Below are 56,819 nucleotides of genomic sequence, written 5' to 3'. Positions count from 1 at the left end.
CAATGCCCGCCGCTAGCGCCAAGAGGCCCAGGAAAATGCCGCCCGCCATGCCGGCGCGCAGCCCCGCCGTCAACCGCCACAATCGAGAGTCGAAATACATGTCCATGCTCCATCCAGAGCCTGCATGGTCGCTGATCCGCCGCCTTAGCGATAGCGAGCGTTTTTCAATCATGGGTTGAGATAAACTCAACCGATGTCCGATCTGCCCACCCGCACCCCGCCATTGGCCGCCTTGCGTGCCTTTGAAGCCGTCGCCCGCCTGGGCAGCCTGAGCCGCGCCGCTGCTGAATTGCACGTCACCAAGAGCGCCGTCAGCCATCAACTGCGCGCCTTGGAGGCGGATCTGGGCGTGCCGCTATTGCGGCGGGGCGGCACCGTGCGCCGCGCCGAAACCACGCCGGCGGGCAGTGAGTTGCTGGCGTCCGTACAACAGGCCTTGACCCTATTGGATTCTGCCTGCCGCCATGTGCGCGCCTCGGGGCGGGGCCGAAGCCGCTACACGCTGAACGTGTCCGCCAACCCGTCGCTGGCGGCGCTGTGGCTGGCGCCGCGCATCGGGCGATTCATTGAATTGCACCCGGACATCGGGGTGCAGGTCTATCTGCATGCCAGCCAGGACCCGGCCTGGAAAAGCCAGGATATCGACCTGGCGTTCCTGCACGTGCGTACCGGTGGGCCGCACGAGGCCGAGCCGGGCGACATCGCGCTGATGACGGAGACCGTGGTGCCGGTGTGCAGCCCGACCCTGATACCGGCTGCGCAGCGCAACGACCCCCGCGTCTTCCTGCAACATCGCTGGCTGGAGGAAAAGCACATCGACAGTCCCGAAACCGATTGGCGGACCTGGCGCCCGCGCCTGGGGTTGGCGGATGCCGATTGGCAGGAACCCATGGTGTTGAGCGGTCTGAGCACCGTGGTGGCGGCAGCGGCGGCGGGGGTGGGCATCGCGCTGGGACGCGCGCCGCTGATCGATGAAGACCTGGCCAGCGGCCGGCTCGTGCCGCTGATGCCGCATCTGCGCATGCCGGGGTCCTGGGGCTACGTGATGCGCGTACACGCCAATCGGCCCATGGATGCCTCGCTGCCCGCCTTGGTGGAATTCCTGGCGGAAGAAGGGCGGGGCTTCCGCGCGCCCTGAGCAGTCTTGTTCTTGGGGGCGCGCACCGCAATCAGATTGCGATTTGGCTGCGCGTGGAAACGCCGCGCGTCCCGCGCTCCCCCGTCACTCGCTCGTCAGCTCCATGCTGCGCGTGACTTCTTCCTGCACCCGTTCCCAGATCGACCGCTTCAGGTCCACGAAACGCGGCGACAGTTGCACGTCCGCGCTGCGCGGGTGCGGCAGGTCGTTCTGGATGTCCTGCACGATGCGCCCGGGCTTGGACCCCATCACCGCCATGCGGGTGGACAGGGTCAGCGCCTCGTCGATCGAATGCGTGATGAAGACAATCGTCTTGCCGCTCTGCTCGTAGATGGACAGCAATTGCTCTTGCAGCACCTGCCGCGTCATGGCGTCCAGCGCGGCGAAGGGTTCGTCGAACAGCATCACGTCGGGGTCATTGGCCAGCACGCGCGCAATCGACACGCGCTGCTTCATGCCGCCCGACAGCGCATGCGGGTACTTGTCCGCCGCCTGCTTCAAGCCCACCATCTCGATGAACTTGCGCGCGATGGGGGCACGTTCCGCCTTGGACATGCCGCGCATCTTCAAGCCGAACTCCACGTTCTCCTGCACGGTGCGCCACGGGAACAGCGCGTACTGCTGAAACACCATGCCACAGGCAGCCGTCACGTCGGTGACGGTTTTGCCGTTGATGGCGACGGTGCCCGTGTTGGGCGTGATGAAGCCCGCCATCAGATTGAGCAGGGTGGACTTGCCGCAGCCCGACGCGCCCAGCAACACCAGGAACTCCCCGCGCTTGACCTCAAGATTGACCTTGTCCAGCACGGTCACGTCGCCGTAGGCCTTGGACACGTCGGTCAGCTGGATCATCGTATCGTTCATCGCTGCCATGCCAGCACCCATCGTTCAAGAAGCCGCAAACACAGATCGGTCACCAGCACGGTGAAACTGATCAGCACCATGCCCAGCACCACCGTGTCGGTCTGGAAGAATTCCTTGCCGTTCATGATCATGAAGCCCAGGCCTTCCTTGGAGGCGACCAGTTCGGCCGAAATCACGCAGGTCCAGGACAGGCCCAGGATGATCTTCATGCCCGACAGGATCTGCGGCAGGCAGCCGGGGAACAGCACTTCACGCATCACCTGCCACCGGTTGGCGCCCAGGTTGCGCGCCGCCCGCACCAGCACCGGGTCGATGCTGCGCGACGCTTCCATCACATAGAGCAGCGCCGGCACGAAAGAGCCCATGAACACGATGCTGTACTTCTGCGTTTCGGTGATGCCGAACCACAAGAGCGACAGCGGAATCCAGCTCATCGAGGGCAGCGGGCGCAAGAAGGAAATGATGGGATCGAAGACGGCGCGCGCCACCTTCGACGTGCCCAGCAGGATGCCCAGCGGAATCGCCACGATCACCGCCGCCAGAAAGCCCACCATCACGCGGCGCGTGGAGGCCAGCACGTTGTAGAACAGCGTGCCCTGGTCGGACATCGACATCGCGCGCGCCAAAACCTGGGACGGCGCGGGCAGGAAGATGGGATCGACCGCGCCGGCGCGGCACAGTCCTTCCCACAGCAACAGAAAGGCGACAAGCGAAAACACACTGACCCAGATCAGCCTGTTTTGCCGGGAAGACGAACTCATGGACATAGCGGCGCGGCCCCGGGCTTACAGGTACGACGCCTGGACCCAGTCCTTGACCTGGGGCGCCTTGTCGATCTGCTTGAGCGACACCAGCATCTGCGCCAGTTGCTGCATGCCGGTCACGAAATTGCCCGGGTCCACCATCAGGGCCTTCTGGTCAGCGGCGGAATACCACTGCGTCTGGCGGATGACGGCCAGCTGTTCGGGCTTGGACAGGCCGGTCAGCTCCAGCAGCACGCTGGCCGCCTCCTCGGGCTGTTCGGTCAGCAGGGCGTTGGCCTGGAAGATGGCTTGCAGGAATTGCTTGACGGCCTGCGGGTTGTCGCGGCCCAGCTTGGCGTGCGTCAGCAGCACGTCCGGGCCGGGCGTGATGGCGTATTGCTTGTAGAGCGAGAACGCAGTGTCGTCCAGCAGCACGTGCGTGCCGGGCACCGCCTTGATGCGGTCGAACGCCGGCGTCCAGGCGACGGCCGCGTCGATCTGCTTGCCCTGGTAGGCCGACAGCAGGTTGGTGGCCGGCAGGTTGATGATGGACACATCGCGGTCCGGGTCCATGCCCGCCTGGCGCAGCACGTCCAGCAGCAGCACGTGGGCGCTGGACGCATAGGTCACGCCGATCTTCTTGCCTTTCAGGTCGGCAACCGACTTCACGTCTTCACGCACCAGCACGCCTTCGGCGCGGCCGAAGTTGTTGGGGGTGGCGATGACCTGGAACTGGCGCGCGCCCGCTGCCATCAACGCCAGCGAAGACACCACGCCCGTGCCGGCCAGGTCGATATTGCCGGCCATCACGGCGCTCATGCGGTCGGAAGATGTGGCGAAGCTCTGCCACTTGATGTCCAGCCCCTGCTTGGCGAACAGGCCGGTCTTCATGGCGATGTAGGCCGAGTAGTGACCCAGCCAGGCCGACCCGCCATAGGTGTACGACGCGTTGGCGGCGCGGCCGATCATCGGAAATCCCAGGGCGCTTGCGCCTGCCAGGGCAGCGGTGCGCACCAGCATGGCGCGGCGATTCATGTTCATGTTTTTCCCCTACGTGATGTAGATAGATGGTTGGAAGCCATGTCGCCGGCACTCTGCGGTGCGGCAGACGAGACTTTCACCCGGCCATCGCGCGGGGCCATGAATATAAGGATCGGCGATGGTCAAAATTCGTGCTGCTTAAGCAATCCGCCATCGACACGCACGTAATTTCACCCGCAGCTTCTATTAAGTATTCGCGCTGCTTATATTGCGATGGCCCCGGCAACGCAGGTTCACACTCGCGCCACTTGTCCTTGGAGCTTGTCGTGAAAAGTTATGACGTGATCGTGATTGGTGCCGGTGTGATCGGCAGTTCGGTGGCGTTCCACCTGGCTGAATTGGGCGCGAAGAACGTGCTGGTGCTGGACCGGGCCACGATAGGCGCGGGAACCACCTCGCAGTCCTCCGGCATCTTGCGCACGCATTATTCGGTGCGCGAAAACGTCGAGCTGGCGCAGCGTTCGTGGAACGTGTTCAACAACTTCGCCAGCTACGTGGGCGACGACGAAGCGTCTTGCGGGCTGGTCAAGTGCGGCTACCTGATCAGCGCGGCCGACAACGACAAGCTTGCGCCCTTGCGCAGCGCGTTGGAGCAGCAGCGCGAACAGGGCATTGCGCTGGAATTGCTGAACGCCGCCCAGGCCCACGAGCTGCTGCCCATTGCCTCGTTCGAGGACGCCGCGCTGATCGGCTTCGAACCGGAAGCCGGCTTTGCCGACGCGTATCTGGTGGCCACCAGTTTTGCGCGCGGCGCGCGACGCCGGGGCGTCACCATCCGCGAAAACGTGGATGTGCGCCAGTTGCTGGTGCAGGACGGCCGCGTGGTGGGCGTGTCCACGTCGGACGGCGACTTCGCCAGCCCGCTCGTGATCAGCACGCAAAACATCTGGACCTCGGAACTGGCAGGCTGGACGGGGGTGGCGATGCCCGTGGTGCCCGAGCGCCACGCCGTGCTGGCGCTGGAATGCGACGCCGCGCCCTATACGTATTCCATGCCCGTCTTCAAGGACCTGGCTTCGCCCGGCATGCTGTATTGCCGCAGCTATGGCGGCAACCAGATGCTGGTCAGCGAGGGCATCGTGGGCGAGGCCTTGCAAAAGAGCGATGCCGAGCAGGGCGATATTCCGCTGGACTATGTGGCGGAAGTCGGCGAACAGGTGGCTGCGCGCTTTCCCGCTTATGAGACGGCGGGCCTGGCCTCTTCATGGACCGGCGTGTATGACGTGACGCCCGATTGGAATCCGGTGCTGGGTCGCGTGCCGGGTGTGCAAGGCCTGATCGTGGGCTTCGGTTTTTCGGGGCACGGCTTCAAGCTGTCGCCCACGGTGGGCCGCGTGCTGGCGCAGGAAGCGCTGGGGCTGGCCACCGACGTTTCGTTGACGCCCTATGCCATCGGCCGTTTTGAAAGCGGCGCGCTGCTCACCGGCAAGTACGGCCTTGGCGCCGTGTCCTGACGCCATGCGCGCGCAAGCAAGCTGGCTGGCGCTGACGCCCGAACCTTGGAAGAACGGCGGCGGCGTCACGCGCACGGTGTCGGTGGACGCGGTGCAACAACCGCCGCGTTGGCGCGTCAGCGTGGCGGACATCGACCGCGCGGGCCCATATTCCCGCTATGCCGGCTATGACCGCGTATCGGTGGTGCTGACGGGCGGCGGCGTCGCGCTGCGCGCGGGGGACGAGTCGGTCTGCCTGGCGCCCGGGGTAGCGACGGCCTTCACCGGCGATGCTGCCTTCGATTGCCGGCTGACCGACGGGCCGGTGCGCGTGCTGAACCTGTTCGTGCTGCGCGGCGCGGCGCGCGCGAGCGTGACGTGCATCGGCGCGCCGCAGGATCCGAAGCTGGCGCTGGAAGGGTCGCAACACACCCGGCAACCCGACTCGCCACCCGCGCCGCAACTCGCCACGCAACCCGTCCTGCACGCCGGCAACCTGACGTCAGACGGCGCGACGACACAGACATTGCGTATCGCCATCGCGATCCAGGCGGGACGTTTGAATGTCGCTCCCGGCGCAGACGACACGCTGCTTGCGGCAGGCGACTACGCCATCGGCTTGTGCGAGGACGACGCTGCGCCAACCCGCTACATCGCCACGAACCCGCCTCGCCCTGGCGCGTTGGCAGCGGTGTTGCTGGACGTGATGGTGACGGCCCCCGCTTTTCCTTGAACCCTATTTATTGCGGCTTGCGCGCAGGCGGCGCAGGGCGCTGATTGATTTCCCGACCCAGGAGTGTTCGCATGAAGGTATTAACCGCGGTCAAGCGCGTGGTTGACTACAACGTCAAGGTACGCGTGAAGGCCGATCAAAGCGGCGTGGACATTGGCAACGTCAAGATGTCGATGAACCCGTTCGACGAAATCGCCGTCGAGGCGGCGGTGCGCTTGAAGGAGCAGGGCGTGGCGACCGACGTCGTTGCCGTGTCTTGCGGCCCGGCGCAGTCGCAGGAAACGTTGCGCACGGCACTGGCCATCGGCGCGGACCGGGGCGTGCTGGTGCAGACCGACGCCGCCCTGCAACCGCTGGCCGTGGCCAAGCTGTTGCGCGCCGTCGTCCAGACGGAACAGCCCGCGCTGGTCATTCTGGGCAAGCAGGCCATCGATGACGACGCCTGCCAGACGGGACAGATGCTGGCCGCGCTCTTGGGCTGGTCGCAGGCGACCAACGCCAGCGCCATCGAGATCGACGGCGGCACGGCCCGCGTGACGCGCGAAGTGGACGGCGGCCTGGAGGTGCTGGCGCTGACGCTGCCCGCCATCATCACGGCGGACCTGCGCCTGAACGAGCCGCGCTACGTCACGCTGCCCAACATCATGAAGGCCAAGAAAAAGCCGCTGGACGTCGTGACCGCCGAAAGCCTGGGCGTGGACCCGGCCTCGCGCCTGCAAACGCTGTCCGTGCAAGAGCCCGAGGCGCGCGCGCCCGGCATCAAGGTGGCCGACGTGGCCACGCTGGTCGACAAACTGAAGAACGAAGCGAAGGTGATCTGATGACGGTCCTGGTTATTGCCGAACACGACAACCGCGCGCTGAACGGCGCGACGCGCAACGCCATTGCCGCCGCCGGCCGGCTGGGCATGCCGATCCATGTGCTGGTGGCGGGCGCCGATGCGCAAGCTGCAGCCGACGCCGCCGCGCGCGTGGACGGCGTGCAGAAAGTGCTGTGGGCCGATGCGCCGCATCTGGGCGATGGCCTGGCCGAGAACCTGGCCGCCCAGGCCGTGGCGGTTGTGCGCGCGCAAGGTCATACCCATCTGTTCGTGGCCGCCAGCACGTTCGGCAAGAGCGTTGCGCCGCGCGTGGCGGCGTTGCTGGACGTGGATCAGGTGTCCGATGTGATCGACGTGCTGGCCCCCGACACGTACAAGCGGCCCATCTATGCGGGCAACGCGATTGCCACGGTGAAAAGCGGCGACGCCATTGTGGTCGCCACGATACGTCCGACGGCGTTCGATGCGGCGTCCGACGCCAGCGCCGGGCCGGGTGGCGTGGTCGAACCGGTCGCCGTCGTGGCCGACCTGGGCTTGACGCGGTTTGAACGACGCGAGATCGCGGCATCCGAGCGGCCGGAGCTGGGCGGCGCGCGCGTCGTGGTGTCGGGTGGTCGAGGCCTGGGCAGCGCCGAACACTTCAAGCTGCTGGATCCTCTGGCCGAAAAGCTAGGCGCGGCGCTGGGCGCGTCGCGCGCGGCGGTGGACGCAGGTTACGCGCCCAACGATTGGCAGGTGGGCCAGACCGGCAAGATCGTCGCGCCCGCGCTGTACATCGCGGTGGGTATCTCCGGCGCCATCCAGCATCTGGCGGGCATGAAGGATTCGAAGACCATCGTGGCCATCAACAAGGATGGCGATGCGCCCATCTTCGGCGTCGCGGATTACGGCCTGGTGGGCGATCTGTTCGAAGCCGTGCCGGCACTGACCGCCACGCTTTGACGCGTCACCGCCGCATGCTGCGCCACAGCGTGGCAGGCGGCAGGCCGAGGGCCGGGGCGATGTCTTTCTGGATCAGGCGTTCCACCGCCATCAGGATCACGTCCCGCGCCTCGGTGGGCAGCTTGCCCAATTCCTGCTGGCGCGAGGCCAGGTACAGCGTGCGGGACAGGCTGGGATCGTCGGCGCGGGCCGCGCCCAGATAGGGCGCGAGCGGCAGCACCCGCAACTGATCCACGAAATGGCGCGACTGCCAGATGCACAGCGGCGTGCTGATCGCAAAGCCGATGCCGGCCGTGACCAGGCTCAACAGCGGATCGGTGTTGTCGAATTCGAAGGTGCGCTCGATCACGACGTCGTGCGCTTCGATCAGGCGGTCGATCTCGGCACCGATGAACGAACGCGCGCTGTAGCGGATGAATTGAGTGCGCCGGCCCAGCTCTTTCAGCGAGCCGATCTTGTCCACGTCCATCGAGCGCGGCACGATCAGCACGTAGGGTTCGCTGAAAAGGCTGATCTTGCGTATGGTCGGCTTGCCCGGCACCGCGCTGGTGGTGACGACCAGGTCCAGCTGCCGGTCTTCCAGCTGCTTGTCGAGCACGGGCGTGATGCCCGACCACAGGCGGATCTGGCGCGACGCGCCGGACAAGCCGTGGATCAAGGTTGGCCCCAGCGTGCCCGCGAAAGAATCGACGCAGCCGAAGCGGACGATGTTGCGCTTGGCCCGGCTCAGGTTGCGCACGCTTTCCGTCATGTCGCCGGCTTGCGCCAGCAGGCGGGCCGCATGGTCGAACAGCAGGTCGCCGGCCGGGGTGGGGCGTGCCGGCCGGGTGCTGCGGTCGAGCAGCTCGGTCGACATGGCGGCCTCAAGCTGCTTGACCCGCTGCGACACGGCGGCTTGCGACAAGCCCAAGAGGCGCGCCGCGCCGGACACCGAGGCAGCCTCCACCACCGCGACCCAGGTCAGCAGCAGGCTCCATTCCGGATAGTTTTCCGTCGTGCTGAAGGAAAAACGATTCATCGCCTGCGCGTCCTGGGCAAAGGGCTTGGGGAGGGAGCGCTTAACGCTGGCGCGCGCGGGTCTGCTTGAGCGCGGCCTCGACCATGGACTGGACCACGGGGATGACCCGGTCGGCCAGATCGGGGCGGTAGCCGTAGGGATAGGTTTCGTCCATGTAGGTGGACTGGCACATTTCCAGCTGGATGGCGTGGACGTTGTCTGCCGGCGAGCCGTAATGGCGCGTGATGTAGCCGCCCTTGAAGCGGCCATTGACGGCCCAGGTGTAGTCCTTGCAATGGTCCAGTTGCGCCTGCACGGCGGCCAGGATGTCGGGCGCGCACGCGGCGCCGTCGGACGTGCCGATGTTCAGGTCGGGCAGCTTGCCTTCGAACAGGCGCGGCAGCACGCTGGCGATGGAATGGGCTTCCCACAGCAGCACGGCGCCATGTTCGGCCTTGATGCGATCCAGTTCGCTGCGCAATTGGGCGTGATACGGCTGCCAGTAAGCCTCCAGCCGTTGCGCGCGTTCGGCATCGGTCAGCACGGCGTCGTCCTGGTAGAGCGCTTCGCCCCGGAACGTCTGGGTGGGGCACAGGCCCGTCTTGGTCTGTCCGGGATACAGGCTTTCATCGTTGGGCGGGCGGTTCAGGTCCACCACGTAGCGCGAGTAACGCGCGCCCAGCACCGAGGCGCCCAGCGCCTGCGCAAATTGGTACAGCGTGTCCAGATGCCAGTCGGTGTCGCCCGATTGCAGGCCCAGCGGGGTCATGTGCGGACGCTGGGCGTCGGGGATCTGGCTGCCAAGATGAGGAATAGAGATCAGCAGCGGGGCGGTGCCACGGCTGAAATGAAAAAGGTCGCTCAAGGGAAAACTCCGGGTCACAAAATGGATGCGCGGCAGGGGACTGCGGCAGATGGCGCTGCGGCGCTGCGGTGCCCGTATGCTAGGCAGCGCGCGCGGCCGCGACAATTGCATCAGTTTAATGGATGTTGTTAATCAGGAAGCGTGATGCAGTGCGACGGGAGCCCGGGCGTCGACAGGCGGCCGGAAGTGTGTAAGGTAGAGTGCGTTGCACGATTGAACCGTTGCGCAAAGCACGTTGCGCTTTGCGCCTTATTTTTGTTGGGAGTTCCATGATTGACGACCTGATCCAACTGGGCAAGCTGATCACCCTGGGTTTGGCGCTGATGCTGCCATTGGCCAATCCCCTGACTTCCATGACGCTGCTGCTGTCGCTGGGCGGGCAGATTCCCTACAAGGAACGCGAACGCCAGGTCACGCAAGCGGCGTTTTACGTGGTGGGCATCATGCTGGTCACGTACTACGCGGGCGCGTGGATCATGCATACGTTCGGGATCTCGATTCCGGGACTGCGCATCGCGGGTGGGCTGATCGTGGTCAGCATCGGTTTCAGCATGCTGTTTCCGCCCGCCGAGCCTCGCACGCTGGCCGCCGAAGCGGCCGCCGATGCGCAAACGCGGCAGACGCCGAACATTGCATTCGTGCCGCTGGCGCTGCCCGGCACGGCGGGGCCGGGCACCATCGCCATGATCATCAGCGGCGCGGCATCCGTCGACGCCTCCATCACGCCGGAATATGCGCCGTGGGTCATTGTGGTCACGCCCATCATTGTGTTCGCGTTGTTGGGCCTGCTGTTCTGGGTGTGCCTGCGATCGGCGGGCCGCATCGTGGCCGTGATCGGCCAAAGCGGCGTCGAAGCCATTTCGCGCGTCATGGGCTTCCTGCTGGTGTGCATGGGCGTGCAATTCGTCATCAACGGCATTCTGGAAATCATGGGCCAGCATGTCGCGGGATAAAGCGGGTTGGCGGACGGCGCGGGTCGTGGTGGGGCGTGCGTTGCTCAGTCTGCTGCTGGCGGCCTCCGCGATATGGGGGTGCCTGGCGCTGGCGTACCAGATGCCCGGCGGCGTGTGGGGCAAAGGCGCGGCGTGTCTGACGTGGGCCGTGCTGTGCGCCGTGGCGATGTTTGCCTTGTGGCGCGCGCCGCCATGGCGGCGGCGGGCCGGATGGGCATACGCAATCGGGCTGGCGCTGCTGTGCGCAGGGTGGCAGATGGTGACGCCATCGAACGACCGCGTCTGGGCCGATGACGTGGCGCGCATGTTGCACGGGACCGTGCAAGGATCTGTCGTCACGCTGGAAAACGTCCGCAATTTCGATTGGCGCGCGGACGATGATTACACCGTGCGCTGGGAAACGCGGCAGTACGATCTGGACAAACTCGAGTCCGTCGATATGGCGCTGTCGTACTGGGCGGGGCCGGCCATTGCGCACACCTTGGTGTCCTTCGGTTTTGCCGATGGCCGCCACGTGGTTTTCTCGGTTGAAATCCGCAAGGAACGCGGAGAGCAATTCTCGGAAATTGGCGGATTCTTCAAGCAGTTTGAACTGAGCGTGGTAGCCGCTGAAGAGCGCGACATCCTTTTCGTTCGCGCCGGTCCGCGCGGCGAAAACGTCTACCTGTACCCCGTGCACATGCCGCCGCGCGCCATGCGCGAGCTGTTTCTGTCCTACGTGAACACCGCCAACGCCTTGACCACTACGCCGCGCTTCTATCACACGGTCACGGCCAACTGCACCACGCTGGTTTATCACATGGTCAACGCCATCGTCCCCGGCCTGCCGCTGGATTACCGGCTGCTGCTGTCGGGCTATCTGCCCGAATATCTTTATGAACAGGGTGGGTTGGACAAGAGCGTGCCGCTGGCGGTGCTGCGCGAGCGGGCTTACGTGGGGCCCCTGGTAGCCGCAGAGGATGACCCTGTCGCTTTCTCCCGGCGTATCCGGCACTGATCGGCCTGTCGGCGGGGAGGGAGCTGGGCGGGTTTGTGCCACTCAGCCATTTCTCCGCGTTACGGAACAGTGTTTTCCAGGCGAAAAATTGACGAAAAATGCACGTTTAATGCGTTACAGTACGGGCCATCCACGGAGGATGTGAGTTTTATAAACGCAATTTTTCTTCCGGTTTCCGTGCCGGATTGCTTTTTTCCAGGAGGGCGTCAGATGTCTTGGCTGACCCTGATCGTTGTCGGTTTTATCGCGGCCGCCTTGGGCGCCGTTCTGCTTCGCCAACCTGGCGTCGCTCTTTACGACTGGTTCGCCTCCCGTCGTACCCTGCGCCGCACCGCCGCCCGCGCAAGCGTCATCCCGCCCGCGCCACGCGCCCCGGCGCATGCCGTCAAACATCCTGATGCCGCGCCGGCCACGAGCTGAGCACGGCCTTCCCCCATGGCGCTTGCCGGCGCTTCACCGGCCCGCGCCTGCCCTGCGGAAGCCGCCTGCGTCCTCATCTCCAAACTTCCCAAGCTGAACAGCTGTTCAAAAGCGGCAGCCGGGGCAACCGGCTTGTCACGGGGCTGTCTGCGGATCGGCTCAAATCTTCGAAGATTCGCTTCCGATAGATTCGGACCCCGGCTTGCCGCCATAGGCCCTAGTCACGCCGCCGGCCGATCCAGGCCCAGATGCCCGCGCAACGTGCGGTGTTCGTACTCGGTACGAAACAGCCCACGCCGCTGCAACACGGGAATCACCTGCTCGACGAAATCATCGATGCCGCCCGGCAGCGAGGGGGGCATCAGGTTGAAGCCGTCCGCGCCTTCGTTGCGGAACCAGTGTTCCATCTGGTCGGCGATCTGTTCGGGCGTGCCCACCATGGTGCAATGTCCGCCACCGGCCGCAAGGCGTCCCAGCAGTTGCCGCACGGTGGGTTGTTCGGTTTCGATGATGCGCAAGATGGTGGCGTAGCGGCCCTTGGGGCCCTTGAAGTCGTGCAAGGGAACCAGCGGGGGTACGGGTGCGTCCAGTTCCCAGTTACTGCAATCCTGAAGCACGAAGGTGCCCAACTGGCGTAGCGAGGCGTCGCTGGGCAGCAGCACGTCCAGGTCGCGCTGCTTGGCGCGAGCTTCGGCCTCGGTGGACCCGACATAAGTGACCAGCCCCGGCATGATCGGCACGAAGGCGCTGCGGCCCGCGGCGCGCACGCGCTGCTTGATGTCGCGGTAATACGCTTGGGCGGCGGGCAGGTCGTAGGCCACCGCGTAAATGGCTTCGGCGCGACGGGCCGCCAGGTCGCGGCCCTGGTCCGATGCGCCGGCCTGAAACAGAACGGGATGGCCCTGGGGCGGGCGCGGCACGGTCAGTGGGCCATCAACCAGAAAATGCGCGCCGTGGTGGTCGATGGGGCGCACGCGCTCGGGCACGCCATAGACGCCGTTGCGGTCGATGGCCAGGGCATCGTCCTGCCACGAATCGAACAGCCGCAACGCCACGTCCACGAATTCTTCGGCGCGCGCGTAACGCCAGTCGTGCCCGGGCATGGCCTCGAAACCGTGGTTGCGCGCTTCGGCGTCGAACATGGACGTGACCACGTTCCAGCCCATGCGTCCGCCCGAGATGTGGTCCAGCGACGCCACCATGCGCGCCGCGTGGAACGGCGTGAAGAAGGTGCTGGACACCGTGCTGATCAGGCCGATGTGCGTGGTGGCGCGTGCGATGGCGGCCATGGTCGTCAACGGTTCCAGATACCAGCGCGGTCCGTCGCCGATGTTGTCGGTGGATTGGCCATCCGCAAAGAAGATGGCGTCCAGCTTGCCGCGTTCGGCCGTGCGTGCCAGCGCTTCGTAATAGCGGATGTCGCCCAACCGTTCGGCCGCCGAGTCGGGGTGTCGCCAGGCGGCGCGGTGGTGGCCGCAGCCGAAAATGAACAGGTTCAGGTGCAGCATGGCGTTCAGTTCTTGACGAGGCCGCCGTCCACGACCAGATTCTGGCCGGTGACGCTGCGCGACCACGGGCTGGCGAAGAACAGCACGGCGTCGGCGAATTGCTCAGGCGTGGTCACGGCGCGCAGCGGCGTGCTTGCAGCGATCAGATCGAACACCGCTTCGGGCGTGGCCGCCGACGCATCGGTGGTGCGCAGCAGCCCGCCCGACACCATGTTGACCGTGATGCCGTCCGGCCCCAGATCGTGCGACAGCGTCCGCGTGAACGACAGCAAGGCCGCCTTGGCGGCGGTGTAGTCGTGATACGGCACGACCGGGTTCTGGACAAGATTGGTGCCGATGTTGATGATGCGGCCGACCCCGGCCTTCCGCATGCCGGGCAGGGCGGCCTGGGTCGTGTTCAGTGCGCCGCGCACGCAGCCTTCGATCTGCTGGTTCAACTGGTCCCAGGTCAGCGTATCGGCGTGCGGACGGGCATCGCCGTTGAACTGAAAGGCTGGCAGCGCGTTGTTGACCACCGTGGTCACCGGCCTGCCGAAGTGGCTTTGCGCCTGCGCGATCATGGCCGCTACGGCGGTCGCGTCGCGCACATCGGCCTGCACCGCCAGCGCGCGTTCGGGCGCGGTGTCGGCCAGCGCCCGCGCGGCGTCGGCGCTGTTCAGATAATTGATCACGACGTTCGCGCCTTCCCGCAGGAAGGCTCGCGTAATGTGCGCGCCCAGCCCACGGGCGCCGCCCGTCACGATAACCAGTTGTTCGTTCAAGGCGGGGGCGGGATGTGCAGAGGGCATGGTCGACTCGTCGGTTCTCCGGCACGCACGCAATCAGGTGCCGCAAGCGGGCGAACTTAGCATAAATCCATGCGTTGACATTGCCTTGCCGCGACCCTAATCTTGCGGCAATTCCTGGGGGAGCCTGTATGGGCTGAGATTCCGCGTCGTCGCGGTAACCCTTTGAACCTGATCCGGGTAATGCCGGCGAAGGGAAGGACATCGCGCGGCTCGCGCGCCCTCCCTGATCTTTGAACCATCAGCGGCCCCATCTTCCAGCGGGGCCCGCTACGCGCGTCTGGCCGTTTGCCGGACCAGGGAGGCCAAACCATGCTGACTCAAACCACCGCCTTGATGTGGCTGCTGCTGTTCTCGGGCGGCTTTGCCGTCGCCAGCGTGCTGTACACGCGGCGCAAGCGCGGCACGCTGGAAGACTACATCGTGGCGCGCAACAGCCAGGGCGCTTTCGGCACCATCCTCACGCTGATGGCCTCGACGCTGGGCGCGTGGATACTGTTTTCTCCCGCGCAGGCAGCCACCTGGGGCGGGCTGGCGGCGGTCATCGGCTACGCGCTGGGCTCGATGTCGCCCCGGCTCGTCATGATTCCACTGGGCCGCCGCATGCGCGAACTGATTCCGCATGGGCACACGCTGACCGAATTCCTGATGGCGCGTTACGGCAGGCCCATGTACGGACTGGCGCTGTTCATCATGCTGTTCTACCTGTTCATTGCGCTGTCCGCCGAGGTCACGGCCATCGCCAAGCTGGTCACCATGCTGGCGCCCGTGCCGCTGTGGGCGACCGCCGCCGTCGTCATGGGCACGACGCTGCTCTACACCACCTATGGTGGCCTGCGCTCGTCGATCTTCACCGATCAGGTGCAGATGATGGTGATCCTGCCGCTGCTGGTGATCTTGTGCGTGGTGGGGTGGCAGGCGGCGGGCGGCACGCTGCCGACCATCCAGGCGTTGCAGGCGAAGGCGCCGCAACTGCTCGACCTGACCGACCGGGTCGGCGTGAAGGCCGGCCTGACTTTCTTCGTGGCCATCCTGCTCACGGGGATTTTTCACCAGGGCAACTGGCAGCGCATCTACGCCGCGAAAGACGCGCGGTCGATGCGCAATGGCTTCTTGCTGGGCGGCATCCTGGCCGCGCCGTTCATCTTCCTGATGGGACTGTTCGGCCTGGCGTTCGTGGGCCTGGCGCCGCAGGGCGACAGTTCCATCGCGCTGTTCAGCGTCATCATGCCGCACGCGCCCGCCTGGTTCGTGATCGCCTTGATTCCCTTGGGCCTGTCGCTGGTGATGAGCACGGCCGACACCGCCATCAGCGCGGTGTCCAGCATCGTGGCGGTGGACATGCGCCGGCTGATGCCGCGCGCCAGCGGCCGGGACATGAAGCGGCTTGCCCGCTGGGCGGTGTTGCTGCTGGCGATTCCGGTGATGGTCGTCGCCTCGCAAGGCTATAGCGTGCTGTATCTGTTCCTGCTGGCCGATCTGCTGTGCTCGGCGGCCGCGTTTCCGGTGTTCTATGGCCTCTTCAGCCGCAAGCACGATGGCCTGACCGCCACGGTTTCCACGGTCGCCGGCCTGGCGGCGGGCTTGTTTTTCTTTCCCGCGCCGGGTGACAAACCGACTTTCCTGCTGGAGTCGTTTCTGTTGGCGGCGTTCGTGCCTGTGCTGACGACCGTGCTGTTGCGGTTGGCGCGTCGAGGTGTCCAGGAGTTTGATTTTTCAACGCTGGGCGCGGCGGTGCGGCGCTTGGACAAGGACGCGGCTTGATGTGTATGCCGATGCCGATGCCCGCAGTGGGTGGCGGGCGCATCGGGTAGGGCAGAGGGGCTTGGGGCGCACTGCCGTCGTCCCAAGCCGCCGTCGTTCCAAACCGCAGTCGTTCCAAGCGTTTTGGAAAACAAAAAAGCCTTGGAACACGTTGTAGTGTCCAAGGCTTTTCCGTCTGGAATATTGGTGGAGCGGAGGAGGATCGAACTCCCGACCTTCGCATTGCGAACGCGACGCTCTCCCAGCTGAGCTACCGCCCCAATCAAGCAAGAGCAAAACTATACCTGAACTATAAAGCGCCGCGCAATACGGCGCATCGCAAATTTTTTTCAGGCAAATTCCAGGGTGGCGACCACCGGAGCGTGGTCCGACGGCTGTTCGTTGCGGCGCGGCTCTTTGTCGATGACGCAGGCGACGCAGCGCTTGACCAGCGGCGCCGACAGCAGCACGTGGTCGATGCGCAGGCCGGCATTGCGGCGGAACGCGAATTGGCGGTAGTCCCACCACGAAAACGACTTTTCCGGCTGCTCGAACAGGCGGAACGAATCAGTCAGGCCCAAGTCCAGCAGGGCGCGCAGCGCGGCGCGTTCGGGCTCGGACACCAGCACCTGGCCTTCCCATTTCTCGGGGTTGTGCACGTCTTCATCGGCGGGTGCGACGTTGTAGTCGCCGAGCACCGCCAGCCTGGGGTACTGCTTGATTTCTTCGGCCAACCACTCGCGCATGGCTTCGAACCAGGCCAGCTTGTACTGGTATTTCTCGGAATCCAACGACTGCCCGTTGGGGCAATACGCGCAAACGACGCGCACGTCGCCTTCGGGGCTGGGAAAGGTCAGCGCCAGGACGCGTTGCTGGTGATCGTCATGGCCGGGGATGTTGCGCACCATCTTCGTGCCCGGCATGCGCGACACGATCGCCACGCCGTTATAGGTTTTCTGCCCCGCCCAGACCGCGTGGTAGCCCGCTTCCTTGAAAGCCGCCTCGGGAAATTTATCGTCGGTCAGCTTCAGTTCCTGGATGCACAGCACATCAACGGGATTGGCGGCCAGCCAATCCAGCACCTGCGGCAGGCGCACGTTCAGGGAGTTCACGTTCCAGGTAGCTAATTTCATGATTGTTGTAGATTGCTTGTTTATGCGGTTCTCGGGGGGGATGCCTTCCAAAAACCCGGTCTGGCGACTCACTGGCTACGCATCCGGAGCGTGGTTGGCGGGCGCCGAGGACAAGGCCAGATGATACCTGCTCGTGCTGCATCGTTCTGTTCGCATCTTTCGAGCAGCGGCCTGGATGCTGTTCGCAGCCGGGGCCCTCGCGTGGGCTCGGCGTTTCGGGACGATCCGGCTCAGGCACGCGACCTGCTGGTAGCTCAGCGCGCGGCGCGCCGTCGCGCTGGGCCAGGCGGTGCTGGATGCTAGGAAGAGTATTGATAGTGGTCGGGCTCGCCATCCTGCTGTCGCACTAGGCCGCAAGGGCCTGCGGAGTGCGCTCAATCCATGCGACGATGGCGCAAGCGGCTATCAGGCACACATCACTGCATCGAGGTTTTACAGATGAGCGATACCCAGAAGAAGAAGACCCCCGAAAAGCCGGACGAGGCTCAAGACTCGTCGCGTCCGGAAAAACCGCCTGGGAAGCCGCAGGATAGGGATACGCCGGAAGCCCCGCGCCGCATGCGCTGGCCAGCGGATTTTCCGGCGAAGCACTGACCCGATAGGCCTGCCAGGTACGCCGTAAACAATAACGATGATTGCCGCGCTTGGTTTTGCGTCGGTGGGAAAACCTGCGCAAGTGACCCATGCGGTTGCGAAGACGTCACGTTCAAATCGGGCCTGCCAGGGTGTGGCTTCTCCGGTGCGGGATCAGCGCCGCGATCAATAGCGCGAAATTTGCACCGTGGCTTCGAAAGCCGGGTCGCGGTCACATCCGCCCTTTCCGGGGCGGTGGCCGGCCAACACGTTTCCGTGCGCGGACTCATCGCACTCTTTAGGGAAAATATGGGGTTTAGCTACCTGCATTCGGCATGCAGTTGCTTGGCGACTTCCCTGCAAACTACTCATGTCATGGCGCTACCCTCAGGCGCCCGTTCCTGTTCAGGTCCTACTTCAGAGCATTCTGTAATTTGGTAGCATCACGCCGATACACGCCGACTCCGACGCACTAATGCCTGTTGTAGTCCCCCCATTCCGTCCGCAGCTCGAAATAGTTGATTGGAATGTTCTGCACCTCGAACACGCTATGACCATAGAAAAAATAGACTTTGCGAACATGCTTTTTCCGCCTTCCCCTGATGGATGGAACGTCGAAGGTTCAGATGCACCTCGATTCGGTTGGGATGAGCTTTACCTCACAAAGTACAACCAAGCATTCAGCCCTTGGCGTTTTTCCAAAAACTGTAGCGCCGTTCTGGGCTATGTACGGGTGCACGGTTTGAGCGACACCATGCGGAAAATGGCTGACTATCTAATGTCAATCGTTGCACCTCACATTGAGAGCATGGGTCAATACCGGTACGTTCGGAATGATTTCCAATGCAAGTATCTTTGGGTGTACATGCAGCCCGCCTTCTATGGTGCGTTCATGAACAACGTCACTGCGCATGGCCTTCTTTATCTGTACGAAGCAACGCGAGAGGAACGATATCTGCTGTTGGCGGATCGGCTCTTGATGACTTCAGTGGACGTTGATGCGCCAGTGCCCTTGTGTAGCCAAGTTGAAGAAGGCATGTGGCTGCATGAGTACGTATTCCAAAGTGAGCTTGAAAGTATTGCCTGGTGTGATTACATGAAAAATGGCAAGTGGAATCTGGCTCGCGTGTTCAATGGCCACATCCACGCACTGTTCACACTCATGCGCTTTCGGGAAATGACAAAGCAGGATTTTTACGACGATGCCATTGCCGAGTCTACGCGGCTGATGGGGTCATTGCTTGAAAGCCAAGTCTACGACAACAGGTATTTCTCTTATTGTGTGGAGATGCCGGTGTATCCGGACTACGGCCAGGAAAGAGCGATGCTTCTGGCCGAAAGCTTGGCAGAACTTACGAGAGACGAATCGGTGATGCATGGGGCCCAGGCGCTAAAGAAAATCTGGCCAGAGGTAAAAGCTAATAACGCTGAAATTCAGACTTCGGGCTTTTCTGCTGCCGAAAAAATATATCTTTCGGCTGTTTCCAAAAAATAGACATGAAAGTTTTTATTCTGGGAAGTTGTGTATCTAGAGACGCTCTCGATTTAGCCACAAAAGAAGAATTCACTCTTGTGGATTACATCGCCAGAACGTCGATTGGAAGCGTGTTCGCCCAACCGCCTTTCGCCGACCATTTCAGCGAAAAGCTGTCGTCTCCGTTTCAGAAACGCCTGGTCCAACTGGATATAGCCAAGTCGACTAAAAGCCTGTTGTCGCTCATGGAAACAGATGTTTTCCTTGTAGACCTTATAGACGAGCGCTTCGACCTGTTGGAAACTGCCCCGGGAAAATTCTGCACACTGACCAACGAATTCGCCGCGACGGGTGCGCCCAATGAGATTCCGGGCCACACGGTAATACCATCAGGCTCGGATCTATTCATGCAATATTGGACCGATGGCTGGAAGGCCCTGGTTGCGCTGCTTTCTCAGCAAGGAATGCTGCATAAGGTCAGGGTGAACGCCGTTCAATTGCAAGAGCGAACCGTGACAGGTGCTCTGTTTAGAAGTGCAAGCGTTGATAGTATCCAGGCATCCAATGTCATGCTCGATAAAATGTACAGCCGGATGTCCGAAGATCTGCAACCGCATCAGTTCTTTCGGTATGGGGACGAAATGGCCTGCCCTGATAAACACAAATGGTCTCCAGAACCGTTTCACTTTACTGAAGAGCTGTCTTTGGAAACACTAAGGAAGCTCAAAGTGGCGGCGGCAGAAATATCCAAATTGGGTCTGTGATGGGATCACGCGGTCAATCCGCCTTCACTTTGCAACCGTGCTGCCGAACTTTGTTGCCGCTGACTCTGACTGATGGTCCGCCCAATCAGTAACGCGGCTGCCTCGTCGCAGGGGCCTGAGCGGCAAGCGCGATGGTCTGCCCGCGCGCCACGCGCCGGAATTCGTCCACCTCGATCAATGCTCCGACCCGCTGTTCAGCATCCGGCTCTTCGCCTTTTCGATATGCGCGCGCATCACGTTGCGCGCGCCGTCGGCGTCCTGTTCTTGAATCAAGCGGTAGATGTGCCGGTGTTCGTCGATTGCGGCTCGGGTGCGCTTCCAGGGTTCGCTGTGGACCAGGTGGCGCATGACGTTGACGGCGTGGCTGACGTCGTATTCCAACGATTTCAGAACCTGGACGAAGCGCTGGTTGCTGGTGGCGGCGGCGATGGCGCGGTGAAAACCGTAATCGTAATGGTGGGCGATGGCGCCCGACGCGTCGGCTTCTTCGTAGCCGGTCAGCATGCGATCCATGTCGCGCAGATCGTCGTTGCTGCGGCGTAGTGCGGCCAGGTATGCGCATTCGGGTTCGATCACCATGCGCAGTTCCAGGCCTTCCAGGATATGGCCGACGCGGCGCGCCGGATCCACGGCGGGCATGCCGCCCATCAGGTCGGGCTTGGCGCGCACGTAGGTGCCGGAGCCTCGGATCGAGTCCACCAACTGGTCTTCGCGCAGGCGGTCCAGCGCCTGCCGGACCACAGGGCGGGACACCTCGAACAGCGCCGCCAGCTCCAGTTCCGTCGGCAGCTTGTTGCCGGGTGCGATTTTGCCGGTGGCGATGGCGTAGAACAGGCTTTCATAGACCCGTTCCGCAAAGCGCTCGGCGCGCACATAGCCCAGGCCGGACGCAACATCCGCCAGCACGTCCAATTCCGGGCGGGGGCGGGAAGCCGATTCCAGCAGGGATTCCAATTGCGGGTCACGCACGTCGCTCATTGGCGCGCTCCTAATAGCATGAAGAAAGCGGACATTTGTCAGTCGCCATGACAAAACCGCTGCGCCCTGTTAACCGTGCAGGGCGGTAAGAGGCTGATATATCAGGGATTACCCGTACCTAATGCCAAAAACTCCGACGATTTGGCGGAAAGCTGTCAATTCAATTGACAAGTTATGGCGGCCTCCCGTAATTTGCAAGAAATCACATCGCCCGCGCCGTTGACGCGCGGATGGCGCAACCGGAATCCCGGCGACGCCTGGCCGACCGCACAACGCGGTGGCTGCACTTTGAGACAACACGCATCACCGCCAATATGGGCTCCCGCACCTCCTTCGCTTGCGCGCACGTTCCATCGTGCGTGGAGCGCTGCGCGCGCGTCGGGGCCTTTTCCGCAACAGGCCGTTCGGCCGCTACTTTACTCCGCACCCCGTGACTCAGAAAAACTTTATCGCCAACCAGTGGGTGGCCTCTGCCACCGGTGAAACCATTGCCGTCGTGAACCCGTCCGATGGCAAGCCCTTCGAGGCGATCGCGCGCTCGGGCGAGGCGGATGTCGACCGCGCCGTGCAGGCGGCGCGCCAGGCGTTCGAAGGCGAGTGGGGCCAGATGGCGCCCGCCACGCGCAGCCGCCTGTTGATGAAGATTGCGTTCGCGCTGCTGGATCGGCAGGAAGAACTGGCGCAATTGGAATCCGCCGATACGGGCAAGCCGATCAAGCAGGCCCGCGCCGACGCGGCCGCCGTTGCGCGTTATTTCGAGTTCTACGCGGGCGCGGTCGACAAGCTGCACGGCGAAACCATTCCCTACACTCCGGGCTTCACCGTGCTGACCGTGCGCGAAGCGCATGGCGTGACGGGCCACATCGTGCCCTGGAATTACCCGCTCCAGATTTTTGGCCGCAGCGTCGGCGCGGCTCTGGCCGCGGGCAATGCCTGCGTGGTCAAGCCCGCCGAAGACGCATGCCTGTCGCTGCTGAAGCTGGCCGAGATCGCGGCGGAAGTCGGCCTGCCCGCAGGCGCGCTGAACATCGTCACCGGCTACGGCCACGAAGCCGGCGCCGCGCTGTCGGCGCACCCAGGTATCGACCACATCTCGTTCACCGGTTCGCCGCAGACGGGCAAGATGGTGGCTCACGCCGCCGCCGACAACCACGTGCCGGTCACCCTGGAACTGGGCGGCAAGTCGCCCCAGATCGTCTTCGATGACGCCGACCTGGACGCCGCCATGCCGGTGCTGCTGGCGGCCATCATCCAGAACGCCGGGCAGACCTGCTCGGCCGGCAGCCGCGTGCTGATCCAGCGCGGCGTGTACGAATCGGTGTTGAAGCGCCTGTCGGACGCCTTCGCGGCAACCGTCACCGGGCCCGCCGAACAGGACCTGGACGTGGGCCCGCTGATCAGCGGCCGCCAGCATGATCGCGTGCGCGGCTTTTTGGCCGAAGCCGAAGCCGAAGGGCTCAAGGTGGCGGCCCGTGGCAAGCTGAAAGAGGGCGCGCCCGAGGCGGGCTACTACCAGCCGCCGGTGCTGTTCCGCGACGTCCCGCCCAACAGCCGCCTGGCGCAGGAAGAAGTGTTCGGCCCGGTCCTGGCCGCCATGGTGTTCGACACCGAGCAAGAGGCGCTGGAAATCGCCAACGGCACGCTGTACGGCCTGGTCGCCGGGGTCTGGACGCGCGATGGCGCGCGTCAGATGCGTCTGGCGCGCCAGTTGCGCGCAGGCCAGGTCTTCATCAACAACTACGGCGCCGGTGGTGGCGTGGAACTGCCGTTCGGCGGCTCGCGCCAATCGGGCTATGGCCGCGAAAAGGGCTTTGAAGCGCTGTACGGCTTCACGACGTTGAAGACCATCGCGATCCGTCATTGATGGCCTGAGCAGGTGGCGCGAGCCGCCTGCGCAGGGGGCGGCGGCGGGCAAAATATCGGTTAACGTTGATGTTTTGCTTCTGGGGCCCGCCGCCCCGTATTCAGGATCCGTATGTTCACCGGTATTGTTCAAGGCACCGCGACGATCGCGAAGATCGCGGACCGCGAAGGCCTGCGCACCTTCACGCTGGATTTCCCCCCTGGTTTCTGTGTTGACCTGGCCGTAGGCGCCAGCGTATCGACGGATGGCGTCTGCCTGACCGTCACCGAGCTGCTTTCCGACCACCAGGCCACGTTCGACGTGATGCTGCAAAGCCTGGCGATCACCACGCTGGGCAGCTACGTCGAAGGCGGCCGCGCCAACGTCGAGCGCGCCGCGAAGGATGGGGCCGAGATCGGCGGGCATCCGCTGTCGGGGCACGTGGACTTCACGTCCGAAGTCGTGATGGTGAAGTCGTCCGACACCAATCGGCTGATGCGGTTCAGCATTCCCGAGGCGTTTCGCAAGTACGTGTTCGCCAAGGGCTACATCGCCATCAACGGCGCCAGCCTGACCGTGTCCGAGGTGAACCGGTCCGAAGGCTGGTTCGAGGTGTGGCTCATCCCCGAGACCCGCCGCATGACCGTGTTCGAAGACAAGCAGGTGGGCGACTTCGTCAACATCGAAATCGAACGCAGCACGCAGGTGCTGGTCGACACCGTGCGCGAAACGGTGCAGGAAAGCCTGGGCAAGTTGCAACCCTTGCTGGAAGCCATCCTGAAGGAAAAGGGCTTGACCCTGGAAGACTTCGTCAGCCCGCAGGGCAAGCTGAAGTAAGGCGCGCGGGGGCTTGCCCCGCGCTGCTGTTTTTGCATCGCTGCGCGGCTTCAGTGCACCGCTTCCCTGCACCGCTTCACTGCACAGCCTCACTGCACAGCTTCACTGCACAGCTTCACTGCACAGCTTCACTGCACAGCCTCACTGCGCGGCGCGATCGCGCGACCTGCCTGCGCGACCCCGCCTCGCCACCTTACTCTCCAAACGCGCGTCCTTCGGGACGCACGCGAATGCCGGGCTGCAAGCGCGTCCATGGCAGGTCGGCCGGGTCTGCCTGCATCGGGCCGGGCGCCTTGGCCACCAGCACCTCTTGGGCGATGGGCTGGAAGTCGGCGCGAAAATGCACCGAGCTTTTGACCACCAGGATGCCCATCTCCTCGGGCTGCACGCCGCCCACGCGGAACAGGTTGCGGTCCAGCATCTGCGCCTTGCTGGCGCTGACCACCACGCGCACTCCGCCGATCCGCAGGCCGGCCACGGCCCCCAGGTCCACGTCCATGCCGTGCATCATCGGCCCGTCGAAACGCAGCTTGCCGGGCGACAGTGTTTCCACCACGAACTCTCCGGTGAACGGAGCGTCTCCCGCCACGCCAGACTGCCCACCCAGGCTCAACGTCACCGTGTTGCCCAAACCGGCGGCGGTAGCGGCCTGCACGGCCTGCGGATCGTAGAGCAGGCCAAGCGCGGCATTCTGCGCATCCGCCTCGACCAGCGCGCGCAGCATGCCGGTGGTGTTGGCGTCGCCGCCCGCGCCGGGATTGTCCTGCGTGTCGGCGATTACGATGGGGCGCGACGCGCCTGCCGCCAGGGCCTGCGCGCGGCGCACGGCTTCAGCGGGCTCCAGGAAGTCGGGCGACCATTGCGGTTCCAGTTCAAGCACCTGCCGGTACAGCGTGTCGGTGACGTGCTTGGTGGCCTCCGCGTCCGTGCCGTAGGCCCACACAACCGGGCCGCACTCAGGAAAATCAGCGGCGGGAAACCCCGGCGCGAACGACATGGATGCAACGCCCGGCGTCTGCTCCAGCATGCCCAGCGCCTCGTATACGCCTTGCGACGGTTGCAGCATGGTGCACATGCCGTTGATCGGAATCAGGAAGGGCAGGCGGCGCACGCGTAGAGTCCAGTTGTCGCCGGCCTCGATGCGCGCCAGCAGCAGGCGTGCCGCGTGTGCGCCCGTGTCGGCCATGTCCACGTGCGGGTAGGTGCGAAAGGCCACCAGCGCGTCGGCTTCTTGCAGCATCTGCGCGGTGACGTTGGCGTGCAGGTCCAGGCTGGCGACCACCGGCACTGATGGCCCGACGATCTGGCGCACACGCGCCAGCAGTTCGCCTTCGCCATCGTCCAGGTGTTCAGTCACCATCGCGCCGTGCAGGTCCAGGTAGACGGCGTCGTAGCGGCCCGCGCGCGCGGCTTCCAGGATTTCACCGGCGATGCGCTCGAAGGCGTCGCGCGTCACGTGCGCGGACGGGCTTGCGCCCGCCCAGATCACCGGATGCACGGTGTGCCCCTGATCCAGGACGGCGTTGATGAAACCGCCCGCGGGTATGTTGACGGACCGCAGCGCCAGCATGTCTTCGCCACGCACCATCGCGGGAAAGCCTTCGCCGCGGACAAAATTGTCATACCCCGCCTTGGATGGCGCAAAGGTATTGGTCTCGTGCTGGAAGCCAGCCACCAGGATGTGCATGTGTTTTCCTCTTGGATTGTCGTTTTTGGTTGGGGTGTTCAAGGCAAGGGCGCGCGCGCGGGGCGCCACGCTTGGGACATCGCTTGCCGTGCGAAGCCGCCCGGACGATTATTGGAGACGCGCGCGGCTTTAGCAATAGCGGTCTACCGAGGGGCGCGACACGTGCGCGCCGCCTGCCGCGCGTGGCGGTCAGCCGCAGTTTTTAATAAATTCTTGATATTCAAAGGTAGATATACCAATGCTTTCCAGGCATAAACGTCTTGAAAGGCGCATGAATGCTCAAGAATTTTCTGAATTTCCCATGGTGCCGTCGTTTCAGGCTGAATCGGAATACAATGCCAGCACTTCCGGAGGTTCCTATGTCGGTCATATCCGATATCAAAATTCGCCCCCTAGAGCGCGGCGACCTGCACTTCGTGCACAAGATCAACAATAACGACGTCATCATGCGGTACTGGTTCGAAGAGCCTTACGAGGCCTATGACGAACTGGTCGCACTTTACGACCGCCACCTGCACGACCAAAACGAACGGCGCTTCATCATCGAACACGATACCGGCCAACCCGCCGGTCTGGTCGAGCTGGTTGAAATCGACTACATCCATCGCCGCGCCGAATTCCAGATCATCATTGCCCCCAGCTACCAGGGCAGGGGATACGCCAAGGCCGCCACGCGTATCGCGGTGGGCTACGCGTTTCGCGTGCTGAACATGCACAAGGTCTATCTGGTGGTCGACAAAGACAACACCGCGGCCGTACACGTCTACGAACGCTGCGGCTTCCAGATCGAAGGGCTGATGAAAGAAGAGTTCTTCTCTAACGGCGCCTACCGCGACGCCTACCGCATGGCGCTGCTGCAACACGAGCATCTGCGCGATGTCGGCCCCGGCGCGCCAGACGCGCCCGTGCTACGCGACTGGCCCCAGGAAGAACAGACTGGCTGAAGCGCCCGACTCAATCTGCCGCGCGCAGCAGGCGCAGCCCGTTGGCCACCACCAGCAGGCTTGCGCCCACATCCGCGAACACGGCCATCCACAGCGTGGCGTTGCCAGTCATGGCAAGCGCCAGGAACACCACCTTGATGCCCAGCGCCAGCACGATGTTCTGGATCAGCACGCGGTGCGTGGCGCGCGACAGGCGCAAAAATGTCCCGATCTTGCGCAGGTCGTCGTCCATCAAGGCAACATCCGCCGTTTCAATCGCTGTGCCCGTGCCGGCCGCGCCCATCGCGAAACCGATGTCGGCGCGCGCCAGCGCGGGCGCGTCGTTGATGCCGTCGCCCACCATGCCCACCTTGCCGTTGGCCGCCAGCTTGCTTTCGATGGCGGCCAGCTTGTCTTCCGGCAACTGATCGCCGCGCGCTTCATCGATGCCGACCTGCCGCGCGATGGCCTGCGCGGTGGGCGTGTTGTCGCCCGTCAGCATCAGCGTGCGCACGCCCAGCGCATGCAGGTCGGCGATGGCGGCGGCGCTGGTGGGCTTGACGGTGTCGGCCACGGCGGCCAGCGCCAGCACGCGCTGCCCGTCCGTCAACGCGATGGCGCTTTTGCCCTGGTTTTCGAGCTCGTCCATGCGCGCTTCCAGCGTCGGGCTGGAGACGCCCGCGTCGCGCATCAGGCGGCGGTTGCCCAGTTGGAACGTCACGCCGTCAATCTGTCCGCTGACGCCACGGCCGGGCAGGGCGGTGAAGGCGTCCACGTCCAGCAGCGTCTTGCCGGCTTCGCGGGCGGCGTTGGCCACGGCCAATGACACCGGGTGGTCCGAGCGCGCAGCCAGGCTGGCGGCGATCAACGTCGCAGGATGGCGGGTAGTGTCGGACGTGTCCCAGTCTTGCAGGTCGGTCTGCACGGGCTTGCCGTGGGTCAGCGTGCCGGTCTTGTCCAGCGCCAGCCACTTCAGGTTGCGGCCTTCTTCCAGATACACGCCGCCCTTGACCAGGATGCCGCGGCGCGAGGCGGCGGTCAGACCGCTCACGATGCTGACCGGCGTGGAAATCACCAACGCGCACGGGCAGGCAATGATCAGCAGCGCCAGCGCGCGGTAGATCGCGTCGAACCACGGCTGGCCCCAAAAGAGCGGGGGCACGGTCGCCACCAGCACGGCCACCGCGACGACGGCGGGCGTGTAGATGCGCGAGAAGCGGTCGATGAAGCGTTGCGTGGGCGCGCGCGCGCCCTGGGCCTGTTCCACCGCGTGAATGATGCGGGCCAGCGTCGTGTTGCCGGCCGCCGCCGTGACGCGGTATTCGAACGAGCCGGCGGCGTTCACGGTGGCCGCATAGACGGGGTCGTCCTGCGCCTTTTCCACGGGCAGGCTTTCACCGGTGATCGGCGATTGGTCGACCGTCGAACTGCCGCTGACGATGATGCCGTCCGCCGCGATGCGCTCGCCCGGGCGCACCCGCACCACGTCGCCCACGTTCAATTGCGCGGCCGGCACTTCCCGCCACGCGCCATCGGTTTGGCGAACGGTGGCCGTTTCAGGCGCCAGGTCCAGCAGGCCTCGCACCGCGTTGCGGGCGCGGTCCAGCGACCGGGCTTCGATCAGCTCGGCCACGTTGAACAGGAACATCACCATGGCGGCCTCGGGCCATTGCCCGATCAGCACCGCGCCGGTGACGGCGATGCTCATCAGCGCGTTGATGTTCAGGTTGCCGTTGCGCACGGCGATCCAGCCCTTGCGATAGGTGCTGACACCGCAGGCCAGAATGGCGGCCACGGCCAGCGCCGCCGTCACGCCCCAATGCCAGCCAGCGAAATGCGAGAACTCGGACAGCGCGGCCAGCACGCCGGCCCCGCCGATCAGCCACCAGTTGACGCGGCTGGCGGCGGGCACAGGGGCACCTGCAGCGCCCTCGGCCAGCGGCTCGGGCGTCATGTCCAGCGACTTGATGGCGGCCATGATGCGGTCCAGCGCGCCTTCGGCGTGAACCACGGTCAGCACCCGTTGCATCAGGTTGAAATCCAGCGCGTGCACGCCGTCCAGGCCATCCAGCTTCTTGCGGATCAGCGTTTCTTCGGTCGGGCAGTCCATCTGCCCGATGCGCAGCCGCGCGAGCACCTGGCCGGGGCCGGCAGCCAGGGTGGCCGTGCCGGATCCCGCCGCCGCGTATATCGGAGCGCCATGATCGTGCCCGCAGCAGGTGGCTGGCGCCTGGGAGTGGCCGTGGTCGTGGGAATGGTCGTGGTCGTGGCGGTGATCGCCGTCATGGCCATGGTCGTGGCCCTGGGCGCCGGCCGCATGCTCGTGCGAGGCGTGGTCATCATGATCGTGGCGCGGCTCAGTATGGGCGTGGCCATGGCCCTCGCAGCAGGCGTCGGCCTGTCCGGGCGCGCGGGGATCCTGGGATTTGATCGGAGGAAATGCCATCGTCTATGCCTTGTTCTAGCGGATGTCGGTATTGCACACCTTGGAGTTACTATAGGGTCAACCCCCAAATTGACTGGACCTTGCAACCGAGGAGGCGTGATGCGAATTGGCGAACTGGCCACGGCGGCCGGCACAACGGTGGAAACCGTCCGTTATTACGAAAAAGAAGGTTTGCTGCCCGCGCCCGAACGCGGGCTGAACAATTACCGCAGCTACGGCCAACCGCATCTGGAACGGCTGCGCCTGATCCGAAATTGCCGCGCGCTGGACATGACGCAGGACGAGATCCGCGCCATTCTGTCCTTGGCCGACAACCATCAGAAGGGTTGCGGCCCCATCAACGAACTGTTCGACGAACACATTTCCCATGTGGACGAGCGCATCGCCGAACTCATGCAGCTGAAAACCCAACTGACCGAACTGCGCCAGCGCTGCCTGTCGGCGCGGCCGGATACGGACGATTGCGGCATCCTGCATGGCCTGTCCGAGATGCAGGTCGAAGAGCGCCAGGAACGCCACACGCATCTGGGTTGAGCCCTGGCGCCGGCCGCCGCCGCAAGCCCTTGCACGCGATGCCCTTGCCACCGGCCGGGGGATACCCGGACCGGCCCGCGCCATCGCTTACTATGAGAATCTGTCTTTTTTACAAAAGCGCCTGAATCAATGACCGACACCACCACCGCCACGCCGCTGCACGCGCTCTACACGCGCCGTTCCTTCAAATTCCTGCGCGGCCCCGGCCCCAAACCCGCTGAACTTGAACAGATCCTGCAAGCCGCCATGTCGGCGCCCGACCATGGCGCGCTGCGGCCGTGGCGCTTTGTCGTGATTACCGGCGACGCCATTGGCAAGCTGGCCGACGTGGCGCTGGATGCCGTCAAGCGCAGCGGCGACCCGCGCATGACGCCCGAAAAGGAAAAGTCGGTGCGCGAATGGATGGCCAGCGTGCCGCTGTTCATCGGCGTGGCGCAGAAGATCGCGCACGGCAACACCAAGATCCCCGAACACGAGCAGCTGCTGGCCACCGGCTGCGCGGTCATGAACATCCTGAACGCCACGCACATGCTGGGCTACGGCGCGTTCTGGAGCACCGGCGTGGGCACCTACGTCGAAGACGTGCAGAACGCCTTGGGATTCGATTCGCTGGACTACCGCTTCCTGGGCTATCTGGCCATCGGCACGCCCGGCTGCGCGGTGCCCCCGGCCAACCGCCCCGACTTCCGCGAATTCGTCACGGAATGGACCGGCCCGGTCTGACGCCGCACGGTTTCATCGCTTTGCCAGGACGCCCGCCAGGGCGTCTTTTTTTTGCGTGTCCACGTCAGCCGCAGCGCCATTGCGCCATTCCAAAGCCGGCCTCCACGCAGCACGGCCAAGCGTCGATAGCCGCCTGCCGCGCGCGCTGCTTGCCACTGCGGATCGCCGTTGGTAAAGCGTGGAAAACCCCTAGGACGAGGCGGGTGGACTAGCCCCGAAAGCCGTCTCAAGCGCCCCGTCCCCTGTGCTAATCTCGTCGACGGCCACGCATATTTATCCCTATGCGCGGGCCGACGATGGCAGCGCTTGAGGTCACACGCCTTGTGCAATGCCTTGGTAGGAAGAAAACGCGTGACACGATCAAGCGTGGAGACAATATATGAGCCAGTATGGGCCGTTGAAGTTGCACGTCCCCGAGCCTACAGGGCGTCCGGGTTGCAAGACAGACTTTTCCTATCTGCATCTATCGCCGCCCGGCGAGGTGCCCAAACCCCCCATTGATGTCGCCGCTGTCGATACCGGCGCGCTGGCTTACAGCCTGGTGCGAGTGATCGACGACGACGGCCGCGCGGTGGGCCCCTGGGCCCCCGAGATCAGCGATGATCTTTTGCGCGCCGGCATGCGGGCCATGCTCAAGACGCGCATCTTCGACGGGCGCATGCTGACCGCGCAGCGCAAGAAGAAAATCTCGTTCTACATGCAGAGCCTGGGTGAAGAGGCCATCGGGTCCGCCCACGCGCTGGCGCTGGAACAGGGCGACATGTGCTTTCCGACCTATCGCCAGCAAAGCCTTCTGCTGTCGCGCGATGTGTCGCTGGTGACGATGATGTGCCAGCTGATGTCCAACGAGCGCGACCCGCTCAAGGGCCGCCAGTTGCCGGTCATGTATTCCGACCGCGAAAACGGCTTCTTCACCATCTCGGGCAACCTGGCCACGCAGTTCATCCAGGCGGTGGGCTGGGCGATGGCCTCCGCCATCAAGGGCGACACCCGCATCGCGTCGGCCTGGATCGGCGACGGCGCCACGGCCGAAGCCGACTTCCATACCGCGCTGACCTTCGCGCACGTGTACCGCGCGCCGGTCATCCTGAACGTGGTCAACAACCAGTGGGCCATCTCGACGTTCCAGGCGATTGCCGGCGGCGAAGGCGCCACCTTCGCGGGGCGCGGCGTGGGCTGCGGCATCGCGTCGCTGCGCGTGGATGGCAATGATTTCCTGGCGGTGTATTCCGCCTCGCGCTGGGCCGCCGAGCGCGCCCGCCGCAACCTGGGCCCGACCCTGATCGAATGGGTGACCTACCGCGCCGGCCCGCATTCGACCTCCGACGACCCTTCCAAGTACCGGCCTGGCGATGACTGGGCGCACTTTCCGCTGGGCGACCCGATCGAGCGCTTCAAGAAGCACCTGATCGGCCTGGGCATCTGGTCCGACGCCGAGCACGACGCCGTCCGCGCCGAACTCGACGCCGAGATCGTGGCCGCGCAAAAGGAAGCGGAAAGCTACGGCACCCTGGTGGACGGCCACGTCCCCAGCGCCGCCAGCATCTTTGAAGACGTCTACAAGGACATGCCGGAGCATCTGCGCCGGCAGCGCCAGCAGCTCGGAGTCTGACCATGGCAATCGATAACAACGCTGGTCCGGCCTCGTCGCCGATGACCATGATCCAGGCTTTGCGCTCGGCCATGGATGTGATGCTGGAGCGTGACAACAACGTGGTGGTGTTCGGGCAGGACGTCGGTTATTTCGGCGGCGTGTTCCGGTGCACCGAAGGCCTGCAAGCCAAGTACGGCAGCTCGCGCGTGTTCGACACGCCGATTTCCGAAGGCGGCATCGTCGGCGTGGCGGTGGGCATGGGCGCCTACGGCTTGCGGCCCGTGTGCGAAATTCAATTCGCGGATTATTTCTATCCCGCCTCGGACCAGATCGTGTCCGAGGCCGCGCGCCTGCGCTATCGCTCGGTGGGCGAATTCATCGCTCCGATGACCATCCGCATGCCCTGCGGCGGCGGCATCTATGGCGGGCAGACGCACAGCCAAAGCCCCGAGGCCATGTTCACGCAGGTGTGCGGGCTGCGCACGGTGATGCCGTCCAACCCCTATGACGCCAAGGGCCTGTTGATCGCGTCCATCGAAAATGACGACCCGGTCATCTTCCTGGAACCCAAGCGGCTCTACAACGGCCCCTTCGACGGCCACCATGACCGGCCGGTGACGCCCTGGACGGGCCGCCCCGGCAGCGTGGTCCCCACGGGTTACTACACCGTGCCGCTGGACTCCGCCGCCATCGTGCGGCCGGGCAACGCGCTGACGGTGCTGACCTACGGCACCACGGTGTATGTGTCGCTGACCGCCGCCGAAGAGACCGGCATCGACGCCGAAGTCATCGATCTGCGCAGCCTCTGGCCGCTGGATCTGGAAACCATCGTGAACTCGGTCAAGAAGACCGGCCGCTGCGTCGTGGTGCACGAAGCCACGCGCACCTGCGGGTATGGCGCGGAACTGATCGCGCTGGTGCAAGAGCATTGCTTCCATCACCTGGAGGCGCCCGTCGAACGCGTGACCGGTTGGGACACTCCCTATCCGCATGCGCAGGAATGGGCGTACTTCCCCGGCCCGCGCCGGGTTGGCGAAGCGTTCAAACGCGCGATGGAGGTGTGAGATGGGGATCCATATCATCAAGATGCCTGACATCGGCGAAGGCATTGCCGAAGTCGAATTGGTGGGCTGGCACGTCAAGGTGGGCGACACGGTGGCCGAAGACCAGCCGCTGGCCGATGTGATGACCGACAAGGCCACGGTGGAAATTCCGTCGCCCGTGGTCGGTAAAGTTATTGCGCTGGGTGGCGACGTGGGCCAGGTGATGGCCGTAGGCGGCGAACTGATCCGGCTGGAAGTCGAAGGCGAGGGCAATGAGCGCGCCGGATCCGGTGCGCCGCAGAAGGCCGCTTCGCAACCCGCGCAGCCGGCCCCGTCGGAACCGGCGACCAAAGCGGGAGGCATCGCGGGCCAGATCGCGGCGTCGATGACGCCAGCGGCTGGGAGTCAAACTGCTTTGCAGAGCGGGCAGGGCGCGGGGCAACCCTCGGCGCCAGCACGCGGACAGCCATCCGCCCGTCAGGCCACGTCCCCGGCACGCGCCGCCGCAGCGCGCCAGCCGGGTGAAAAGGCGCTGGCCTCGCCCGCCGTGCGCAAGCGCGCCTGGGACCTGGGCGTAGAACTGCGCTTTGTTGCCGGCAGCGGTCCGGCTGGTCGCGTGCTGCATGAAGACCTGGACGCCTATCTGCAATCGCAAGGGGCGGGCAACGCCGCGCGCGGCGGCTCGGCGTATGTCGAGCGGCATGACGAAGACGTGGTGCCGGTCATCGGCCTGCGCCGCAAGATCGCGCAGAAGATGGCCGAGTCCAAGCGCCGCATTCCCCATTTCAGCTATGTCGAGGAAATCGACGTGACCGAACTGGAAGACCTGCGGGTGCAGCTCAACCAGAAATGGGGCGAGTCGCGCGGCAAGCTCACGCTGTTGCCGCTGCTGGCGCGCGCCATGGTCGTGGCGCTGCGCGACTTTCCGCAGATCAACGCGCGCTATGACGACGAAGGCGGCGTGGTGACGCGCTACGGCGCGGTGCACATCGGCATCGCCACGCAAAGCGACGGCGGCCTGATGGTGCCGGTGTTGCGGCACGCCGAAGCGCGCGACCTCTGGTCCATGGCCGCCGAGATCGGGCGGCTGGCGCAGGCGGTGCGCAACGGCACGGCCGGGCGCGACGAGCTGACCGGCTCGACCATCACCATCACCAGCCTGGGCCCCCTGGGCGGCATCGTGACGACGCCGGTCATCAATCACCCCGAGGTGGGCATCGTGGGCGTGAACCGCATCGTCGAGCGGCCCGCGTTCCGCAACGGCGCCGTGGTGGCGCGCAAGCTGATGAACCTGTCGTCCTCGTTCGACCACCGCGTGGTGGACGGCATGGACGCGGCGCGTTTCATCCAGGCGGTGCGCGCGCTGCTGGAACAACCCGCGCTGCTATTCGTGGAGTAAGCATGAGCCAGATCACAAAGACAACGACCTTGCTGGTGATCGGCGGCGGCCCTGGCGGCTACGTGGCCGCCATCCGCGCCGGCCAGTTGGGCGTGCCGACCATCCTGGTCGAAGGCGCGCAACTGGGCGGCACCTGCCTGAACATCGGCTGCATTCCATCCAAGGCGCTGATTCACGCGGCCGAGGAATTCGACAAGGCGCGCCATTACGCCGGGCAGTCGCCACTGGGCATTTCAGTATCGACACCCGCCATCGACATTGCGCGCACCGTGTCGTGGAAAGACGGCATCGTCGGCAAGCTGACGGGCGGCGTGGGCGCGCTGCTGAAGAAGAATGGCGTGCAGGTCGTGCAAGGCTGGGCCAGCTTGCTGGACGGCAAGACGGCCGAGGTCAGCACGGCCGAGGGTGGCGTCATGCGTATCCAGTGCGAGCACCTGCTGCTGGCGGCCGGCTCCGAGCCCACGCCGCTTGTGTCGATGCCGTTTGGCGGCATGGTGGTGTCATCCACCGAAGCCCTGTCGCCCACGTCCATCCCCAAGCAGATGGTGGTGGTGGGCGGCGGCTATATCGGCCTGGAACTGGGCACCGTGTACCGCAAGCTGGGGGCGGAAGTGGCCGTGGTGGAAGCGCAGGACCGCATCCTGCCGACCTACGACGCGGAACTGACCCGGCCTGTGGCCGCCGCGCTGGAGAAGATGGGCGTGTCGCTGCATCTGAACCGCAAGGTGCTGGGCCTGAACGGCGCGGGCGACGCGGTGCGTATCCAGGATGCGTCGGGCGTCGAAACCCTGTTGCCGGCCGACCGCGTGCTGATCGCCGTGGGCCGTCGGCCACGCACACAGGGCTGGGGGCTGGAAAGCCTGCAACTGGATCGCAAGGGCAATGCGCTGCGCATTGATGATCAGTGCCGCACGTCCATGCGCGACGTCTGGGCCATCGGCGATATCGCCGGCGAGCCCATGCTGGCGCATCGCGCGATGGCGCAAGGCGAGATGGTGGCGGAACTGGTGGCCGGCAAGCGCCGTCACTTCCAGCCCGCCGCGATCCCCGCCGTGTGCTTCACCGATCCCGAGGTCGTCGTCGCGGGCCTGTCGCCGTCGGACGCACAGGCCGCGGGCTTGGACTGCCTGGCGGCCTCGTTCCCGTTCGCCGCCAACGGCCGCGCCATGACGCTGGAATCCACCGACGGCTTTGTCCGCGTGGTGGCCCGGCGCGACAACCACCTGATCGTGGGTTGGCAGGCGGTGGGGCGCGGCGTGTCGGAACTGTCGACGGCGTTCGGCCAGTCGCTGGAGATGGGCGCCACGCTGGAAGATGTGGCGGGCACCATCCACGCGCATCCCACGCTGGGCGAAGCGGTGCAGGAAGCGGCGCTCAAGGCGCTGGGCCACGCGCTGCATATTTAGCGGACGACGGGCAAGGAGGCGGCTTGAGGCCGCTTCCGTTGCGCTGGGGCGATCTGGCGTTGTCGGTGCGTCGCGGCTATTCGATGCCGTGCTTACGTTACTTCGCAGGCGCCATGCGATGTCCGTGTTTGCCGCTGCTTCGCGCAAGCTGGGGCGGCTCTTTCTGACGCGACTGCGCGCCAGGCGCTTTCAGCTCATACCGACCGCGACCCTAACGGCTGCCATCCACATACGGCCGCGCCTGGAGCACGATGATGTTGTCTCCCTGCACGGCCCATTCGATGTCTTGATCGGTATTGCCGAGCCTTAGCTTGATCTGATTGCCCACGGCGGCCAGCCGCGCCACCAGTGCGTCGTTGAGTACCTGACGCGAGCCCTTGATGGGCACTTCGCGCACGCCGCCCGCCGCATCCGCGATCAGTTGCGTGTCTTCGGCCGACCGGCTCAAGACCTGCACCGCCTTGGACCAGGTGGAATACATCAGCTGTTCGGCCTGGCGCTTGCCTTCTACGACCTTGATGCCCAGCCCGCGCTTGGCCGAGATATACGTCACGTAGCGGCGCGAGGCGTCAAAGGGGTCGCGCGTAATCATCACGCCGGAACTGTCCGAGGCCGCCGCCTGCTGAACCAGCACCGCCATCACCACGCCGCCCTGGCCGATGCCCGCCGCGCGCCGCGCCTCGTAGGCTTCGAAGTTGTAGACCGATGCCCACACGGTTTGCACCGCGCGCGCCAGCGCGTCGGCCTGCGTCACGTTGGGCACGGTGGTGTACAGGCCCGCGCCGCTGAAGCCGGGCAGGTCTTCCGAATTGGACGAGCTGCGCACAAACACGCCGCGCCCCTTCAATTGTTTTTGCCAGCGCTCGCGCCAGTTGGCGGCCAGCGCCGCGTCGGGCTCGGCCTGGATGATGTCTTGGCGTAGTGCCGCCAATTCGGCGCGGCGCACGTTGGCGTCGCTGGCGAAATCTGGTCGTTGCTCAAGCTGCGCGATGCGCTCCTGCACACCCAATCGGTCCATGAACGCCGCGTACTGGGCAAACGGAATGCAGAACCCGTCTGGCACGCTGGCCAGCGGCGGCAGCGCGCCTTTAAGGGCGCCCAGGTTGGCCGCCTTGACGCCGCAAAACCGGCTGTCGCGCGTGACCATGCCGGTCAAGGGCTTGATCGCGCGCACCGACAGGTCGGGCTTGGGCAGCGCGACGGCGGGGCGGGGCTGCGGCGGCGCGGTGCCCGCTTCCGGGCGCGCCGTGCGCTCGACCTGATAGCCGTTGCTGTTGACGGTCAGCGTCACCCATTGCCCGTCATGCTCGCGCAGCGCGGCGACCGCGTCACGCACATAGGCGTTGGGAATGCGCCAGCCCTTGGCCAACAGATTCACGTGCGACAACAAGGTGGACGGACGTTGCGTGACCAGGCCGGCGACCGGTGGCAGCGCCACCGGCACTTCGTCCAGCACGACGATGTCGGTGGGTGCAAGGTCGGGCGTATCGTCCACCGACTTCACGATGCGCAGCCGCCCCTGCGCGCGGCCGGTGTTCAGCGGCAGGAAGGTCTGTTCGCGCAGCAAGGCTTCCTGCGTCACGAAGCCCAGGCCGGCGGCTTGCGCCGTCTGCTCATGGATCGTCGAATTCGCCTTGAACTGGATGGGCGCATAGAAGGTGTCGCGCAGCTTGTCCTGCGTCAGCCGCAGCAGCGCCGGCGTGACCCGGTCGCCTTCCCAGAATTCATAGGTGTAGCCGGGCAGATCGCGTTGCCAGCTCAAGGTGCCGAACAGCAGGCGGCGGTCGGGGTCCTTGTATTGCGCGATCAGCGTGGCCTTGTCCGTGCCTGGCAACAGGCGGCGCTCGCGCGCGAAGTTCTCGTGCAGCGTATAGCGCGGCGTGTCGATGTAGTAGATGCGATCGCCGTGGCGCCGGTCGATCACGAACAGCACATGCGGAATCTCCAGCGGCGTGCCGGCGTTGTAGACGCGCGCCAGTTGCTGAAATTGCGCCTGGCTGCCGATCTGTTCCAGGTACGCCGGGCCGCCGCGCTTGGCGTCGGCGGTTTGTTGCGCAGCACGTTCGTCAGGACGCAGGGGCCGGGCGTTCTCGTAGGGCGAAGGCTTACGCGCCGTCTGCGCGGCGGCGGGCAGGACGACGCTCAGGGCCAGCAGGCCGGACGCGGTCAGCGCAAGCAGGCCGGGCCGGGGCGCGCGGCGAAGTCGGAGCGAAGCACGGGATGCGGGCATTGAAGGCTGGGCGGGCGCAATAGGGCGCGCAGGCGGGGGCGCGGTTGCAAAAGCTTGCGATGATATCGGAGCCGCCGCGCGCGCCCGTAGTCGGATGTATCCAGGTGTGGCCAGCCATGTGCGCGAGGGGAGAATCCAGCGTTACGTTGCTTGGGAATTCGCCGCCACGTCCCGGCTGGATGCAACAAGGCCCCCAGAAGGGGGCCTTGTTGAGTGGGGCCTGGATTCAGCCCGGATCAGTTCGCGGCGGTTTCCGCCAGCACGCGTTGCGCTTCTTCGGCCACGCGTTCGGGGGCGGTGCCGCCGATGTGCTTGCGCGCGGCGACCGAGCCTTCCAGCGTCAGCACCTGATGAACGTCATCGCCGATCTGGGCGTGATACGCCTTGAGTTCGTCGATGGACAGATCGGCCAGGTCGCAACCGCGCTGCTCGCAATCGCGCACGGCGTGGGCCACCACTTCGTGGGCGTCGCGGAACGGCACGCCGCGCTTGACCAGGTAGTCGGCCAGGTCGGTGGCGGTGGCGAAGCCTTGCAGGGCGGCGGCGCGCATGTTGTCGGCCTTGACCTTGATGCCGGCAGCCATGTCCGCAAAGATGGTCAGCGTGTCGCGCACGGTGTCCACGGTGTCGAACAGGCCTTCCTTGTCTTCCTGGTTGTCCTTGTTGTAGGCCAGGGGCTGGCCTTTCATCAGGGTCAGCAGGGCGACCAGATTGCCGTTGACGCGGCCGGTCTTGCCACGGGCCAGTTCGGGCACGTCGGGGTTCTTCTTCTGCGGCATGATCGAGCTGCCGGTGCAGAAACGGTCGGCCAGATCGATGAAGCCCACGCGCGGGCTCATCCAGAGCACCAGCTCTTCGGACAGGCGCGACACGTGCGTCATGATCAGCGCGCCGGCGGCGCAGAATTCGATGGCGAAGTCGCGATCGGACACGGCGTCCAGCGAATTGCGGCACACGCCGTCAAAGCCCAGCGTCTTGGCTACGCGTTCGCGGTCGATGGGGAACGACGTGCCGGCCAGCGCGGCCGCGCCCAACGGCAGGCGGTTCACGCGGCGGCGGCAGTCGGCCAGGCGCTCGGCGTCGCGGCCGAACATTTCAGCGTAGGCCAGCAGGTGATGGCCGAAGGTGACGGGCTGGGCGACTTGCAGGTGGGTGAAGCCCGGCATGATGGTGCCGGCGTTTTCCAGCGCGACGGCGGCCAGCGCATGACGCAGCTGGCGCAGCAGGTCTTGCAGAGTGTCGATTTCGTCACGCAGCCACAGACGGATGTCGGTGGCCACCTGGTCATTGCGGGAACGGCCGGTGTGCAGGCGCTTGCCCGCATCGCCCACCAGTTCAACCAGGCGCTTTTCAATGTTCAGATGCACGTCTTCCAGATCCAGCAGCCATTGGAAGCTGCCGGCGTCGATTTCAGACAGGATCTGCGTCATGCCGCGCTGGATATCGGCCAGGTCCTGGGCGCCGATGATGCCCTGGGCGGCCAGCATGTCCGCGTGCGCGAGCGAGCCCTGGATGTCGTGTCGCGCCAGGCGCTTGTCGAAATCCACGGACGCCGTATAGCGTTTGACGAGTTCGGAAACCGGTTCCGAGAACCGGGCGGACCAGGCCTGCGCCTTATTGGCGAACTGGTTTTGATCGGAGGAGGGAGTGTTTGCCATGATGGGCGGAATTATAGGGCCTGCCGCCAGGCCCGCGCAGCCGCACGCCTCGCGGTGGTGATTTTCAGGGACGGAAACGCCCGCCGCGCGCCACTTGTCGGATAATCCAGCTTTGGTTTCAAGAACTTAGAGCGAGTACGAAGCATATGCCCATGGAATGGGAAGAACTGGTGACGCAGATGGATGCCCACATGCCGCACGAGGCCTGGGCGCAGACATTGGTGGGCGCGGGCGTTCTGGTGCTGATTGCACTGTTCGTCCAGTGGGTGGTCGCGCGCGTCGTGCTGCTGCTGGCGCACCGGGTGCTGGTGCTGACCGGGCGGGGCGATTGGGACGCGGCCTTGCAGCGTCGCCGCGCCTATCAGAACCTTTGGTACGCGGTGCCGTTCGCCGTGGTGTCGATGGGCATCGACCTGGTGCCCCATGCCGAACGCGCGGTCACCGTGGTGGGCCGGCTGGCGCACGCGGGCGCGTGGATCTGCGTGTTCGTGGCGTTCTCGGGTGTGTTGAGCGCCTGGCAGGACACCTATTCCGCAACCACTCGCGCGCAGACCCGCTCCATCAAGGGCTATATCCAGATCGGCAAGCTGATCCTGGCGGCGGTATGCACCGTGCTGGTGCTTTCCATCCTGATCGACCGCTCGCCGTTGTGGATGATTTCTGGTCTGGGCGCGCTGTCCGCCGTGCTGCTGCTGGTGTTCAAGGACACGCTCTTGTCATTGGTGGCCAGCACCCAGCTGACCAGCAACGACATGCTGCGCATCGGCGACTGGATCGAAATGCCGCAGTCCAACGCCGACGGCTTCGTCAAGGACATCGCGCTGCATACCGTCAAGGTGCAGAACTGGGACAACACCGTGACCACGGTGCCCACCTACAAGCTGTTCTCGGAAAGCTATCGCAACTACCGCCACATGTTCGAATCGGGCGGCCGCCGCATCAAGCGCACCCTGCGCATCGATGCGGCCAGCGTGCGTTTCCTGACCGATGACGAAGCCCAGCGCCTGATGCGGTTTCGCCTGCTGCACGACTATCTGCAAGCCAAGACGCTGGACATCGCCCAGGCCAACCAGACCATGGGAGAGCTGGCCAGCGTGCCGGCCAACCGCCGCCGCCTGACCAACATCGGCACGTTCCGCGCCTATGGCGTGGCCTTCCTGAAGCAGAATCCGGAAGTGCGCCAGGACATGGCGATGATGGTGCGCATGATGGAGCCGGCCTCAGACGGCATCCCCGTCGAGGTCTATTGCTTCACCGCCGTGACCGCCTGGGTGGAATACGAGCGCATCCAGGGTGACATCTTCGACCATCTGCTTGCCATCCTGCCCGAACTGGGCCTGCGCCTGTACCAGCAGCCGTCCGGCGCGGACTTCGGCGCCATGGGCAACCAGTTGCGCGAAAGCGCGATCCAGGCGGCGCTGGCCGTCGAACGTGAACGCCCCGGGCTGGTTTTGCCCGATGACCACGGCACGCCGTCCCAGCGCGGCATGACCGACGGCAAAGTCCCCACTTAGCTCTGGCGGGCGCGAACGCCGTGAGATAATCCGCCGGTTGGAACTTAGTCTTCATTGACCCCAGGCGATCCCCCGATGTCGAACCCGTTCTTCAACCTGTATTCCCACGGCTTCGCCCGGGTGGCGGTCGGCGTACCCGAATGCCGCATCGCCGATCCGGCCTTCAACGCCACGCAGACCATTGAATTGGCCCAGCAAGCCGCCCAGGGCGGCGCGGTGCTGGTGGCGTTTCCCGAACTCGGCCTGTCCGCCTACACCTGCGACGACCTCTTTCACCAGAAGGCCTTGCTGGACGAATGCGAGGCAGCGTTGGCACGCGTGGTCGAGGCCACTGCCGAACTGGATATCGCCGTCATCGTCGGCGCGCCGCTGCGGGTCTCGCACCAATTGTTCAACTGCGCCGTGGTGGCCGCGGGCGGGCGCGTGCTGGGCGTGGTGCCCAAGAGCTATCTGCCCAACTACGGCGAATTCTACGAAGCGCGCCAATTCAGCGCCGCCGATTGCGCGGCCGTCACCGACATCGCCTTGCTGGGTCAGACCGTGCCCTTCGGCCCCGAGCTGCTGTTCCAGATGGAAAAGCTGCCGCTGTTCCAGTTCCACGTCGAAATCTGCGAAGACGTCTGGGTGCCCATCCCGCCGTCCTCGTTCGCGGCGCTGGCCGGCGCCACCGTGCTGGTCAATCTGTCCGCCTCCAACATCGTCGTGGGCAAGTCGCAGTACCGCCATCAGCTGGTGGCGCAGCAGTCCGCGCGCTGCCTGTCGGCCTATATGTACACGTCGGCGGGCCGGGGCGAATCGTCCACGGACCTGGCCTGGGACGGTCAGGCCATCATCTATGAAAACGGCGAGCTGCTGGGCGAATCCGAGCGCTTCCTGAACCATTCGCACCTGCTGTTCTCGGATGTCGACCTGGACCGCCTGTCGCGCGAGCGCATGCGCCAGACGACCTTCGGCCAGTCGGTGCGCCGCCACCAGGACGAAGTGCGCAAGTTCCGTTCGGTGCCGGTGTCGGTGAACCCGCCGCTGGATGACGCCGAACTGGCGCTGGAGCGCCGCGTGGCGCGCTTTCCTTACGTGCCGGCCGACCCGCGCCAGCGCGACGCCCGCTGCAAAGAGGTCTACAGCATTCAGGTGCAGGCCCTGGCGCAGCGCCTGTCGGCCAGCAAGATGTCCAAGGTGGTCATCGGCATTTCGGGCGGGCTCGACTCCACGCACGCGCTGCTGGTCTGCGCGCAGGCCATGGACACGCTGGGCCTGCCCCGGTCGAACATCCTGGCCGTGACCATGCCCGGCTTTGCCACCAGCACCCGCACCTTGCAGCAGGCGCGCCGCCTGATGGCGGTGGTGGGCTGCACGGCCTCGGAAGTGGACATCCGCCCCAGCTGCCTCCAGATGCTCAAAGACCTGGGCCACCCTTACGCGCAAGGCGAGCCGGTCTATGACATCACGTTCGAAAACGTCCAGGCCGGCGAACGCACCAATCATCTGTTCCGCATCGCCAACTTCAGCAACGCCATCGTCATCGGCACTGGCGACCTGAGCGAACTTGCACTGGGATGGTGCACGTATGGCGTGGGCGACCATATGTCGCACTACAGCGTCAACGCCAGCGTGCCCAAGACGCTCATCACGCATCTGGTGCGCTGGGTGGCCGAATCCGGCCGGCTCGGTGAGGACGGCGCGGCCGTGCTGCTGGACGTGCTGGGCACGGACGTCAGCCCGGAATTGGTGCCGGGTGGGGCCGACGACAAGCCCGTGCAGAAAAGCGAAGATTCCATCGGGCCCTACGAGCTACAGGATTTCAACCTGTACTACACGCTGCGCTACGGCTTCGCGCCGACCAAGGTGGCCTTCCTGTCGCTGGCCGCCTGGCGCGATCGCGAGGCGGGCGCCTGGCCCGACGCCGGCCACGTCACGCGCAACCAGTACGACCTGGCCGCCATCAAGCGCAACTTGAAGATCTTCCTGGACAGGTTCTTTCGCACCACGCAGTTCAAGCGCACCTGCGTGCCGAACGCGCCCAAGGTCGGTTCGGGCGGATCGCTGTCGCCGCGTGGCGACTGGCGCGCGCCTAGCGATTCCGAGTCGGTGGTGTGGATGCGCGACGCGGAACGCATCCCGGATGCCGCGCCCGAAGCCTGATCGGGGTTCTCCCGCAATCGCGCCGGCGGCCCATTTGCACGGCGGGCCCCGGTGGTATTCTCTTATCCATCGCGCCCTGGCTGCCTCGAAAAGCGGCGGGCAGGGCGCCGCAACACATCAAAAACCCAGGACGCCAACGTGAAACAAGTCACCGCCATCATCAAACCCTTCAAGCTCGACGAAGTCCGCGAGGCGCTGGCCGAAGTCGGCGTCAGCGGCCTGACGGTCACCGAGGTCAAGGGTTTCGGCCGCCAGAAGGGCCACACCGAACTGTATCGGGGCGCGGAATACGTGGTGGACTTCCTGCCCAAGATCCGCGTTGAAGTCGTCCTGCCCGACGATCAGGTCGAAGCCGCCATCGAAGCCGTGGTCAAGGCCGCGCGCACCGGCAAGATCGGCGATGGCAAGATTTTCGTGTCGCCCGTCGAACAAGCCATCCGCATCCGCACCGGCGAATCCGACGAAGAAGCACTGTGATCCGCACCGCCTGTTGACCGGCGTTGCCTGAACCGCCAAGGCGCTCGCTCCCATCGTGGGGCTAGCGCCTTGTTGTTTCTAACGGATGAGCTGATTCATTTCCAGAATCGGCATCATCACCGCCAGCACGATCAGCAGCACGAAGCCGCCCATCAGCAGGATCAGCGCCGGCTCAAGCAGGGCGGTCATCGCCATCGCGCGGCGTTCCAGATCGCGTGACAGGTTCTGCGCGCCGCGATCCAGCAGTTCGGGCAAGCGGCCGGTTTTTTCGCCGCTGGCGATCAGGTGCACCAGCAGCGACGGGAACACCTTCTGCGCGCTCAGCGATGCCGACAGCGCCGCGCCTTCGCGCACGCGCGCCGAGGCTTCATCCACTGCCAGCCGCAGCACATCGTTGCCCAGGGTGCGGCGCGCAGCTTCCAGCGCGGTCAGCAGCGCCACGCCGCTGCCGCAAAGAATCGCCAAGGTGGACGCAAAGCGCGCGGCGTTCACGCCCAGCACGAAGCGGCCGGCCAGCGGCAGTCGCAGCACGCGCGCATGCCAGGCGCGGCGCGCGGCCGGTGCGCGCAGCGTGTAGCGCCACAGCACGATGGCCAGAACCAGCACCACGCCCGTGACCGCGCCCCATTCGCGCACATAGTCCGACAGCGCCAACATCATGCGGGTCAGCATCGGCAACTGTTGCTTGGCGTGGTTGAACGCCGACACCACCTGCGGCACCACATAGCCCAACAGAAAGATCACGATGATGACTGACACGCTGGCGACGACGGCCGGGTAGATGAACGCCGTCATCACCTTGCTGCGCAGCGTGTTGCGCTCTTCGATGTAGTCGGCCAGCTTTTCCATCACCTGCGCCAGATCGCCGGACTCTTCGCCCGCGCCGATCAGCGCGCGATAGATCTCGGGAAAATCGCGCGGACGCGCCGCCAGCGCGGTCGACAGCCGATGGCCGGCGCGCACGTCGTCGCGCACCGCACCCAGTGTTGCCGCAATGTGTTTTTTCTCGGCCTGCTCAAGCGTCGCGGACAATGCGGCGTCCAGCGGCAGGCGCGCGGCCAGCAGGCTGGCCAACTGCCGTGTCAGCCATGCCAGATCGGCGTCCGACAAGCGCGTGCGCAGGTTCGCGCCCAAGCCTTCCGCGCGCGCCGCTAATGCAGTGGACAGCGGCAACAGGCCGCGCCCGCGCAACTGGTTGCGGGCGCCGCGTTCGGTGTCGGCATCGATCGTGCCGCGCACGATTTTGCCCAACGCGTCGGTGGCTTCGTATCGAAATGAAGGCATGGCGGACAGTGAGGCCGCGCGCAAATGAAAAACGCGCAAGAGCCCCGAATTTAAAGGGTTTGCAGCCTGTATGTTGCATGTCAAATATGACCGTAGTGTTGCACTGTCACCCCGTATACTCCGACGCGATTTCACGTTTTTGTTCACACGATTTCACGTCTGAAGGCACCTATCTCGTCATGCGTCACATCGCGCAACTCAGCCTTGCGGCCTTGCTCCTCGCAAGCCAAATCGGACCGTCGATCAGCACGGCCCACGCTCAACAGGCGGACAATCGTGTCAGCTTGAATTTCGTCGACACCGACATCCCCGCCGTCTTGCGCGCGCTGTCCTTGTTCACGCAGCGAAACTTCCTGGTGGACCCGCGCGTCAAGGGCAAGCTGACGCTGGTGTCGGACCGCCCGGTCGATAGCGGGCAGGCCCTGTCGATGCTGACCGGCGCGCTGCGGCTGCAAGGCTTCGCCATCGTGGACGTGGATGGCGTGACGCGCGTCGTGCCCGAAGCCGACGCGAAGCTGCAAGGCAGCGCGGTGGTGGGCAACACGCGGCCCGCGCAGGCGGTGGGCGGCGTGGCCACGGGCAATGCCGCGCGCGGTCCGGTGCCCGTTTCGGCCTTTGCGAAAGGCGGCGGCAGCAGCGGCGAAATGCTGACGCGCGTGTTCCCGCTCAAGTACGAAAACGCCGCCAATCTGGTGCCGGTGCTGCGTCCCATGGTGCCGCCCAACAATCCGATCAATGCCTATCCCGGCAACAACACGCTGGTGGTGACGGACTACGCCGATAACCTCGAACGCATCGCGCAAGTGATCGCGCGTATCGACGTGCCCAGCTCCATCGACACCGATGTCGTGCCGGTGCAGTCCGGCATCGCCACCGACATCGCTATCCTGGCTTCGCAATTGCTGGACACGCAAAGCAGCGATCCCACGCAGCGCATCGCGGTGGTGGCGGATCCGCGCAGCAACAGCGTGCTGGTGCGCTCGGGCAGCCCGGCGCGCACGCGGCTGGCGCGCGACCTGATCCTGAAGCTGGACGCGCAGCAGAACCGTGCCGGCAATCTGCACGTGGTGTACATGCGCAACGCGCAGGCCACGCGCATCGCCGAAGTGCTGGGCGGACTGCTGACCGGGCAGGCCAACGCCGCACCCGGCGCGACGGCAGGCGCCAGCAGCACGGCGGGCGGCGCGCAACAAGGCGGGCGCGCGCAGAACACGTCCGCGAACATGGCCTCGGGGCAGGGCATGGGCGCGGCCTCGGGCTCGTCCAAGGGCGGCTTGTCGGGCGAGCAGGAACGCATCGCGCGCGAGGACAACAGCACGCAGGCCGTGTCGTATTCGGCGGGTGGCGCCACCATCCAGGCCGACCCGGCCACCAATTCGCTGATCATTTCCGCGCCGGAGCCGCTATACCGCAGCCTGCGCGAAGTGATCGACCAGCTTGACCAGCGCCGCGCGCAGGTGCTGGTGGAAAGCCTGATCGTCGAAGTCAGCGAGCAGGCGGCCGCCGAATTCGGCATCCAGTGGATGACGGGCGCGGGCAACATCAACAGCAACGGCACGAGCTTCATCGGCGGCACCAACCTGGGCGGCAGCGGCATCACGGGCAACGGCCCGACCTCGATCGATGCGCTGGGCAGCGGCTTGAGCCTGGGCGTGGTCAAGGGCACGGTCGACGTGCTGGGCAACCAGGTCATCAACCTGGGCGTGCTGGCCCGCGCGATGCAGAACACGGGCGAAGCCAACATCCTGTCCACGCCCAACCTGCTGACGCTGGACAACCAGTCGGCCAGCATCCTGGTGGGCAAGACGGTGCCTTTTGTGACGGGGCAGTACGTCACCTCGGGCAGCAACGGCAGCTCGAATCCGTTTCAGACGATCGAACGCGAGGACGTGGGCCTGAAACTGAACATCCGTCCGCAGATTTCCGAAGGCGGCGCGGTCAAGCTGGACATCTATCAGGAAGTCAGCAGCATCGACGAAAGCCGTTCGACCCCCACCACCGGCATCGTGACGAACAAGCGCGCCATCGACACCAGTGTGTTGATCGACGACGGTCAGATCATCGTGCTGGGCGGCCTGCTGGAAGAGAACGTGACCTTGACGTCCAACAGCGTGCCCGGCCTGGGTTCGCTGCCGGTGATCGGTTCGCTGTTCCGCTACGACACGCGCAAGCGCACCAAGACCAATCTGATGGTGTTCCTGCGACCTTACGTGGTGCGCGACGCCAATCGCAGCGCCAGCGTCACGATGGATCGCTACGACTACATGCGCCGCGCGCAGGGGGCTGCGCAACCGCGCTCGCACTGGGCGCTGCCGGACATGCAGGCGCCCGTGCTGCCGCTGCCGGGCTCCGCGCCTTCGGTGTCGAACAACGCTTACGATCTGCGCCCGGAGCAGCAGGCCGACACGTTGCGCCGCCCGCCGCCCACTACTGTGCAGTCGTTCGCCGTGCGCCAGTATCCCGGTGCGAACACGACGCAGGGCGGCAACCGCCCGATCCGCGTGTCCAGCACGCTGACGCACAGCGTGGCGGTGGACCCCGAGTCGCTGCTATGAGCGCGCATCCCTTGCCGTATGCCTGGGCGCGCGCGCAACGTGCCGTGCTGTCGCTGCGCACGGGGCAGGCGCAGCTGACCGTCAGCCCGCGCACACCGGAATGGGCGGTGCGCGAGATCCGGCGCTGTCATGGCGACATCGCGCTGGCCCAGGTCGATGACGACGCGCTGGAGACCTTGCTGACCGCGGCGTACAGCCATTCGGAAGACGCCGCCTCCGTGATGGGGGTGGCCGAGAACGAGATCGACCTGGACCGCTTGTTGCAGGACATTCCGGAAGTGGCCGACCTGCTGGAAGCGCAGGACGACGCGCCCGTGATCCGCATGATCAATGCGCTGTTCGCGCAGGCGGCGCGCGACGGCGCCAGCGATATCCACATCGAGCCCTTCGAGACGCATTCGGTGGTGCGCTATCGCGTGGACGGAACGCTGCGCGATGTGGTGTCGCCACGCAAAGCCTTGCACGCGGCCTTGATCTCGCGCATCAAGATCATGGCGCACCTGGACATTGCCGAGAAGCGCTTGCCGCAGGATGGCCGCATTGCGTTGCGCGTGGGCGGGCGGCCCATCGATGTGCGGGTCTCGACCTTGCCCACCGGCCACGGCGAACGCGCCGTGCTGCGCCTGCTGGACAAGGAAGCCGGCCGCTTGCAGCTGGAGCGCCTGGGCATGTGTCCCGACGTGCTGACGCAGCTGGATCGCCTGATCCGCCAGCCGCACGGCATCGTGCTGGTGACGGGGCCGACCGGTAGCGGCAAGACCACGACGCTGTACGCGGCGTTGAGCCGTCTGGACGCGGCCACCAGCAACATCCTGACGGTCGAGGATCCGATCGAATATGACCTGTCCGGCATCAGCCAGACGCAGGTGAACGCCAAGATCGACATGAGCTTCGCGCTGGCGCTGCGTGCGATCTTGCGGCAGGACCCGGACGTCATCATGATCGGCGAGATCCGCGACCTGGAAACTGCGCAGATCGCGGTGCAGGCCTCGTTGACGGGCCACCTGGTGCTCGCGACCCTGCATACCAACGATGCGGTGTCGGCGGTGACGCGGCTGACGGATATGGGCGTGGAGCCTTTCCTGCTGGCCTCGTCGCTGCTGGGCGTGCTGGCGCAGCGGCTGGTGCGCAAGCTGTGCCCGGAATGCAAGAGGCCATCGATGCAGGACGGCGTGCGCGTGTTCCATCCGGTGGGCTGCGCGGCCTGCAACCACACCGGCTACAGCGGCCGCTCGGGCATCCACGAACTGTTCACGGTCGACGACGAGGCGCGCCGCCTGATCCATGAAGGGCGCGACGAGCGCGAACTGCGTCTGGCCGCCGTGGCTGCCGGCATGCGCACGATGCGGCAGGACGGGCAGCGCTGGGTGGATAGCGGGCAGACCTCGCCCGAGGAAATCGTACGGGTCACGCGCGACGCCTGACCTTGCTACTTCCCGCTGCCGAACGTGACCGTGTCACCCGAACGTCGGCCCAGCGTGGACAACAGCCCGTCCAGCGCCGCGCGCTGGGCTTGCGTGGCGGCCGGCGCAAAGGTGGCCTGACCCTCGAAGCGCACGCCGCTCGCGTTGGCGCTGCCCTGGCCCGTCACCATCAGCATGCCGCTTTCGGTGCTCAGGGCCAGCGTCGCGCCGGACTTGCCCGCGCCTTGCAGCCGCAACAGATAGGTGCCGACCGGCGTCAGCGAGGTGAGCGCGGTGGCGGCATTGCGCCAGCGCAGGTCGGCGATGTTGCCGGCAGGCAATTCACCGCCTAGCCGCAGCGGCTGCCAATTGATTTCCAACATGCCTTCGGGCGCCAGGGTGTTCCAGGGCGCGCCCAGCGCGGGCAGCACCGTGGCCGGCACCCGCAGCGATTGCGCGGGCAGCGACAGGCCTATCCAACCGACCTTCGCACGTAACGGGCCTTGCAGCCACGGGTGCGTGATGTCCAGCGTCATCGCATCCCAGCGCCATTGCCATTGCACGGGCTGCGGCAAGACGCGTTGCGACCCAGGCGGCCCCAGCGCCACCCACGCGCTGCCGCGCCACAAGGTGCCGCTGGCATCCGCCAGCGACACCAGGGTATCCGCCGGTTGCACGGCCAGCAGCCAACGCGCCGGCAGCACGCTGACGCCGGCCGCCAGCAGGCACGCGCCGCTGGCCAGCCAAAGCGCGGCGGCGCGCTTGTTCAGCGATTTGAGCGACTTGAGCGGCATTACCGGCCCCCCGATGCGCTGGGGGCGATCAGCGTGATGTCGCCGTTGACCAGCCCCGGCAGCGGTCGGCCATTAGGATTGGTCGCGCGCGTCAACAGCACCTGCTGCGTGGCCAGGCCCCAATCGCGTCCCGCGCCGTCCAGCCAACGCAGCAGCGCGGACGACGGCGCCTGATTCAGTGTCAGTTGCATGCCCGCGCCGGATTCGGGCTGGCCCAGCGTCCACATCGTCGCCGGCAGGCCCGCGCGTTCCAGGCTGGCGCCCAGCTCGGCAGGCGTGGGCGCGACCACCGCGCGCGAGCCTGATCCTTGCCGCAGCGCGCGGGCCTGGGACGTCAGGTCGGCGACGCTGGCGGCCTGGCCGCGCAGCGCGGGCAGCTCGGCGTGCAGCTTGCGCACCGTGTTCAGCGGCGGCTCGATCAGTGTGACGAAGACGACGGCCGTGCCCAGGACGGCGCCCGCCACCGTGACGAGGCGGCGTTCGCGCGGCGCCAGCGCAAGATAGCGCTGGCGCGCGCGGGTCAGCGTGGGGTCAAGCGCTCGGCGCAAGGTGGCGCGGGCGCTTGCCCATTGCTGATGCAGGCGTTCAATGGCGGTCATGGTTGTTTGCGCGTGATGCGCCAGGTGTTGTCGTTGTCGCCGCGCTCCAGCTTCAGGCCCAGCGCCGCCGCCTGCTGGATCAAGGCAGGGGTTTCCGACACGCGCTGCGCTTGTGCGCCCGCGTCGGCCAGTTGCAGGGTCAGGGCCTGGTCGGCATAGCTCAGGCGCGCAACGCTGTCGGCGGCGAAGGGCAGCGTCTGCGCGACGGCTCGCGCCAGGGGAAGAAAGTCTCCGGCGCTGGCCGCGCCGCGATTGGCTTGCAGCGCATCCAGCCCCTGCTGGGCCTGCCGCGCCGGGTCCAGCACGACCGGCAGATCGGGAAAAGCGGCCAGCACCTGCTGGCGCATGCCGGTGGTCAGCGCCTGCGCTTCGGCGTTCAAGCGCGAGGCATAGAAATTCAAGCCCGCGATCCAAACCACGGCGGCGGCTGCGCCCCAGCGCCACACCGGACGCCAGCGCGACGCGCGCACGGGCGCCAGACGCGGCATGGCCAGCGACCATGACGGCGAGGGCGCGTGCCAACGCGGGTCGGCCGGATCACGCAATGGGGTGGATGAAAGATCGGTCGCCTGGCCGGCAGACCCATTGATGCTGGTGAGCGTCAAGGTCTGTGGCGCGATCAGCGCCTGGGCGCGCAGGCCATGGGCATTGATCAGCGCCCACGCGCGCCGCACGGGTTCGCGCGGCGACCACGCCAGCGCGACGCTGCCATCGGCGGCGCGCGGGCTGAATCCGATTGCCAGCGTGTCCAGGTCGCTCAGGACCAGCGGTTCGAGCGCGCTGTGCACCGCCGCCGCAAAACGGGCGCGCGGCAGTGCTGGAATCCGGATCGTGGTGGCGATCACGTCGGCCGGATGCAGGACCGCCTCGCACACCGCATTGGGATAGGCGTTGCCCAACGCGCGCAAGGGCATTTCGCCCTGCTGGGCGCAGCGGCCGCGCCGGTCGAACCAGGCATAGGGCAGCGGCGACTCGGCGTTGAATTCGTCCAGGGGAGCAAGCGCAATGCGCAAGGCGTTCTTCAAGGGATTTCTCTTGTCCATATCGTGTCGGGCGCGGCGGGCGGCGCGCTTTGCACCAGCGCCTGCATGGCGACGCGGGCGCGTTCGTAGACGACCGTGCCGCTGGCCAGGAACCAGCCGCTGGCGGTGGTGACGGTGGGGGCTGGCGCATCCACGCCGGTGCTGGCGAGCCGGTTGGCGAAGTCGCCCGCGTTGTTGAACCAGTTGCCGCGATCGCGTTCGCCGGCCAGCGCGCGCGCCTGTCCCAGCGACAATCCTGGCACCAGCGCGGCGATGACCTCGGCCGGCGCGGTGTTGACGTTGACGCTGGTAGCCACGGGCAGCACGGTCATGGTGCGGCGCATTTCGTCGCGCACGGCGGGCTCCAGGCCTAGCTGCGCGGCGATTTCATCCACGCCGCGCGGCAGCGGAGCGCGTGCGTCCGGCGTGGCCGAGGGCTGGCCGTTTGGGGCGGACGGCGCATCGGCGGGCAGGGCGGGCGGCTGGGCCATGGCGATGATGTCGATGAGGCGCGGCGCCAGCGTATCGGGCAGTTGCTGCGCGGCAAGCAAGCGGCGCAGCACCTTTTCCTGTTCGGGCTGCGGCGCGCCATGACGCGCCAGGTTGCTCAGGTTGTATTTGCCCTGTTCGTCCTGCACGCGGCCCGAGAACACGGCGACGCGATCGTCTCCCGGCCGCTCGATGCGCGTGTCCAGGATGGGCGTCGCCCAGATCTGATCGCCGCGCGTGGTGGATTCGCGCTTGCCGTGGTCGCGGATGACCAGGCGCGCCCAATCGATGCCGCCCGCGAGCATCACGCGCGCCTGCACGCGCGCCATTTCGTTTTCTACGCGGCGCGTGCTGGCGGTCTGGCGCTGGAACAGGCTGGTGGTCAGCGCCGCCACGATGGCCACGATGATCAGGGCGCTGATGACCGCCGCGCCGCGTTGCTGGCGATAAGTGCGGGCCGTCATGGCAGCTCCAGGATGCGCGTGTAGCGCTGCGGGTCGCTGGCTGCGCCGCGCGCAAGCGTGATCTCGATGCCGGTCGGGGCCGCGCCGAAGCTGGCGTTGGCGTTGGCCCAACCCACGCCGGGCACCCAGGCGCGCAGGCTCAATGCGTGTACGCCGGGCAGCAGCAGCGCGCCGTTGACGGCGGCGGGCAGCGGGCTGCGCGGCGCGGGTGGCCCGCTGGCGCGCCACAGGCCGTCGGGTCTCACTTGCCATTGCACTCGTTGCCACAGGCCGTTGCCGTCCGGGTCGGGACGCAGCACTTCCAATGTCTGGCCGCCACGGCTTTGGCGCAGCAGCCGCAGGCCGCTGCTCAACGCCACCGCGTCCTTGCCCGGCGTGTCGAAACCCGGCCCGGAATAAGACAGTTCCACATCGCGCGCCATCTGGCCCAGCGTGCGGACGATGGCGTCGGTGTCTTCGGCCTGCTGTTCGATCCGGTCGCGCGCGCTGGACACGCTGGCCAGCCCGCGCCAGGCCATCAGGCTGACCAGCGCCATGAGCGCCAGCGCGACCAGGACTTCAATGAGCGTGAAGCCGGCCTGGCGAGCGCGGCCCGTCAACGGGAGGCCGCGCAACGACGGGCGGACGGTCACGCGAAATGCGGGGCGGTGCATCGTCATCGCAGGCTGGACAGCAGGCCATCGAGTTGCAGCAGCACCGCGTCGGGCCGCGACGAGGCGGCGTCGTGCACGTTGACCGACACCTGCCGAAAACTGCGGTTCAGGGAATTGGTGAACACCAGTTCGCACTGCAACGCGCGGCCGCCTTGCGGACAGGGCACGGTCTGCGTGCCGGCGCGCGGCAGGCTCTGCTCCAACCGCAACTGGGTCAAGGCGTTCTGCGCGGCCAGCAGCGCCAGCGTCTTGTCCTGCAACGCACGGTTGTTGGCCGTCATGACGCCCGTGGCCCGCAGCGCGGCAGCCATGGCCACGGCGATGATGGCCAGGGCCACCAGCACTTCGATGAGCGTGAAGCCGCGCTGGCCATGCGCGCGCCGCGTGCTTGCGTCGTGCTGATCGACAGCGGCTGGGGAAAATTCATCGGATCTCATAACGGCCGGCGGCGTCGCGTTGCAGGGTAACGGTGGCCTCGCCTGCGTAGAGGGTCAGCGTGATCGGGTCGGCGACCCATTCGGTGTTGAACACCAGAGGCCGGTCAGGGTCCAGGCGCAGTTGCACGGCGTCGGCGCGCCAGGACTGCGGGCGCAGCATGTCGTCGCCTTCCAGCCGGTCGACCGGCACGGCCACGTTGTCCTGCGCACTGGGGCCGGGCGGGCGTCCGGCGCGCTCGAACGACCAGCCCTTGGTGCTGGCCAGCCAGCGTATCGAGCGGCCATCGCTGCGGGCTTCGCTCTGCGCTACGGTGAATGCATCGGCCAGCCGCTGCGCGTCGGTCCGCAAGCCGTTGTCGCGCTTGCCGATCGACAGGCTGACCATGCTGGCGCCGATGGCCACGATCACCAGCACCACCAGCACTTCGACCAGCGTGAAGCCGCGTTCAGAGCTCCCAGGAACCGATGTCGGCATCGCCGTTCTCTCCGCCTGGCTTGTTGTCCGCGCCAAACGAGAACACATCGATGTCGCCTTTGACGCCCGGGCTCAGGTATTGATAGGGGTGGCTCCAGGGGTCATTGGGCAGCTTGTCCAGATAGCCGCGCCAGTTGGTCGCGCCATCGGGCTTTTCGGCCAGCGCGCGCAAGCCTTGCGCCGTGGTCGGATAGCGGCCGTTGTCCAGCCGGTACAGCTTCAGGGCCTGCATGATGCCGGCGATGTCCTGCCGCGCCGCGACCTGGCGCGCCTGGTCCGGGCGATCCAGCACGCGCGGCACGATCAGGGCCGCAAGAATGCCCATGATGACAATCACCACCATGATCTCGATCAGGGTGAAGCCTTGCTGACGGGCACGCCCGCGCGGTGATTGACGCACTTTACAACTCCGGTCTTCTGGTAGAAGCCCGCCATTCTGGACATGAAATATGACAGTAATGCGGCGCAAAGCCGTCCGCCTGCTACCATGGCCTCTCTACAAGGAGCGGTAATGGCTACAAAAGAGAAGTCTTCGACTGGTTTGGCGGCGTTGGTTGAAAAGGCGCTTCAACAGAAGAAGCTGGCTGCCGCCACGCAAAAGCCGACAGGATCGTCCCTGTCGAACATGGCAGGACGCAAGCAGATGGGTCGTCCCGCAGGCCGCAAGCGCTGATCGGCGGGCGCTTTAAGGACGCGCCGCCAGATTCACCCCCGCATTTCAATTCCCTGTCGTAATGCCTGCCGGCGCTGCCAACGCAGCGGGCGTCGACAGGCGATTCAATCTTCCCCCTTGCTCGACCGTCACGGCATCCACAGCGATGTCGCGCAGCACGATGCCGGGCGCGACCTCAGCGCCCGCGCGCCATGCCAACGGCGGGCCGCCATCCACACTGAGCACTGCCGCGCCATCAGGCCCGGCCGCGATCAAACCCAGCACGCTGATCTGCGTGCGCATCACTTCGTCTTTGCCGAACCAGAGCGCCACCGGCGTGTTGTCGGCCGCGCGCGGCGGGGCGGCGGACACGGCGGGCGGCAGCGCGCCCGGACGCGGCGCCAGCAATATCGAGCCCCACACGCCTACGCCAGCGGCCAAAGTCAGCACGGCAAGAACGCGTAGCGCGGCGGGCGCGGAGGGCAGGGACAGGAACATGATCGACACCAGATGGTTAAGCGGCGCGCCCGACTATAGCGGGGCATCGTGACAATTGCGCGATAACCCTGCGCGCGGCGATTCAGCTTGCATACAGCATTCTGTCATTGCGATTACACGGCGCCTATCTAGCATGCGGGCACGCTCAAGTTCAAACGCTTGGGCATCCATCCGATCCAACTGGGAACCCGCATGCAAGACACGAATCAAGCCAATCGCCGCCGACTCCTGAAAATGCTGGGAGGCGCGCCGATGCTGCCGATCGGCGGCGTCAGCATGGCCGCGCTGCTGGCCGGCTGTAATTCGAGCGACGATGGCGATGATGACGCCTCGGGCAATCCGCAGCCCAACCCCGGCACGCAGCCGCCCGTCACGCCGGTGACGTTCACGTCCGCGTCCTTCACGTCGATGGCCGCGCCGACGCTGGCCAATCCGGAACTGATGGCGCGCACGACCGTGAGTTCGGCCATGGTGCTGGCCTTCAGCGACGGCTCCAAGCGCACCGTCGAGCTGGGCTACGAACCGTTCTTCATCACGGGCGACCAGGTGCCTGACGGCAAGGGCGGCACCGCCATCGCCGGCGGCTATTTCAATCTGGCCGGCGCGCCGATCATGGACAACTCCGTGCCCGCCCGCGCGCGCCAGTTCTTCTCGAACTGCCCCGATGGCACCTCGCTGCTGGCGCTGTCCGCGCCCACCACGGTGCCCGGCGTCGCCGGCAACGCGGTATACGCGGTGGTGCAGTTTGAATACCAGTCGATGGACCAGGCCGGCAACGACATGTACGGTTTGCTGCCGTCGCCGATTGCCGTGCTGACGCTGTCGCAGGATCCGAACACGGGCAAGCTCAGTCTGGTCAAGTACAGCAACGTGGACACGTCGTCGGTGCATGGCCTGTGGATCACCTGTGGCGCCAGTCTGTCGCCCTGGGGCACGCACCTGTCCAGCGAAGAGTACGAGCCGGACGCCACCACGGCGCGCGCGAGCGCCTCGTTCCAGGCGTATAGCAACAATGTCTACGGCGATCCCAACAAGGCCAATCCCTACCACTACGGCCACATGCCGGAAGTGACGGTGCACCCGGACGGCACGGGCACCATCAAGAAGCACTATTGCATGGGCCGCATCTCGCACGAACTGGTGCAGATGATGCCCGACCAGCGCACTGCGCTGATGGGTGACGACGCCACCAACGGCGGCCTGTTCATGTTCGTGGCCGACCGCGCCGCCGACCTGTCGGCCGGCACGCTGTATGTCGCGCAATGGACGCAGACGTCCGGCACGGGCGCGGGCGCCGGCACCTTGAAGTGGATCAAGCTGGGCCACGCCACGAGCGCCGAGGTCAAGGAATTGGCTGACCAGCTGACGGCCGCCGACATCATGGACGTGCGCACGGCCGATCCGCTGGACGCGAGCTTCACCAAGATCCGCTATAGCGGCAAGGACAACTGGGTCAAGCTGCAACCGGGCCGCCGCCAGGCCGCCGCTTTCCTGGAAACGCACCGCTACGCGGCGCTGGTGGGCGGCACGCTGGCCTTCACCAAGATGGAAGGCACGACCGTCAACGCCAAGGACAAGATCGCGTACAGCGCGATGTCGCGCATCGAGTCGTCGATGATCGATGGCAAGGTGCCGGGCCTGAAGGTCGAAGGCAACGCGGCCGGCGCGGTCTACCAGCTGCACATGCAAGGTGGCCAGGCCGATACCGACGGCGGCGCGATCGACAGCGAATGGGTGCCGGTGGACATGGCCGCCGTGGCCGAGCTGGTCGGCAAGCCGCTGGCGACGCCGGACGCGCTGGGCAACACGCACAACGCGGACTTCGTGTCCAACCCCGACAACCTGAAGTTCTCGGAAAAGCTGCGCACCTTGTTCGTGGGCGAGGACAGCGGCGGCCACGTCAACAACTTCATGTGGGCCTACAACATCGACACCAAGGCCTTGTCGCGTCTGCTGTCCTGCCCGGTGGCTGCTGAATCGACCGGCTTGCAGGCCGTGGACGAGATCAACGGCTGGACCTACATCACCAGCAACTTCCAGCACGCGGCCAATTGCTCAGGCGTGGCGGTTTGCACGACGGGCGGCGGTTGTGTGGCGCTTGGGGGTCTTTCCAGCTGCGGCACGGCATCGACCG

Annotated in this window: 52 protein-coding genes, 1 tRNA gene and 1 riboswitch (1 of these 54 running past the window's edge); of the genes, 28 read left to right on the top strand and 25 right to left on the bottom strand. The window is 65.7% G+C overall.

Annotation, left to right across the window (positions count from 1 at the left end):
* Positions 1-100 carry the start of an ABC transporter ATP-binding protein/permease gene (locus API01S_RS26550; RefSeq protein WP_061306541.1) on the bottom strand. It extends 3,509 nt beyond the left edge of the window, so the window shows 100 of its 3,609 coding nt (coding positions 1-100); its start codon is at positions 98-100; the stop codon falls past the left edge of the window.
* Between the two features lie 93 nt (positions 101-193).
* Here API01S_RS26550 and API01S_RS26545 point away from each other — a divergent pair, with 93 nt between their 5' ends.
* Positions 194-1,138, top strand: a complete 945-nt coding sequence (locus API01S_RS26545) for a LysR substrate-binding domain-containing protein (RefSeq protein ID WP_061306540.1) — start codon at positions 194-196, stop codon at positions 1,136-1,138.
* Between the two features lie 84 nt (positions 1,139-1,222).
* On the opposite strand, the gene API01S_RS26540 is transcribed toward API01S_RS26545, so the two are convergent.
* From API01S_RS26540 to API01S_RS26530, 3 genes are read right to left on the bottom strand one after another with little or no spacing between them, the layout of a single operon-like run.
* On the bottom strand, positions 1,223-2,011 hold the full coding sequence (locus tag API01S_RS26540; RefSeq protein WP_006218906.1) for an ABC transporter ATP-binding protein: 789 nt from the start codon (positions 2,009-2,011) through the stop codon (positions 1,223-1,225).
* On the bottom strand, positions 1,999-2,763 hold the full coding sequence (locus API01S_RS26535; RefSeq protein WP_167351745.1) for an ABC transporter permease: 765 nt from the start codon (positions 2,761-2,763) through the stop codon (positions 1,999-2,001). The genes API01S_RS26540 and API01S_RS26535 overlap by 13 nt, the downstream gene beginning before the upstream one ends.
* 24 nt (positions 2,764-2,787) lie before the next feature.
* Complete coding sequence (locus tag API01S_RS26530; RefSeq protein WP_006218908.1) at positions 2,788-3,786, bottom strand: aliphatic sulfonate ABC transporter substrate-binding protein; 999 nt, start codon at positions 3,784-3,786, stop codon at positions 2,788-2,790.
* Positions 3,787-4,052: 266 nt separating this feature from the next.
* Here API01S_RS26530 and API01S_RS26525 point away from each other — a divergent pair, with 266 nt between their 5' ends.
* The 4 genes from API01S_RS26525 (at position 4,053) to API01S_RS26510 (ending at position 7,714) form a co-directional block, all read left to right on the top strand.
* Positions 4,053-5,240 (top strand): NAD(P)/FAD-dependent oxidoreductase, encoded by a 1,188-nt coding sequence (locus tag API01S_RS26525; protein ID WP_050729110.1) that lies wholly within the window; start codon positions 4,053-4,055, stop codon positions 5,238-5,240.
* Between the two features lie 4 nt (positions 5,241-5,244).
* Positions 5,245-5,952 (top strand): HutD/Ves family protein, encoded by a 708-nt coding sequence (locus API01S_RS26520; RefSeq protein WP_061306539.1) that lies wholly within the window; start codon positions 5,245-5,247, stop codon positions 5,950-5,952.
* 71 nt (positions 5,953-6,023) lie between these two features.
* Positions 6,024-6,773, top strand: coding sequence for an electron transfer flavoprotein subunit beta/FixA family protein (locus API01S_RS26515; protein WP_050729108.1), 750 nt, complete (start codon positions 6,024-6,026; stop codon positions 6,771-6,773).
* Positions 6,773-7,714, top strand: coding sequence for an electron transfer flavoprotein subunit alpha/FixB family protein (locus API01S_RS26510; RefSeq protein WP_050729107.1), 942 nt, complete (start codon positions 6,773-6,775; stop codon positions 7,712-7,714). Before API01S_RS26515 ends, API01S_RS26510 begins: the two co-directional genes overlap by 1 nt.
* A 4-nt stretch (positions 7,715-7,718) precedes the next feature.
* Here the strand turns inward: API01S_RS26510 and API01S_RS26505 are convergent, their stop codons facing one another.
* A complete protein-coding gene (locus API01S_RS26505; RefSeq protein WP_050729106.1) occupies positions 7,719-8,732 on the bottom strand; it encodes a LysR family transcriptional regulator in 1,014 nt (337 codons plus the stop codon).
* A gap of 40 nt (positions 8,733-8,772) precedes the next feature.
* Positions 8,773-9,576: an N-formylglutamate deformylase gene (gene hutG, locus API01S_RS26500; RefSeq protein WP_050729105.1), complete on the bottom strand. Its 804-nt coding sequence runs from the start codon at positions 9,574-9,576 to the stop codon at positions 8,773-8,775.
* Positions 9,577-9,845: 269 nt separating this feature from the next.
* Here hutG and API01S_RS26495 point away from each other — a divergent pair, with 269 nt between their 5' ends.
* From API01S_RS26495 to API01S_RS26485, 3 genes are all read left to right on the top strand, one after another.
* Positions 9,846-10,529 carry a MarC family NAAT transporter gene (locus API01S_RS26495; RefSeq protein WP_050729104.1) on the top strand — a complete coding sequence of 228 codons (684 nt, stop codon included), beginning with the start codon at positions 9,846-9,848 and terminating at the stop codon, positions 10,527-10,529.
* Positions 10,516-11,526, top strand: coding sequence for an Lnb N-terminal periplasmic domain-containing protein (locus API01S_RS26490; protein ID WP_050729103.1), 1,011 nt, complete (start codon positions 10,516-10,518; stop codon positions 11,524-11,526). Before API01S_RS26495 ends, API01S_RS26490 begins: the two co-directional genes overlap by 14 nt.
* Before the next feature lie 210 nt (positions 11,527-11,736).
* Positions 11,737-11,946 carry a hypothetical protein gene (locus tag API01S_RS26485; RefSeq protein WP_050729102.1) on the top strand — a complete coding sequence of 70 codons (210 nt, stop codon included), beginning with the start codon at positions 11,737-11,739 and terminating at the stop codon, positions 11,944-11,946.
* 221 nt (positions 11,947-12,167) lie between these two features.
* Here the strand turns inward: API01S_RS26485 and API01S_RS26480 are convergent, their stop codons facing one another.
* Both API01S_RS26480 and API01S_RS26475 read right to left on the bottom strand, forming a co-directional pair.
* Positions 12,168-13,454, bottom strand: coding sequence for an LLM class flavin-dependent oxidoreductase (locus tag API01S_RS26480; protein ID WP_050729101.1), 1,287 nt, complete (start codon positions 13,452-13,454; stop codon positions 12,168-12,170).
* A 5-nt stretch (positions 13,455-13,459) separates the two neighbouring features.
* The gene (locus API01S_RS26475; RefSeq protein WP_061306538.1) at positions 13,460-14,242 is read right to left on the bottom strand and encodes a 3-oxoacyl-ACP reductase; all 783 of its coding nucleotides are present in this window, start codon (positions 14,240-14,242) and stop codon (positions 13,460-13,462) included.
* A 106-nt stretch (positions 14,243-14,348) separates the two neighbouring features.
* Positions 14,349-14,454: riboswitch (TPP riboswitch) on the top strand.
* A 97-nt stretch (positions 14,455-14,551) separates the two neighbouring features.
* Between API01S_RS26475 and API01S_RS26470 the strand changes: the two genes are divergently transcribed.
* A complete protein-coding gene (locus API01S_RS26470) occupies positions 14,552-16,003 on the top strand; it encodes a sodium:solute symporter family protein (RefSeq protein WP_061306537.1) in 1,452 nt (483 codons plus the stop codon).
* Between the two features lie 184 nt (positions 16,004-16,187).
* Here API01S_RS26470 and API01S_RS26465 read toward each other — a convergent pair.
* Together API01S_RS26465 and xth are read right to left on the bottom strand one after the other, a co-directional pair.
* A tRNA-Ala gene (locus tag API01S_RS26465) sits at positions 16,188-16,263 on the bottom strand.
* 69 nt (positions 16,264-16,332) lie between these two features.
* A complete protein-coding gene (gene xth, locus API01S_RS26460) occupies positions 16,333-17,115 on the bottom strand; it encodes an exodeoxyribonuclease III (protein ID WP_050729099.1) in 783 nt (260 codons plus the stop codon).
* Between the two features lie 438 nt (positions 17,116-17,553).
* Here xth and API01S_RS29265 point away from each other — a divergent pair, with 438 nt between their 5' ends.
* From API01S_RS29265 to API01S_RS26450, 3 genes are all read left to right on the top strand, one after another.
* Positions 17,554-17,709: a hypothetical protein gene (locus API01S_RS29265; RefSeq protein ID WP_156329870.1), complete on the top strand. Its 156-nt coding sequence runs from the start codon at positions 17,554-17,556 to the stop codon at positions 17,707-17,709.
* A 529-nt stretch (positions 17,710-18,238) separates the two neighbouring features.
* Positions 18,239-19,183, top strand: coding sequence for a hypothetical protein (locus tag API01S_RS26455; protein WP_156329869.1), 945 nt, complete (start codon positions 18,239-18,241; stop codon positions 19,181-19,183).
* A 2-nt stretch (positions 19,184-19,185) separates the two neighbouring features.
* A complete protein-coding gene (locus tag API01S_RS26450; RefSeq protein ID WP_050729097.1) occupies positions 19,186-19,926 on the top strand; it encodes a DUF6270 domain-containing protein in 741 nt (246 codons plus the stop codon).
* 174 nt (positions 19,927-20,100) lie between these two features.
* On the opposite strand, the gene API01S_RS26445 is transcribed toward API01S_RS26450, so the two are convergent.
* Entirely contained in the window at positions 20,101-20,904 is an 804-nt protein-coding gene (locus API01S_RS26445; RefSeq protein WP_006218925.1) for a FadR/GntR family transcriptional regulator, read from the bottom strand.
* A 430-nt stretch (positions 20,905-21,334) separates the two neighbouring features.
* On the opposite strand from API01S_RS26445, the gene API01S_RS26440 reads away from it, so the two are divergent.
* A complete protein-coding gene (locus API01S_RS26440; protein ID WP_050729096.1) occupies positions 21,335-22,768 on the top strand; it encodes an aldehyde dehydrogenase family protein in 1,434 nt (477 codons plus the stop codon).
* 111 nt (positions 22,769-22,879) lie between these two features.
* Entirely contained in the window at positions 22,880-23,584 is a 705-nt protein-coding gene (locus tag API01S_RS26435) for a riboflavin synthase (RefSeq protein WP_050729095.1), read from the top strand.
* 193 nt (positions 23,585-23,777) lie between these two features.
* Here the strand turns inward: API01S_RS26435 and API01S_RS26430 are convergent, their stop codons facing one another.
* Positions 23,778-25,271, bottom strand: coding sequence for a M81 family metallopeptidase (locus API01S_RS26430; RefSeq protein ID WP_061306536.1), 1,494 nt, complete (start codon positions 25,269-25,271; stop codon positions 23,778-23,780).
* A gap of 359 nt (positions 25,272-25,630) precedes the next feature.
* On the opposite strand from API01S_RS26430, the gene speG reads away from it, so the two are divergent.
* Complete coding sequence (gene speG, locus API01S_RS26425) at positions 25,631-26,215, top strand: spermidine N1-acetyltransferase (RefSeq protein WP_006218930.1); 585 nt, start codon at positions 25,631-25,633, stop codon at positions 26,213-26,215.
* A gap of 10 nt (positions 26,216-26,225) precedes the next feature.
* Here the strand turns inward: speG and API01S_RS26420 are convergent, their stop codons facing one another.
* Complete coding sequence (locus tag API01S_RS26420; protein ID WP_061306535.1) at positions 26,226-28,640, bottom strand: heavy metal translocating P-type ATPase; 2,415 nt, start codon at positions 28,638-28,640, stop codon at positions 26,226-26,228.
* A gap of 99 nt (positions 28,641-28,739) precedes the next feature.
* Here API01S_RS26420 and cadR point away from each other — a divergent pair, with 99 nt between their 5' ends.
* The 6 genes from cadR (at position 28,740) to lpdA (ending at position 35,339) form a co-directional block, all read left to right on the top strand.
* Positions 28,740-29,174, top strand: a complete 435-nt coding sequence (cadR, locus tag API01S_RS26415) for a Cd(II)/Pb(II)-responsive transcriptional regulator (RefSeq protein WP_039883155.1) — start codon at positions 28,740-28,742, stop codon at positions 29,172-29,174.
* Between the two features lie 129 nt (positions 29,175-29,303).
* Complete coding sequence (locus API01S_RS26410; RefSeq protein WP_006218932.1) at positions 29,304-29,897, top strand: nitroreductase family protein; 594 nt, start codon at positions 29,304-29,306, stop codon at positions 29,895-29,897.
* Between the two features lie 379 nt (positions 29,898-30,276).
* Positions 30,277-31,509, top strand: a complete 1,233-nt coding sequence (locus API01S_RS26405) for a 3-methyl-2-oxobutanoate dehydrogenase (2-methylpropanoyl-transferring) subunit alpha (protein WP_050729092.1) — start codon at positions 30,277-30,279, stop codon at positions 31,507-31,509.
* 2 nt (positions 31,510-31,511) lie between these two features.
* Positions 31,512-32,555 (top strand): alpha-ketoacid dehydrogenase subunit beta, encoded by a 1,044-nt coding sequence (locus API01S_RS26400; RefSeq protein ID WP_006218934.1) that lies wholly within the window; start codon positions 31,512-31,514, stop codon positions 32,553-32,555.
* Between the two features lies 1 nt (position 32,556).
* Positions 32,557-33,933, top strand: a complete 1,377-nt coding sequence (locus API01S_RS26395) for a dihydrolipoamide acetyltransferase family protein (protein WP_061306534.1) — start codon at positions 32,557-32,559, stop codon at positions 33,931-33,933.
* Between the two features lie 2 nt (positions 33,934-33,935).
* Positions 33,936-35,339: a dihydrolipoyl dehydrogenase gene (lpdA, locus tag API01S_RS26390; RefSeq protein WP_061306533.1), complete on the top strand. Its 1,404-nt coding sequence runs from the start codon at positions 33,936-33,938 to the stop codon at positions 35,337-35,339.
* 211 nt (positions 35,340-35,550) lie between these two features.
* Here the strand turns inward: lpdA and API01S_RS26385 are convergent, their stop codons facing one another.
* The gene (locus API01S_RS26385; RefSeq protein ID WP_061306532.1) at positions 35,551-37,569 is read right to left on the bottom strand and encodes a PEP/pyruvate-binding domain-containing protein; all 2,019 of its coding nucleotides are present in this window, start codon (positions 37,567-37,569) and stop codon (positions 35,551-35,553) included.
* A gap of 236 nt (positions 37,570-37,805) precedes the next feature.
* On the bottom strand, positions 37,806-39,227 hold the full coding sequence (gene argH / locus API01S_RS26380; protein ID WP_050729088.1) for an argininosuccinate lyase: 1,422 nt from the start codon (positions 39,225-39,227) through the stop codon (positions 37,806-37,808).
* Between the two features lie 152 nt (positions 39,228-39,379).
* Here argH and API01S_RS26375 point away from each other — a divergent pair, with 152 nt between their 5' ends.
* From API01S_RS26375 to API01S_RS26365, 3 genes are all read left to right on the top strand, one after another.
* Complete coding sequence (locus API01S_RS26375) at positions 39,380-40,741, top strand: mechanosensitive ion channel family protein (RefSeq protein ID WP_231689391.1); 1,362 nt, start codon at positions 39,380-39,382, stop codon at positions 40,739-40,741.
* Positions 40,742-40,816: 75 nt separating this feature from the next.
* Complete coding sequence (locus API01S_RS26370; protein ID WP_050729086.1) at positions 40,817-42,883, top strand: NAD(+) synthase; 2,067 nt, start codon at positions 40,817-40,819, stop codon at positions 42,881-42,883.
* Between the two features lie 138 nt (positions 42,884-43,021).
* Positions 43,022-43,360, top strand: coding sequence for a P-II family nitrogen regulator (locus tag API01S_RS26365; RefSeq protein WP_006218942.1), 339 nt, complete (start codon positions 43,022-43,024; stop codon positions 43,358-43,360).
* Between the two features lie 78 nt (positions 43,361-43,438).
* On the opposite strand, the gene gspF is transcribed toward API01S_RS26365, so the two are convergent.
* Entirely contained in the window at positions 43,439-44,644 is a 1,206-nt protein-coding gene (gene gspF, locus API01S_RS26360; protein ID WP_061306639.1) for a type II secretion system inner membrane protein GspF, read from the bottom strand.
* A gap of 179 nt (positions 44,645-44,823) precedes the next feature.
* On the opposite strand from gspF, the gene gspD reads away from it, so the two are divergent.
* Positions 44,824-47,199: a type II secretion system secretin GspD gene (gspD, locus tag API01S_RS26355; protein WP_061306531.1), complete on the top strand. Its 2,376-nt coding sequence runs from the start codon at positions 44,824-44,826 to the stop codon at positions 47,197-47,199.
* The gene (gene gspE, locus API01S_RS26350; RefSeq protein WP_061306530.1) at positions 47,196-48,623 is read left to right on the top strand and encodes a type II secretion system ATPase GspE; all 1,428 of its coding nucleotides are present in this window, start codon (positions 47,196-47,198) and stop codon (positions 48,621-48,623) included. The genes gspD and gspE overlap by 4 nt, the downstream gene beginning before the upstream one ends.
* A 5-nt stretch (positions 48,624-48,628) precedes the next feature.
* Here gspE and gspN read toward each other — a convergent pair whose 3' ends face one another.
* The 8 genes from gspN to gspG are packed head-to-tail and all read right to left on the bottom strand — an operon-like array spanning position 48,629 to position 53,935.
* Positions 48,629-49,396, bottom strand: coding sequence for a type II secretion system protein N (gene gspN, locus API01S_RS26345; protein WP_006218946.1), 768 nt, complete (start codon positions 49,394-49,396; stop codon positions 48,629-48,631).
* The gene (gene gspM, locus API01S_RS26340) at positions 49,396-49,995 is read right to left on the bottom strand and encodes a type II secretion system protein GspM (protein WP_061306529.1); all 600 of its coding nucleotides are present in this window, start codon (positions 49,993-49,995) and stop codon (positions 49,396-49,398) included. Before gspM ends, gspN begins: the two co-directional genes overlap by 1 nt.
* The gene (gene gspL, locus API01S_RS26335; RefSeq protein WP_061306528.1) at positions 49,992-51,038 is read right to left on the bottom strand and encodes a type II secretion system protein GspL; all 1,047 of its coding nucleotides are present in this window, start codon (positions 51,036-51,038) and stop codon (positions 49,992-49,994) included. The genes gspM and gspL overlap by 4 nt, the downstream gene beginning before the upstream one ends.
* A complete protein-coding gene (gspK, locus tag API01S_RS26330; protein WP_061306527.1) occupies positions 51,017-51,970 on the bottom strand; it encodes a type II secretion system minor pseudopilin GspK in 954 nt (317 codons plus the stop codon). The genes gspL and gspK overlap by 22 nt, the downstream gene beginning before the upstream one ends.
* On the bottom strand, positions 51,967-52,629 hold the full coding sequence (locus API01S_RS26325) for a PulJ/GspJ family protein (protein ID WP_084802509.1): 663 nt from the start codon (positions 52,627-52,629) through the stop codon (positions 51,967-51,969). The genes gspK and API01S_RS26325 overlap by 4 nt, the downstream gene beginning before the upstream one ends.
* Positions 52,626-53,060 (bottom strand): type II secretion system minor pseudopilin GspI, encoded by a 435-nt coding sequence (gene gspI / locus API01S_RS26320; protein ID WP_061306526.1) that lies wholly within the window; start codon positions 53,058-53,060, stop codon positions 52,626-52,628. The genes API01S_RS26325 and gspI overlap by 4 nt, the downstream gene beginning before the upstream one ends.
* Positions 53,047-53,535, bottom strand: a complete 489-nt coding sequence (gene gspH / locus API01S_RS26315) for a type II secretion system minor pseudopilin GspH (protein ID WP_061306525.1) — start codon at positions 53,533-53,535, stop codon at positions 53,047-53,049. Before gspH ends, gspI begins: the two co-directional genes overlap by 14 nt.
* The gene (gspG, locus tag API01S_RS26310; RefSeq protein ID WP_006218954.1) at positions 53,507-53,935 is read right to left on the bottom strand and encodes a type II secretion system major pseudopilin GspG; all 429 of its coding nucleotides are present in this window, start codon (positions 53,933-53,935) and stop codon (positions 53,507-53,509) included. Before gspG ends, gspH begins: the two co-directional genes overlap by 29 nt.
* 42 nt (positions 53,936-53,977) lie before the next feature.
* On the opposite strand from gspG, the gene API01S_RS29260 reads away from it, so the two are divergent.
* A complete protein-coding gene (locus tag API01S_RS29260) occupies positions 53,978-54,208 on the top strand; it encodes a hypothetical protein (RefSeq protein ID WP_156329868.1) in 231 nt (76 codons plus the stop codon).
* Between the two features lie 45 nt (positions 54,209-54,253).
* On the opposite strand, the gene API01S_RS26305 is transcribed toward API01S_RS29260, so the two are convergent.
* On the bottom strand, positions 54,254-54,685 hold the full coding sequence (locus API01S_RS26305; protein ID WP_006218956.1) for a hypothetical protein: 432 nt from the start codon (positions 54,683-54,685) through the stop codon (positions 54,254-54,256).
* A 192-nt stretch (positions 54,686-54,877) separates the two neighbouring features.
* Here API01S_RS26305 and API01S_RS26300 point away from each other — a divergent pair.
* Positions 54,878-56,819 (top strand): PhoX family protein (locus API01S_RS26300; protein WP_255221311.1); only part of this gene is annotated, 1,942 nt, incomplete at its 3' end.

Origin of the sequence: Achromobacter piechaudii NBRC 102461, assembly GCF_001571245.1 — a bacterium.
In the GTDB taxonomy this organism is placed as follows: Bacteria; Pseudomonadota; Gammaproteobacteria; order Burkholderiales; family Burkholderiaceae_B; genus Achromobacter; species Achromobacter piechaudii.
This window is presented reverse-complemented; position numbering and strand designations above follow the sequence as displayed.

Coding starts and splice junctions, on each gene's coding strand:
- API01S_RS26475 (WP_061306538.1), bottom strand. CDS start 14,242: ATGCCCTCTGCACATCCCGCCCCCGCCTTGAACGAACAACTGGTTATC.
- xth (WP_050729099.1), bottom strand. CDS start 17,115: ATGAAATTAGCTACCTGGAACGTGAACTCCCTGAACGTGCGCCTGCCG.
- API01S_RS26530 (WP_006218908.1), bottom strand. CDS start 3,786: ATGAACATGAATCGCCGCGCCATGCTGGTGCGCACCGCTGCCCTGGCA.
- lpdA (WP_061306533.1), top strand. CDS start 33,936: ATGAGCCAGATCACAAAGACAACGACCTTGCTGGTGATCGGCGGCGGC.
- gspD (WP_061306531.1), top strand. CDS start 44,824: ATGCGTCACATCGCGCAACTCAGCCTTGCGGCCTTGCTCCTCGCAAGC.
- gspE (WP_061306530.1), top strand. CDS start 47,196: ATGAGCGCGCATCCCTTGCCGTATGCCTGGGCGCGCGCGCAACGTGCC.
- API01S_RS26455 (WP_156329869.1), top strand. CDS start 18,239: ATGACCATAGAAAAAATAGACTTTGCGAACATGCTTTTTCCGCCTTCC.
- API01S_RS26490 (WP_050729103.1), top strand. CDS start 10,516: ATGTCGCGGGATAAAGCGGGTTGGCGGACGGCGCGGGTCGTGGTGGGG.
- API01S_RS26510 (WP_050729107.1), top strand. CDS start 6,773: ATGACGGTCCTGGTTATTGCCGAACACGACAACCGCGCGCTGAACGGC.
- speG (WP_006218930.1), top strand. CDS start 25,631: ATGTCGGTCATATCCGATATCAAAATTCGCCCCCTAGAGCGCGGCGAC.
- API01S_RS26520 (WP_061306539.1), top strand. CDS start 5,245: ATGCGCGCGCAAGCAAGCTGGCTGGCGCTGACGCCCGAACCTTGGAAG.
- API01S_RS26485 (WP_050729102.1), top strand. CDS start 11,737: ATGTCTTGGCTGACCCTGATCGTTGTCGGTTTTATCGCGGCCGCCTTG.
- argH (WP_050729088.1), bottom strand. CDS start 39,227: ATGGCAAACACTCCCTCCTCCGATCAAAACCAGTTCGCCAATAAGGCG.
- API01S_RS26470 (WP_061306537.1), top strand. CDS start 14,552: ATGCTGACTCAAACCACCGCCTTGATGTGGCTGCTGCTGTTCTCGGGC.
- API01S_RS26410 (WP_006218932.1), top strand. CDS start 29,304: ATGACCGACACCACCACCGCCACGCCGCTGCACGCGCTCTACACGCGC.
- API01S_RS26435 (WP_050729095.1), top strand. CDS start 22,880: ATGTTCACCGGTATTGTTCAAGGCACCGCGACGATCGCGAAGATCGCG.
- API01S_RS26385 (WP_061306532.1), bottom strand. CDS start 37,569: ATGCCCGCATCCCGTGCTTCGCTCCGACTTCGCCGCGCGCCCCGGCCC.
- API01S_RS26480 (WP_050729101.1), bottom strand. CDS start 13,454: ATGCTGCACCTGAACCTGTTCATTTTCGGCTGCGGCCACCACCGCGCC.
- API01S_RS26540 (WP_006218906.1), bottom strand. CDS start 2,011: ATGGCAGCGATGAACGATACGATGATCCAGCTGACCGACGTGTCCAAG.
- API01S_RS26395 (WP_061306534.1), top strand. CDS start 32,557: ATGGGGATCCATATCATCAAGATGCCTGACATCGGCGAAGGCATTGCC.
- API01S_RS26375 (WP_231689391.1), top strand. CDS start 39,380: ATGGAATGGGAAGAACTGGTGACGCAGATGGATGCCCACATGCCGCAC.
- gspH (WP_061306525.1), bottom strand. CDS start 53,535: ATGCCGACATCGGTTCCTGGGAGCTCTGAACGCGGCTTCACGCTGGTC.
- API01S_RS26370 (WP_050729086.1), top strand. CDS start 40,817: ATGTCGAACCCGTTCTTCAACCTGTATTCCCACGGCTTCGCCCGGGTG.
- API01S_RS29265 (WP_156329870.1), top strand. CDS start 17,554: ATGAGCGATACCCAGAAGAAGAAGACCCCCGAAAAGCCGGACGAGGCT.
- gspM (WP_061306529.1), bottom strand. CDS start 49,995: ATGACCGCCATTGAACGCCTGCATCAGCAATGGGCAAGCGCCCGCGCC.
- API01S_RS26450 (WP_050729097.1), top strand. CDS start 19,186: ATGAAAGTTTTTATTCTGGGAAGTTGTGTATCTAGAGACGCTCTCGAT.
- API01S_RS26515 (WP_050729108.1), top strand. CDS start 6,024: ATGAAGGTATTAACCGCGGTCAAGCGCGTGGTTGACTACAACGTCAAG.
- gspN (WP_006218946.1), bottom strand. CDS start 49,396: ATGCCGCTCAAGTCGCTCAAATCGCTGAACAAGCGCGCCGCCGCGCTT.
- API01S_RS29260 (WP_156329868.1), top strand. CDS start 53,978: ATGAAATATGACAGTAATGCGGCGCAAAGCCGTCCGCCTGCTACCATG.
- API01S_RS26445 (WP_006218925.1), bottom strand. CDS start 20,904: ATGAGCGACGTGCGTGACCCGCAATTGGAATCCCTGCTGGAATCGGCT.
- API01S_RS26400 (WP_006218934.1), top strand. CDS start 31,512: ATGGCAATCGATAACAACGCTGGTCCGGCCTCGTCGCCGATGACCATG.
- API01S_RS26430 (WP_061306536.1), bottom strand. CDS start 25,271: ATGCACATCCTGGTGGCTGGCTTCCAGCACGAGACCAATACCTTTGCG.
- gspK (WP_061306527.1), bottom strand. CDS start 51,970: ATGACGGCCCGCACTTATCGCCAGCAACGCGGCGCGGCGGTCATCAGC.
- API01S_RS26420 (WP_061306535.1), bottom strand. CDS start 28,640: ATGGCATTTCCTCCGATCAAATCCCAGGATCCCCGCGCGCCCGGACAG.
- gspL (WP_061306528.1), bottom strand. CDS start 51,038: ATGGACAAGAGAAATCCCTTGAAGAACGCCTTGCGCATTGCGCTTGCT.
- API01S_RS26495 (WP_050729104.1), top strand. CDS start 9,846: ATGATTGACGACCTGATCCAACTGGGCAAGCTGATCACCCTGGGTTTG.
- API01S_RS26305 (WP_006218956.1), bottom strand. CDS start 54,685: ATGTTCCTGTCCCTGCCCTCCGCGCCCGCCGCGCTACGCGTTCTTGCC.
- API01S_RS26545 (WP_061306540.1), top strand. CDS start 194: ATGTCCGATCTGCCCACCCGCACCCCGCCATTGGCCGCCTTGCGTGCC.
- API01S_RS26505 (WP_050729106.1), bottom strand. CDS start 8,732: ATGAATCGTTTTTCCTTCAGCACGACGGAAAACTATCCGGAATGGAGC.
- API01S_RS26405 (WP_050729092.1), top strand. CDS start 30,277: ATGAGCCAGTATGGGCCGTTGAAGTTGCACGTCCCCGAGCCTACAGGG.
- gspI (WP_061306526.1), bottom strand. CDS start 53,060: ATGAGATCCGATGAATTTTCCCCAGCCGCTGTCGATCAGCACGACGCA.
- gspF (WP_061306639.1), bottom strand. CDS start 44,644: ATGCCTTCATTTCGATACGAAGCCACCGACGCGTTGGGCAAAATCGTG.
- API01S_RS26535 (WP_167351745.1), bottom strand. CDS start 2,763: ATGAGTTCGTCTTCCCGGCAAAACAGGCTGATCTGGGTCAGTGTGTTT.
- API01S_RS26325 (WP_084802509.1), bottom strand. CDS start 52,629: ATGACGATGCACCGCCCCGCATTTCGCGTGACCGTCCGCCCGTCGTTG.
- cadR (WP_039883155.1), top strand. CDS start 28,740: ATGCGAATTGGCGAACTGGCCACGGCGGCCGGCACAACGGTGGAAACC.